This is a genomic window from Lysinibacillus sp. NPDC097279 (genome assembly GCF_044761745.1).
Lineage (GTDB): Bacteria > Bacillota > Bacilli > Bacillales_A > Planococcaceae > Lysinibacillus.
Genome location: NZ_JBIWDA010000003.1, coordinates 360,828 through 418,498, shown reverse-complemented (window position 1 = coordinate 418,498; position 57,671 = coordinate 360,828). Strand labels below are relative to the sequence as shown.

At 38.6% G+C, this 57,671-nt stretch carries 48 protein-coding genes and 2 pseudogenes (2 of these 50 cut by a window edge); 9 read left to right on the top strand and 41 right to left on the bottom strand.

The genetic code is table 11. The features are described from left to right. From ACIQ1H_RS15640 to ACIQ1H_RS15630, 3 genes are all read right to left on the bottom strand, one after another. Positions 1-1,070: the 5' portion of a glycosyltransferase gene (locus ACIQ1H_RS15640; protein ID WP_402889928.1), read on the bottom strand. The gene continues 775 nt to the left of window position 1, outside the view; only the first 1,070 of its 1,845 coding nucleotides appear in the window; the start codon lies at positions 1,068-1,070; its stop codon lies off the left edge, out of view. A gap of 295 nt (positions 1,071-1,365) precedes the next feature. Continuing rightward, positions 1,366-2,859: an S-layer homology domain-containing protein gene (locus ACIQ1H_RS15635; RefSeq protein WP_402889926.1), complete on the bottom strand. Its 1,494-nt coding sequence runs from the start codon at positions 2,857-2,859 to the stop codon at positions 1,366-1,368. Positions 2,860-3,033: 174 nt separating this feature from the next. Next, entirely contained in the window at positions 3,034-6,138 is a 3,105-nt protein-coding gene (locus ACIQ1H_RS15630; protein ID WP_402889925.1) for an S-layer homology domain-containing protein, read from the bottom strand. 611 nt (positions 6,139-6,749) lie between these two features. Between ACIQ1H_RS15630 and ACIQ1H_RS15625 the strand changes: the two genes are divergently transcribed. Together ACIQ1H_RS15625 and ACIQ1H_RS15620 are read left to right on the top strand one after the other, a co-directional pair. After that, positions 6,750-8,174 (top strand): MBOAT family O-acyltransferase, encoded by a 1,425-nt coding sequence (locus ACIQ1H_RS15625; RefSeq protein WP_402890038.1) that lies wholly within the window; start codon positions 6,750-6,752, stop codon positions 8,172-8,174. Between the two features lie 10 nt (positions 8,175-8,184). Then, complete coding sequence (locus tag ACIQ1H_RS15620; protein WP_402889924.1) at positions 8,185-9,366, top strand: alginate O-acetyltransferase AlgX-related protein; 1,182 nt, start codon at positions 8,185-8,187, stop codon at positions 9,364-9,366. A gap of 101 nt (positions 9,367-9,467) precedes the next feature. On the opposite strand, the gene ACIQ1H_RS15615 is transcribed toward ACIQ1H_RS15620, so the two are convergent. Further along, the gene (locus ACIQ1H_RS15615) at positions 9,468-10,364 is read right to left on the bottom strand and encodes a LysR family transcriptional regulator (RefSeq protein ID WP_402889923.1); all 897 of its coding nucleotides are present in this window, start codon (positions 10,362-10,364) and stop codon (positions 9,468-9,470) included. 121 nt (positions 10,365-10,485) lie between these two features. Between ACIQ1H_RS15615 and ACIQ1H_RS15610 the strand changes: the two genes are divergently transcribed. Further along, positions 10,486-11,574 carry an NAD(P)-dependent alcohol dehydrogenase gene (locus ACIQ1H_RS15610; protein ID WP_402889922.1) on the top strand — a complete coding sequence of 363 codons (1,089 nt, stop codon included), beginning with the start codon at positions 10,486-10,488 and terminating at the stop codon, positions 11,572-11,574. Between the two features lie 151 nt (positions 11,575-11,725). On the opposite strand, the gene ACIQ1H_RS15605 is transcribed toward ACIQ1H_RS15610, so the two are convergent. The 4 genes from ACIQ1H_RS15605 to ACIQ1H_RS15590 all read right to left on the bottom strand — a co-directional run bounded on the left by ACIQ1H_RS15605 (position 11,726) and on the right by ACIQ1H_RS15590 (position 18,838). Beyond that, a complete protein-coding gene (locus tag ACIQ1H_RS15605; RefSeq protein WP_402889920.1) occupies positions 11,726-12,724 on the bottom strand; it encodes an acyltransferase family protein in 999 nt (332 codons plus the stop codon). Positions 12,725-12,996: 272 nt separating this feature from the next. Then, the gene (locus tag ACIQ1H_RS15600) at positions 12,997-13,218 is read right to left on the bottom strand and encodes a hypothetical protein (protein WP_402889918.1); all 222 of its coding nucleotides are present in this window, start codon (positions 13,216-13,218) and stop codon (positions 12,997-12,999) included. Next, a complete protein-coding gene (locus ACIQ1H_RS15595; protein ID WP_402889916.1) occupies positions 13,193-13,756 on the bottom strand; it encodes a DUF3990 domain-containing protein in 564 nt (187 codons plus the stop codon). Before ACIQ1H_RS15595 ends, ACIQ1H_RS15600 begins: the two co-directional genes overlap by 26 nt. Before the next feature lie 324 nt (positions 13,757-14,080). Continuing rightward, positions 14,081-18,838 (bottom strand): endonuclease, encoded by a 4,758-nt coding sequence (locus tag ACIQ1H_RS15590; protein WP_402889915.1) that lies wholly within the window; start codon positions 18,836-18,838, stop codon positions 14,081-14,083. Between the two features lie 378 nt (positions 18,839-19,216). Between ACIQ1H_RS15590 and ACIQ1H_RS15585 the strand changes: the two genes are divergently transcribed. Then, the gene (locus ACIQ1H_RS15585) at positions 19,217-19,504 is read left to right on the top strand and encodes an S-layer homology domain-containing protein (protein ID WP_402889913.1); all 288 of its coding nucleotides are present in this window, start codon (positions 19,217-19,219) and stop codon (positions 19,502-19,504) included. Between the two features lie 32 nt (positions 19,505-19,536). On the opposite strand, the pseudogene ACIQ1H_RS15580 reads toward ACIQ1H_RS15585, so the two are convergent. The 6 genes and pseudogenes from ACIQ1H_RS15580 to ACIQ1H_RS15555 form a co-directional block, all read right to left on the bottom strand. Beyond that, positions 19,537-20,072: pseudogene (locus tag ACIQ1H_RS15580) on the bottom strand (IS3 family transposase); the annotation flags it as partial. A 34-nt stretch (positions 20,073-20,106) separates the two neighbouring features. Continuing rightward, positions 20,107-20,553: pseudogene (gene tnpA, locus ACIQ1H_RS15575) on the bottom strand (IS200/IS605 family transposase). Between the two features lie 252 nt (positions 20,554-20,805). Continuing rightward, positions 20,806-24,516 (bottom strand): S-layer homology domain-containing protein, encoded by a 3,711-nt coding sequence (locus ACIQ1H_RS15570; RefSeq protein WP_402889911.1) that lies wholly within the window; start codon positions 24,514-24,516, stop codon positions 20,806-20,808. A gap of 461 nt (positions 24,517-24,977) precedes the next feature. Beyond that, positions 24,978-25,694: a WecB/TagA/CpsF family glycosyltransferase gene (locus ACIQ1H_RS15565; RefSeq protein ID WP_402889910.1), complete on the bottom strand. Its 717-nt coding sequence runs from the start codon at positions 25,692-25,694 to the stop codon at positions 24,978-24,980. Next, positions 25,691-26,962, bottom strand: a complete 1,272-nt coding sequence (locus ACIQ1H_RS15560; protein ID WP_402889908.1) for a nucleotide sugar dehydrogenase — start codon at positions 26,960-26,962, stop codon at positions 25,691-25,693. The genes ACIQ1H_RS15565 and ACIQ1H_RS15560 overlap by 4 nt, the downstream gene beginning before the upstream one ends. 124 nt (positions 26,963-27,086) lie before the next feature. Then, positions 27,087-28,217 carry a nuclease-related domain-containing protein gene (locus tag ACIQ1H_RS15555; protein ID WP_402889906.1) on the bottom strand — a complete coding sequence of 377 codons (1,131 nt, stop codon included), beginning with the start codon at positions 28,215-28,217 and terminating at the stop codon, positions 27,087-27,089. An 88-nt stretch (positions 28,218-28,305) separates the two neighbouring features. Here ACIQ1H_RS15555 and ACIQ1H_RS15550 point away from each other — a divergent pair, with 88 nt between their 5' ends. Next, on the top strand, positions 28,306-28,452 hold the full coding sequence (locus ACIQ1H_RS15550) for a hypothetical protein (protein ID WP_402889904.1): 147 nt from the start codon (positions 28,306-28,308) through the stop codon (positions 28,450-28,452). Between the two features lie 10 nt (positions 28,453-28,462). Here the strand turns inward: ACIQ1H_RS15550 and ACIQ1H_RS15545 are convergent, their stop codons facing one another. Beyond that, entirely contained in the window at positions 28,463-29,311 is an 849-nt protein-coding gene (locus ACIQ1H_RS15545) for a flagellin N-terminal helical domain-containing protein (RefSeq protein ID WP_173478586.1), read from the bottom strand. A gap of 192 nt (positions 29,312-29,503) precedes the next feature. Beyond that, positions 29,504-29,968, bottom strand: a complete 465-nt coding sequence (locus ACIQ1H_RS15540; RefSeq protein WP_402889902.1) for a transcriptional regulator — start codon at positions 29,966-29,968, stop codon at positions 29,504-29,506. A 227-nt stretch (positions 29,969-30,195) separates the two neighbouring features. Here ACIQ1H_RS15540 and ACIQ1H_RS15535 point away from each other — a divergent pair, with 227 nt between their 5' ends. Both ACIQ1H_RS15535 and ACIQ1H_RS15530 read left to right on the top strand, forming a co-directional pair. After that, entirely contained in the window at positions 30,196-31,770 is a 1,575-nt protein-coding gene (locus tag ACIQ1H_RS15535) for a hypothetical protein (RefSeq protein WP_402889900.1), read from the top strand. Then, positions 31,767-34,538, top strand: coding sequence for a DEAD/DEAH box helicase (locus ACIQ1H_RS15530; protein WP_402889898.1), 2,772 nt, complete (start codon positions 31,767-31,769; stop codon positions 34,536-34,538). Before ACIQ1H_RS15535 ends, ACIQ1H_RS15530 begins: the two co-directional genes overlap by 4 nt. 268 nt (positions 34,539-34,806) lie before the next feature. Here ACIQ1H_RS15530 and ACIQ1H_RS15525 read toward each other — a convergent pair whose 3' ends face one another. Then, positions 34,807-35,229 carry a single-stranded DNA-binding protein gene (locus ACIQ1H_RS15525; RefSeq protein ID WP_139860761.1) on the bottom strand — a complete coding sequence of 141 codons (423 nt, stop codon included), beginning with the start codon at positions 35,227-35,229 and terminating at the stop codon, positions 34,807-34,809. Positions 35,230-35,530: 301 nt separating this feature from the next. Between ACIQ1H_RS15525 and ACIQ1H_RS15520 the strand changes: the two genes are divergently transcribed. Both ACIQ1H_RS15520 and ACIQ1H_RS15515 read left to right on the top strand, forming a co-directional pair. After that, positions 35,531-35,956 (top strand): YwpF family protein, encoded by a 426-nt coding sequence (locus ACIQ1H_RS15520; protein ID WP_402889896.1) that lies wholly within the window; start codon positions 35,531-35,533, stop codon positions 35,954-35,956. A 93-nt stretch (positions 35,957-36,049) separates the two neighbouring features. Beyond that, positions 36,050-37,021, top strand: a complete 972-nt coding sequence (locus tag ACIQ1H_RS15515) for a nuclease-related domain-containing protein (RefSeq protein WP_402889894.1) — start codon at positions 36,050-36,052, stop codon at positions 37,019-37,021. Positions 37,022-38,518: 1,497 nt separating this feature from the next. Here the strand turns inward: ACIQ1H_RS15515 and ACIQ1H_RS15510 are convergent. From ACIQ1H_RS15510 to ACIQ1H_RS15395, 24 genes are all read right to left on the bottom strand, one after another. Beyond that, positions 38,519-38,908 (bottom strand): hypothetical protein, encoded by a 390-nt coding sequence (locus tag ACIQ1H_RS15510; RefSeq protein ID WP_173478592.1) that lies wholly within the window; start codon positions 38,906-38,908, stop codon positions 38,519-38,521. A gap of 109 nt (positions 38,909-39,017) precedes the next feature. Further along, on the bottom strand, positions 39,018-39,401 hold the full coding sequence (locus tag ACIQ1H_RS15505) for a hypothetical protein (protein WP_173478593.1): 384 nt from the start codon (positions 39,399-39,401) through the stop codon (positions 39,018-39,020). Between the two features lie 159 nt (positions 39,402-39,560). Next, positions 39,561-40,004 carry a 3-hydroxyacyl-ACP dehydratase FabZ gene (gene fabZ / locus ACIQ1H_RS15500; protein WP_402889891.1) on the bottom strand — a complete coding sequence of 148 codons (444 nt, stop codon included), beginning with the start codon at positions 40,002-40,004 and terminating at the stop codon, positions 39,561-39,563. Between the two features lie 225 nt (positions 40,005-40,229). Next, positions 40,230-40,514 (bottom strand): DNA-directed RNA polymerase subunit beta, encoded by a 285-nt coding sequence (locus ACIQ1H_RS15495; protein WP_402889890.1) that lies wholly within the window; start codon positions 40,512-40,514, stop codon positions 40,230-40,232. A 38-nt stretch (positions 40,515-40,552) separates the two neighbouring features. Continuing rightward, positions 40,553-41,392 (bottom strand): flagellar hook-basal body protein, encoded by an 840-nt coding sequence (locus ACIQ1H_RS15490; protein ID WP_402889888.1) that lies wholly within the window; start codon positions 41,390-41,392, stop codon positions 40,553-40,555. 25 nt (positions 41,393-41,417) lie between these two features. After that, positions 41,418-42,251, bottom strand: a complete 834-nt coding sequence (locus ACIQ1H_RS15485; RefSeq protein ID WP_173478597.1) for a flagellar hook-basal body protein — start codon at positions 42,249-42,251, stop codon at positions 41,418-41,420. A 21-nt stretch (positions 42,252-42,272) separates the two neighbouring features. Then, entirely contained in the window at positions 42,273-43,268 is a 996-nt protein-coding gene (mreB, locus tag ACIQ1H_RS15480) for a rod shape-determining protein (RefSeq protein WP_173478598.1), read from the bottom strand. 167 nt (positions 43,269-43,435) lie between these two features. Then, positions 43,436-43,696: a sporulation transcriptional regulator SpoIIID gene (locus ACIQ1H_RS15475; protein ID WP_004269485.1), complete on the bottom strand. Its 261-nt coding sequence runs from the start codon at positions 43,694-43,696 to the stop codon at positions 43,436-43,438. Positions 43,697-43,830: 134 nt separating this feature from the next. Continuing rightward, positions 43,831-44,487: a M23 family metallopeptidase gene (locus tag ACIQ1H_RS15470; protein WP_173478599.1), complete on the bottom strand. Its 657-nt coding sequence runs from the start codon at positions 44,485-44,487 to the stop codon at positions 43,831-43,833. 37 nt (positions 44,488-44,524) lie between these two features. Next, positions 44,525-45,466 carry a stage II sporulation protein D gene (gene spoIID / locus ACIQ1H_RS15465; RefSeq protein WP_402889886.1) on the bottom strand — a complete coding sequence of 314 codons (942 nt, stop codon included), beginning with the start codon at positions 45,464-45,466 and terminating at the stop codon, positions 44,525-44,527. Between the two features lie 141 nt (positions 45,467-45,607). After that, positions 45,608-46,921 carry a UDP-N-acetylglucosamine 1-carboxyvinyltransferase gene (gene murA / locus ACIQ1H_RS15460; protein ID WP_402889884.1) on the bottom strand — a complete coding sequence of 438 codons (1,314 nt, stop codon included), beginning with the start codon at positions 46,919-46,921 and terminating at the stop codon, positions 45,608-45,610. Positions 46,922-47,318: 397 nt separating this feature from the next. Then, the gene (locus ACIQ1H_RS15455) at positions 47,319-47,558 is read right to left on the bottom strand and encodes a DUF1146 family protein (protein WP_173478602.1); all 240 of its coding nucleotides are present in this window, start codon (positions 47,556-47,558) and stop codon (positions 47,319-47,321) included. Between the two features lie 58 nt (positions 47,559-47,616). After that, positions 47,617-48,024 (bottom strand): F0F1 ATP synthase subunit epsilon, encoded by a 408-nt coding sequence (locus tag ACIQ1H_RS15450; RefSeq protein ID WP_173478603.1) that lies wholly within the window; start codon positions 48,022-48,024, stop codon positions 47,617-47,619. Between the two features lie 24 nt (positions 48,025-48,048). Continuing rightward, the gene (gene atpD / locus ACIQ1H_RS15445) at positions 48,049-49,464 is read right to left on the bottom strand and encodes a F0F1 ATP synthase subunit beta (protein ID WP_173478604.1); all 1,416 of its coding nucleotides are present in this window, start codon (positions 49,462-49,464) and stop codon (positions 48,049-48,051) included. Positions 49,465-49,513: 49 nt separating this feature from the next. Beyond that, entirely contained in the window at positions 49,514-50,371 is an 858-nt protein-coding gene (gene atpG / locus ACIQ1H_RS15440; protein WP_173478605.1) for an ATP synthase F1 subunit gamma, read from the bottom strand. Between the two features lie 49 nt (positions 50,372-50,420). Further along, entirely contained in the window at positions 50,421-51,929 is a 1,509-nt protein-coding gene (gene atpA / locus ACIQ1H_RS15435) for a F0F1 ATP synthase subunit alpha (protein ID WP_173478606.1), read from the bottom strand. Between the two features lie 28 nt (positions 51,930-51,957). Further along, complete coding sequence (locus tag ACIQ1H_RS15430) at positions 51,958-52,494, bottom strand: F0F1 ATP synthase subunit delta (RefSeq protein WP_402889882.1); 537 nt, start codon at positions 52,492-52,494, stop codon at positions 51,958-51,960. Further along, positions 52,491-53,009: a F0F1 ATP synthase subunit B gene (gene atpF / locus ACIQ1H_RS15425; RefSeq protein WP_024362902.1), complete on the bottom strand. Its 519-nt coding sequence runs from the start codon at positions 53,007-53,009 to the stop codon at positions 52,491-52,493. The genes ACIQ1H_RS15430 and atpF overlap by 4 nt, the downstream gene beginning before the upstream one ends. A 177-nt stretch (positions 53,010-53,186) precedes the next feature. Beyond that, entirely contained in the window at positions 53,187-53,411 is a 225-nt protein-coding gene (gene atpE, locus ACIQ1H_RS15420) for a F0F1 ATP synthase subunit C (RefSeq protein WP_004269474.1), read from the bottom strand. A 63-nt stretch (positions 53,412-53,474) separates the two neighbouring features. Next, positions 53,475-54,185, bottom strand: coding sequence for a F0F1 ATP synthase subunit A (gene atpB, locus ACIQ1H_RS15415; RefSeq protein ID WP_402889880.1), 711 nt, complete (start codon positions 54,183-54,185; stop codon positions 53,475-53,477). Between the two features lie 35 nt (positions 54,186-54,220). After that, the gene (locus ACIQ1H_RS15410) at positions 54,221-54,592 is read right to left on the bottom strand and encodes an ATP synthase subunit I (protein WP_139860289.1); all 372 of its coding nucleotides are present in this window, start codon (positions 54,590-54,592) and stop codon (positions 54,221-54,223) included. 541 nt (positions 54,593-55,133) lie between these two features. Then, positions 55,134-56,255, bottom strand: coding sequence for a non-hydrolyzing UDP-N-acetylglucosamine 2-epimerase (gene wecB / locus ACIQ1H_RS15405; RefSeq protein WP_173478608.1), 1,122 nt, complete (start codon positions 56,253-56,255; stop codon positions 55,134-55,136). A gap of 180 nt (positions 56,256-56,435) precedes the next feature. After that, entirely contained in the window at positions 56,436-57,065 is a 630-nt protein-coding gene (gene upp, locus ACIQ1H_RS15400) for a uracil phosphoribosyltransferase (protein ID WP_173478609.1), read from the bottom strand. Between the two features lie 127 nt (positions 57,066-57,192). Next, positions 57,193-57,671 carry the 3' portion of an EAL domain-containing protein gene (locus ACIQ1H_RS15395; RefSeq protein ID WP_402889878.1) on the bottom strand. It continues 1,675 nt past the right edge of the window, so 479 of the gene's 2,154 nt are visible here — the last part of the coding sequence; the start codon falls outside the window, past its right edge; it ends in the stop codon at positions 57,193-57,195.

The following is a 57,671-nucleotide window of genomic DNA, read 5'->3' as shown; positions in this document are numbered from 1 at the left end:
TCTGCATCTAACCATAAAATATAGTCTTTGGTTGCTTTACTAAATGAATAATTACGCGCTTTTGAAAAGTCATCTTCCCAGGCAAAATCATAAATATGATTAGTGAATTGCCCCGCAATTTCTTTTGTTCTATCTGAGGAACCTGTGTCTACAATAATGATTTCATCAACAAGTTCTTGAACGGAAGATAAACAGTGTGCTAAAACTTGTTCTTCATTTTTGACTATCATACATAAGCTAACTGTTGCTTTGTCCTTTTTTTCCGTGAGGATTTCATTTTTAAATTTTTGTGCACCAAGTAATTCGGATTCTCTATAAATATGGAATGCAGGAAGACGAGTATCCACAAAAAGCTGTAAATCTAATGCAGCAGCTCTTATGCAAAAATGTCGATCCTCACCCCAAAATGATAAATTGTTCATTTGTTTAAAACGAACACCTTTTAAAAGTGCTTTTCTACTTATTAATGTGCACGCACCCAATCCACCTACTTCATATACGCCTGGTACTTTTAATTTCGTTATGAACGCTGCAGTTCGATTTGCTATTTCTATCGGTTCCAATTTTTCTCCATTTTTTATTTCATATAATGTGTATTCATCCATCATCCACACTTGCGGTAATGCTTCAACATCCTTTTGCCATTTAGTCCAGAAAATATTTGAAATGATATCCTTTTGTTCATGCCATAAATTTTGTAGTGTATTCGGATACAACATTAAATCTGAATCTATAAGGAATAACCCATCATACTGGAATTGAATTGCATGCTCTATAATAGCATCTTTCATTTTTGCTACTTTTTCAATTAGTGAATCTGTCCAATAATGTGTTTTTTCATCTTTCATATAAATGTCATTTTGCTGATCATATTTAATAATTTTCACACGCTCATTTTCCGATTGAAATGACGCTAAAAGTTCTGTTGATTGTTTATCGTCATTATCATCTATAAATAAAAAATCCACTACAAGTTCATCTTGATTTAACGATTGCAGGGAAGTTAAGAAATATGCCAAAATATAAGGGTTTTGTCGCACAGGGCTGGCAATTAAAATATGAGGTTTCATGTAATCCTCCTTCATTAAATGCTTTGGAAAAATGTATTTTGATTGAGGTAAATTCACAACAATTGGTCATAGTTATATCAATATTCATATTTCACTTGTTTTGTTACAGAGCTTGTAATCAAAAAGCCCTCTTGCATGATACAAAAGTCAACGACAATTGACTTTTCATCATACAAGAGAGCTCCATTTAACTAGGGGTATCGGCGATTTTTGAGGTTCTATCGGCTATTCACCTCAGTTTATCGGCGGTTCCAGTTGTTCTATCGGCGATTTCCAGCAGCAGTTTATCGGCGGTTCACCATGAATTTTCCATATCTTGTTGCGTTGCTAGCTCGTAATACATAGATGTTACACCGCTTATTTCATACATCATGCCATGTACATAAAGTTTTTCACCGTTTGTACCGTTTAGGCGAATGGCGAATAGAGCATCTCCTTTGCCTACACGTTTAATTGTTACACCATCTGCTGAATGTTCAACATCAACAATTTTGTGATCAATCGTGGCTCCTGTATATTGCTCAATGCTAACATCCTTAACGGTAAAGCCTATTTCACTTGTTGGAATGAATTCGCTACTTATTTCAACGGCTGCTGAAGTATACATATCAAAACCATCCGTTTCAGCGCGAATGCCAACACGCACAGATTGACCTTTGCCATCAGACAATGTCGCTATATAATCCCCTGCCTGCAATAGCTTCAACTCGTAATTGCCGCCTTTTGGAATGCTATCTTCCTCCCAACCTTCAAAATTGTAAGGTTGATACACAAAGACTTTATCGCTTACCTCATAACCGTTTGCAGTTGTCAGCTTGATGTGAGCAGGATCAAATCCTAACTCCTCCTCAAAAAGCAGTGCTACGCCAGGTGTTATTTCATCCGTTTGCTGGCAATTGAGCTGAAGTTTGCCGTCTACTTCCGTAACAACAACCTTATATTTTTGCGTTTCAACGACTTCATAGTTTTCTTCCTTATCTATATTGTAGCCTATTAACATGAAGTAGCCTGAGCCCTCTCGCAGTGCCTCCACTGTTACGCCATTTGTTGTTTGATGAATGTTGAAAAATTCATGCTCACCATCCGTCGCAACATTATCATAAGAGTAAGCATCAAGTTGACTTGCGCCAAGTTCGCTTGCAGAAAATTTCTGTAAAACACGGTTCGCTTGCATCGCCTCTATGCGTTGAATAAATAAGGCAAGTTGAGAACGCTTCACTGTTTCTTTTAAACCAAATGTAGTTGCTGTAATCCCCTTTGTAATGTTGTGTTCAAATAAAGGTCCAACTGCATAATAGGCATCAGAGTATTTCACAATATCTGTAAACGGAAGTGTCCAATCTTCTGCAATATTTGCTAATTGGTATGCCGCTGTTAACATACTCGCCAACTGTTCACGTGTAATCGCTTGATTAACACCGAAGCTACCGTTCGCAAAGCCAGTTGCAATTCCTTCATTAGCTAAAGCAGCAATTGCGCCATAGTATTCATCACTTTCCTGAACATCCGTAAATTGCGGATTTATCACGTTTTGCGTATCTAGCGCCAATAAATTAGCTAAAATCTTCGCAGCTTGTCCACGTGTTACATCAGCATATGGCTTGAATGTACCATCTGCATACCCATTAATAATTCCTCTTGCTGCTAATTCTTTTACCGCAGCCCCATATTCTTTCGACATATCAACATCGCTAAAACCTTCTGCTGCTTGTGCTGTCGGCACTACTACAATGGCGCTTGTTGCTAATGCTGCAACGATCGCACCTTGAAATAAACTGTTCCGCTTCATCCGCTCATCCCCCTACACATTTTATCTATCATACTTGATAATACGTGGAGGTAATAGTAAAAGTTTCATATTCTTCTATAGTTATGTAATCTAAACACAAAAAAAACTCTAGTCGATTTCTCGACTAGAGTTTTACATTAATAGCTAAATGCTAAGACATTCGTACTTAATCAATTAGTTTAATGTAGTTGTAGCAGTTACTTTTACAAGGTTTCCAGCAACGCCACCGAATTTAACTAATGCGTTAAATTCAGAACCAGCAGTGAATTTAGAAACAGCAGCAGTTAATGTACCGTTGTTAGCAAATTCAACTTCACCAGAAACTTTAGTTAATGTTAAAGTTTGTGCTGTTACTTCAGTTGTATCAGCAAGAGTTACTTTTACGCCAGCAGTTTCATCAGCAGCTACTGCAACACCATAAGTGTCAGTTACTACGAAGTCAACTAATTTAGCTAATTCAGTTAAGTTGAATGCAGAAGTTGCCGTAAATTCAACAGCTTTTGCTTCTTCAAGTTTAGTTGCGTCTGCTACTGCAGCAGCTGCAGTACCTTCTTTAACAACTTGTACTTTAGCAACTTTTGGAGCTACGTTAGAGTATGTTAATTCTTTTGTTAACTCTTCACCAGTAGCATTGATTGTGATTGTAACAGTCTTTTTAGCAGTAGTTTCTTTATCAGCAAATGTAATTGCAGATCCAGCAGCTGGTTTACCAGTTACAGTGAAATCAGTACCTTCTTTTAATTCTACTACTTCGCCTGAAGCTGTTTTAGCTTTTACTACGATAGCTTTATCGTAAGCAGTTACTACTTTGTTGCCGTCAGCAGCGTTAGCATAGATAGTTGGTACATCTTCTACAGTATAAGAAGCAAATTGAGCATCAGAAACGATAGAGAATGTTTTTGTTAATGCACTTGATTCAACTGGAGTTGCACCATCTAATAATTTGAAGCTAACTTTACCTGAAGTTTCAGTAGTACCAGCTTTAGCAACGATGTTAGCTGAAGTGTTAGCAGTGTTTGTTACAGTGAATGCTTTATCACTTGCAGAACCAGCTTCAACTGATGCTTCAAATTGAATAGCACCTAATACAGTTGTATCAGTAATAACTTGACCGTATTGGTCTTCAACTACTAAGTCAGTGTTTTTAACTGTTACACCTGTAACGTCTTTTGCACGTAAAGCAGTTGCTACTTTAGAATTTAAACCAGTAATTACAGTTGCTTTTGCTTCAGCTTTCGCTACGATTGTTTGAGTAGACACTTTACCAGATAAAGTTGTCACAACAACTGTCACAGCTTTGTTAGCTTCTACTTTGTTAGCTGGAACTTTTACAAATAAACCAGTTTTACCAGTTACTTCAACGATATCGTAACCAGCTGATTCAGTTAATGTATCTTGTTTAACAGCAGCTAATTCTTTTAATGTTTTAATTTCTTTACCTTGTGTATCAACAACTGTTAATGGGAAGAATGCATCCTTATTAGCAGATAATACTTCTGTTGGAGCAGAAACTGATACAGATGAAAGTTTAACACCTTCAGAAACAGCTACAGTAGTAGTTGCACTTTTACCAGTTGTTTTAGAAACAGCGATAAGGTTAGAAGTACCTGCAAGGTTAGTACCTGTTACTTCTACTACGTTCACTTCTTTACCATTGATTGTTACAGTTTTAACAGCGCTTAATGTAACAACACCTGGATTAGAGTTTGTTAATAAAACTTCGTTGTTAATAGTAGTTAGGTTTGTAACTTCTTTACCATATTGGTCTTTAGTAGTTACTGGTAAGTAGAATTTATCTTTAGATAAGTCAGTATCTTGAGATAATGTTTTACCGTCTTTATTGTAAAGTTCACCGAAAGTGATGTCAGAAATTGCTGCTACAGCTGATAATTTAACTGTTGCTTGAGCAGTAACGCCTGTTTTAGCGTGTACTAATGTAATGATAACGTTATCGCCTTCTTTAGCACCTGCAGCTAAAGTAAGATTTAATGTACCATCAGCATTTAATGAACCAGCAGTAGCTGCACCAGCAACTGTTACAGTTACGTCAGAGTGGTTTAATTTAGTAATGTCTTCACCGTATTGGTTAGAAACTTTTACACCAACTGTTGCTGCAGTTTTAGCTGTACTAGTGAATGCTGCAACATCAGATAATACATCAAGTTTAGCTACTTTTTCGTTTTCTACTTTTACAGAGCCTTTTAAAGCATCAGCTTCTTTTTGAGCTACAGTTACTGTGTACTCACCTTCTGTTAATTTAGAAGTTAATTCAATTGTAGCTGTTTTTTTGTCTTCAGAAAGTACAACTGAAGCAACGTTAGCTTTCACTGAACCTTTGTTTACTGTGAAGTCTGCTGCTGTAAAGTCAACAGCTTTGTTGAATGCTACTTCGATTGATTTAGAGCTTACTGCTTTTACTGATTCTAATTTAACTTCAGTTACTTCATATGTAACTACAGCTGAATAAGTTTTACCTTCGATTTCGAACTCTACTTTAGTTTCTTTGTTTTCTTCAAGTGGAGTTTCTAATTTTACAGTGTGTTTTGTGTCATCAGAAAGAGTTACTTCTAATGTAGTTGCGTCAACAACTTTAGCTTCTTTAACAGTTAAAGCAGCTTCGCCCACTTTTGTAATTGTACGGTGTAAGAATGATGCGAATTGACCACGAGTTAAAGAGTTTTTAGGGTTGAACGCTTTAACGTTTGTAAGTCCAGCATATTCTAAAGCGATAATTGCTTCACGGTTTTCAGTTGCTGTAGCTTTGTCTAAATCTGTGATAGCAGATTTGAAGTCAGATTCTTTGTAATCTGCTACTAAGTCTACATTGTAAACAGTGTTGATAGCACGTACTAATACTACTGCCATTTGTTCACGGTTCATGTTGTTTGTGTACATTAATTGGTTGTTAGACCCTTTGAATACGCCTGCATCTTTAACAAGTGCTGCATATTGTAGTAATTCTTGGTCTGGAGCTGAAGTTGGAAGGTCAGTGAAACGAGCTTCTGTTTTGTAATCAGCTGGAATTTCATATCCTTCAGAAATTAACCATTTACCTAAGAATTTTGCTACGTTACCGCGTGTTACCACTGCGTTCGGTTTGAATGTACCGTCAGTGTAACCTCCTACGATTTTAGCTTCCGCTAATGCTAAGATAGCGTCCTTGTGATCACTTGTTTCAATATCAGAAAAGCTTGCTGCGCTTGCTACTGGTACGATTGCTGATGCTACTAGAGCTGCTGATGCTGCGCCGACAACCCATTTGCTATATTTTTGTTTCATGTCTAAAAACCTCCTAGATAAATTAGCCACTTTTATGACTACGTTTCTATTATAAGAGAAGTAGAACATACATATCCATGTGAAATATCTGGAATGAAAGATGTGGTAACAGTAACACTTCATTGGTTATAGATACAAAATTTAGTTTTTTATATAGTGTTTTACCATCCAGTAATTAGTAGAGAAGTGTTGCTTTTATGCGGAAAATATACCATTTTACCCATAGGTATTGAGACTTTTTCCCTTCCATATATTTTTAGCTAAGACAATTTTCTCACTTAAAGGAATAGTGAACAAATCATGAATTTACGTTACAATAATATAGGTAATTTATTCATTAATTCCCTTGGAAAACTGGATTAATATTTTATGGAAACCAGAATCTAGCGATAGTGACTATATTCTATTAAGGATTAATGGACTTCAATCAGCGGTATGACTGGGTTTTGTCGCGATTTGCTCAGTGGTCTGACGATTCGCTTCAGGTGTGTGGCGTTTCACTCGAGTGTTGTGGCGTTTCACATTAAGTTAATGGCGATTGTTGCTGCGCTATTAACGACCTCGACTATTCGCTAAGTTCTATCATTTACAGAGATGGGGATTTGACAGAAATGGTATTTAGTAGTCTTATTTTTTTATATGTTTTTTTGCCATTAGTAATTGTTTTGTACTTCATCTCTCCGAAGATGCTACGCAATACAATTTTACTGTTGGCAAGCTTGTTCTTTTACGCTTGGGGTGAACCGAAATATGTGCTTTTAATGATGCTGTCTATCGTGCTCAATTATGTACTCGGCATTATCATTGAAAATACAGTTTCACAGTCAAAGAGAAAAACACTTCTATGGTTAGTCATTGTTAGTAATTTAGCCATTTTAGGCTATTACAAATACGCTGGCTTTTTCGTGGACATTCTTAACAATTATTTGGCACAGCCTATTGAATGGCAGGCAGTTCCACTGCCAATCGGCATATCGTTTTACACGTTCCAAGCACTTAGCTATGTTATCGATGTTTATCGCAAGGACGTAAAGGCACAGCGCAACTTTTTGGATTTATCACTTTTCATTACCTTATTTCCACAGCTCGTTGCAGGCCCTATCGTTCGCTATCAAACGGTAGCTGAGCAAATAAAAAAACGTATTGCTACAGCAGACGATTGGATGATTGGGACGCGGCGCTTTGTACAAGGTTTAGCGAAAAAAGTGCTTATCGCAAACCCAATGGGCGAAGTAGCCGATCATGTATTTAGTTTATCTGGTGGGGACTTAACAACTGGTACTGCCTGGATTGGGATTTTAGCGTACTCCCTACAAATTTACTTCGACTTCTCAGGCTATAGTGATATGGCAATTGGATTAGCACGTATTTTCGGCTTTAAATTTGAAGAGAACTTTAACTATCCGTATATTGCGCAATCCGTTACAGACTTCTGGCGTCGCTGGCATATCTCACTCAGCAGTTGGTTTAGAGATTATGTCTACTTCCCACTTGGTGGAAGTCGTGTAAGCCACGAATGGAAGTTATATCGTAATTTACTAGTTGTCTGGACACTAACCGGTTTTTGGCACGGTGCAAGCTGGACCTTTATGGCATGGGGCTTTTACTATGGGATATTAATCTGCCTTGAAAAATGGGTACTGCTGAAATGGTTAGCACGTATTCCACGTGTATTACGACATATGTATATTCTTATTATTGTCATGATTGGCTGGGTTTTCTTTAGAGCGAATGACTTTACATATGCCTTTGCATTTATCAAAGCGTTATTTGGGTTATCTAACGCCGCACTGTACAATTATGAAACAATTTTACTGACTAAAGATTATGCTATTTACTTTGTTATCGCCATTATATTTGCGATGCCCGTTTATAAACTTTATCAAAATTGGAGCGAGCAAAAAGCTACCGTTTCCCTATCATTTGACTGGGGGCTACGCATTACGCAAACAATTTACTATGGCGCTCTGTTGTTATTTATTACGATGTTTTTAGTGAACGCAACACATAATCCATTCATTTACTTTAGATTTTAGGTGGGACATCATGCGAAAAATACAAACGTTTCTTTTACCAATTACATTTTTTTGCATCATTTTCGGTGGCTTCGTCGTACATGTATTAACAGTGGATCGTCCACAATCAGAAATGGAAAACCGTCCATTAGCATCTGCCAATATTACGCCAAGTCCACAGGAAATCTTCTCAGGAGCATGGTCCAAACAGGTAGAATCTTATATTTCTGATCAATTTCCTGCACGAGATACATGGATGCGCAATTATGTTAACTTCCAGCGTGTTGTAGGCAAAACTTATTTAAATGATAAGTACGCAGTAGATGATAAAAGCGGCTGGATCATTTCAAAACCAGCCGCTGCAAAAACAGAAGATGAGCTAGCTTCCTTTGCCTCCGATTTAAAACATTTAAGCGAGGGGCTAGCCGAAAAAAATATTCCGTTTACATTTTACTCACTACCAGCGAAGGCAACCTACTCACGTGAGCCAAGTCCAAGTTATATGCCTGAAGATGCGGGTATTGCCAACAACACCAAACTGCACGAACTTGTTACAGCTGCTGGTGTAAACAATATTCGTCTATATGATGAAATGCAGGATGACTTTTCTGCAGAGCGGAACTTCTATAAAACAGACCATCACTGGACAATACGTGGTGCATACTCTGGCTACGAGGCACTAATCAATACACTAAGCGAACGACTTGGCGAAACGATTGCCCCAATTCCATACGATGAAGCCAAGACATTTTGTTTGCCAAATAAATTTGCTGGCTCATGGAATAAAATACTGTATATGACCGTAGATAATGACGAACAAATTTGCTATAACGAGCCAGACTCTTTCGCAACACAGTTTACTATTTACGACGGTACGATTGAAGATGGGGTCACTGCACCATACGAAGCAGTGTACGGTCGCGCCAAACAAATGAATCCCGATGCAGTCGTAAACTACGCTGAAGCCTATAGCCGTGACTTTGCTGAACTCACGATTGTTAATCAAAATTATGATAGTGACAAACATCTCGTCGTTATTAAAGATTCATACTTTAACACCATCCAATTTCACGTAGCAAGTCACTTTAAAACTTTAACCATTTTAGACTTACGTTATTTGGATAAAGAAATCATTCCTTACTTACAAAGCATGCAACCAGACTATGTCGTCCTTGCCTATAACGATCGCAATCTAAAACTTATGCCTGAGTAAAAATTAGTTTAATTATTAGTTTGCGCCAGGGTATCGGCGATTCTCGGGGTTCTATCGAATATATAAATTAAAAAAAGCCGAATAAAATATTCGGCTTTTTCTTATCTATTATTTTTATTCTGTATGTCTATAAAAGCTTCAATCATATGTTGACGGAATTGCTTTGATACATACGAATACTTTTTGTTTTTTAACCACGCGAAACCTACCATTTGATAACAGTGACTATTTTTCAAGCGAATGATTTTAGTATTTTCTAGTTGTTCACCTAAAAAGGAGTATTGCGGATAAAATGTAATACCTTGTCCTTCATTTACAAGTTGTAAAACAATCGACATTTCCGTCCCTTCAAAGACAATGTTTGGTGTAAACCCCGCTTCTAAACAGCATTTCTCAAACATGCTAATCGATTCTAAACCAGATTTGTATCCTATAAAGCGTTCATTTTTCGCTTCCAGTAAATCAATTTCATCGAACTGAGCAAGCCTATGATTTTTAGGAACAATTAAATCTAATCGTTCCTTTAAAACAGGTAGCCATTCAATATCCGTTCCTGTAATCGGTGTATTGGAAACACACAGCTCAATTTCCCCACTAATAAGACGTTCCTTTGCAACTGAATCGGGTAGGATGGATTGTTGAATACGAATATTTGGTCTACGATCATAGAAACTCCTAAATACCGGCGGTAAGATGGTAGAGCTCATTACACTAACGGATACGCGATCTTCCTCTATATCAGCCATTTCTAGCACTTCTTCATGTGCTTCTTGTAAAATATTTAATGCTCGCTCTACTTCCTGCGCATAATACTTTCCATAACTATTCAAACGAATTTTCTTCCCATCTCGATCGAATAAAGGGACACCTAATTCATTTTCTAATTTGGCAATCGTTTTACTTAATGATGACTGTGTAATATTTAAAGAAAGTGCAGATTGAGACATATGCTCCGTCCTTGCCACAGCTAAAAAGTATTGTAACTGTAAAAACTGCATAGTATTTCCCCTTATGAATCATAATGAATATAGATATAGATTTGAATATATTGTAGCGATTTCTGCAAACGATTACAATGATAGCGAAATTCAATAATCTATACTAAACGGAGGAGTATTTATGAAAATTAAAGCAGCAGTTACACCTGGACAAGGTCAGGATTTTATTATTGAAGAAGTAGAACTAGCAGCTCCGAAAGCGAATGAAGTGCTAGTGAAAATTGTAAGTACAGGTGTTTGTCATACAGATGCAGTGGCACGTGATGCAGCCATCGCTCCACTACCCGCTGTTCTTGGACATGAAGGAGCAGGAATTATCGAAGAAGTCGGTGAGGGTGTCACGCGTTTTGAAAAAGGTGATCACGTTGTCCTTTCATTTGCACATTGTGGACATTGTGATAACTGTTTAACAGGTCACCCAACAGTTTGTGAAACATTCAATGATTTAAACTTTGGCGGTACACATGATGATTACACACATCGTTTATCTAAAGATGGCCAGCCACTTTCAACATTTTTCGGTCAATCTTCATTCGGTACTTTTGCCATCTCGCATGAGCGAAATGTTGTCAAAGTAGATAAAGATGTAGATTTAGCATTACTCGGACCTTTAGGCTGCGGTATTCAAACAGGTGCAGGTACTGTTTTAAATAAAATCAAACCAGAGTTCGGCTCAACTATTGCAATTTATGGCGCAGGCGCTGTAGGTTTAAGTGCGATTATGGCTGCAAAAATTGTAGGCTGTAAAACAATTATTGCTGTCGATGTACACGATTCACGCTTAGAATTAGCAAAAGAGCTAGGTGCAACACATACATTTAACGGTTCAAAAGTAGAGGTTGTAAAAGAAATTAAACAATTAACAAATGGCGGTACAAAATACGCAGTCGATACAACAGGCGTTCCTCCAGTAGTTCGCCAATGTTTACAAGCACTACGTCCACTAGGCGTTGCAGCAGTCGTTGGTGTAACACCAGAAATGACTATCGATGTGCACAATGATATCATGGCTGAAGGTAAAACAATGATGGGTGTCATTGAAGGTGATTCCGTACCAAACGTCTTTATTCCTCAATTAGTGGACTACTATAAAGCGGGCCAATTCCCATTCGATAAATTGGTGAAGTTCTATGACTTCGACCAAATCAATGAAGCATTTTTAGCATCAAAAAATGGCGAGGCAATTAAACCGATTTTACGAATACAATAATGTTTCAGTGCTTGCTCGGGGTTTAATGGCGTTTCGCACAGGGCTCTTGGCGTTTCACTCAGGTCTACCGGCGTTTTACTCGGGGCTACCGTCGTTTTACTTCCCTACAAAACAAAAAAGCAGTGATTTCTACTACAAGAAATCACTGCTTTTACCGTTTCTTTAGTTTGCCGACGATCCATTGACTGAATGGCAAGTATGACAGTAGTTTTGTCAGCCCAATACAAACAACAAGCGTCCACAGCATGAGCAGTGGAACACGCGTCAGTGTGCTATCAAAATGCGCCACGAACCAGCTTGTTGATAGGCGCAAAACCTCCCAATGGATAAGGTATATCATAAACGCATATCGACTTATTATATGGACGACTTTTGTAGACGGTATTGACTGTCCCCATGCAATTATACAAAGGACAACACTAACGACAAGTGGCACTAAATCGAGCCGTCTTGAATGTACCTCTGTGTAGCCAAGTTGCACACGAATATATAAGAACAGCGCAGCTAGTACGACGAACACAAAGGTCGCACCACGATACTTTTTCGCTAGCGCGGCTAATTGTTCATAATAAGCACCAATCGCATAGGCTACAGCAAAATAACCGAGCCAGCCCGTAAACAGCAAGCGTATAACCATTACATTGTCCTCGAATATCGGATATGGCAATAAAATAATTGCATGATGCACAAGTGTAATCAATGCACTAATAGGTAAAAACCAAGCAATCGACCACTTAAAACGCTTCATTAGCGCAACTACCACATATAGCTGCATAATAACTACGACAAACCAGCCAACAAACTCGCCAGACATAACATTGTGATAAAACTTATCCAATAGCATGCCCTTCTGGTAAATTGACTCAACTAATAACGCATCTAAAAAAGCCCACACTAAAAAAGGTACAAAAATATATTGAATGCGACTCGACCAAAAATTAATCGGTAGTCGCTCACGATAACGATTCGACAATATTAAAATGGATAGCACAATAAACGTCGGTGTTGCATAGCAAAGTGCAATTCGCAAAAACAAATACAACGGTTGCTCAGGCTCTGCTCCAACCTCCATAATAACCCACGATGATGTATGCAATAGTAAAATAGATAGGCATGCCACCACACGTAGTAAATCCCATTCCTTTATCACTACAACATTCTCCTAGTACTTTCTATCTCTATTAAGCATGTCATAGATTGTCGATTAATGCAATGGTGGTACTTGGCATCAGAATGACCGCAATCGGCATCAGTATATTTTTACTACCCTTTATAGGAAGCTTCTTCATTATCCGTCGAAGATATTTGAAGAAATTAACAGAAGTGCATTAAGCGTGTCAGTCACTTTTCCATTAAAAGAGAACGAAAAAGTGTTAGAATGACGACAGTCAATCTAACACTTTTTTATACCTTTGTTTATTTCTAACCTACTATCGATTGTTGAAATCGCTTTATAATATGGCTCACCCAATAGTCTTCGTCAAAGTGATGAACATAGATCGGGTCCTCCTGCAAACGATGGAGGAAACCAGATGTCATAAGCGCTTCATCCGCTTGCTCACCTAAAACTTTTTTTAACTCATCTCGAATCAAAAAGACAAGCTCCAAATCTAATTCATTAAAAGTATAATCGATCCATTTCAATTTCCTCCACCCCCACAATTTTTAAACATTCAATTGCTGCTTCTGTATGTAGCGCTAACTGTGAATTCGTCATATACAATGGCTTGATACTATTAAAAAATTCATCGAGAGTAATCAGTCCGTTAAGTATTTTTCGCACTAAAATATTGGTACGCCCATCTGCAAGTGGTCCGAACGTATAATCAAAAGCGTGATATAGTTCATTCTTGAAACCAGTACTTCGGCAATTGAAAATAAATTCAGCCCATTCCTTTGTAGGTTGCTCAAATTGCTTAGTAGTTAAACTCATTAACTTTTTAATATCTAAATGGAAATACACAACTACTGGTTCAGTACCAGCCGGCAATCGTCCATCTACCATTTCATCTTTAGCTCTTCCAATTGCCCATTTTTTAGCTTGCTTCAAATTATTCGTTACATAGAAGCCTTTTCCAAAATCTGTACGATATCGAGCTCTCGATAAATCTATTCTCTGCTCAATATTTTCTCCATCGCGTTTAGTTGTACCGTGATAGCAAAATAAATAAGATTCCATCATTTCTACCCTAGAATAATCGTTTATTTACGAACGCTAACCACTCGTATTTTGCCCATATTATATCATATTCTGAATTACTTCTAAAATATCATACAAAAGGAACAGTATAGAAAATTTCCTACACTGTTCCTTAAGAATCATATTAATTGTACTTCTACCTGCCTTTCATATTCCTGTTAAATCGTTTAATTTGAAGCCCTCCATATCTTCCCAAAGAACTGAATTTTAAATTTTTTTATCATTATAACTATCATGTATTTGTCTTAAAAAACTAAAAACCCACTTCATATCCAATTGAAGTGGGCTACTAATATATTATTCTAATTAATTCGCCATCTGTAATGCTGTTTTTTTGCCATAAATCGTTTCTACCCATTCTGGGTGATCGATAAATGGATTGCGATTACCTTGCACTTCGTAGATTCTGTCGTTTCTTCGTTTTTCAAAGTCATCTACGGGATCTTGTTGATGCCATTGTAAAAGGACAGAAAGTTTACCATGATTTGGAGCTGCCCCATTATTAACTTTTTCATTTAATTCAAGGTCAACTCTATCGCCTGGCTCATAACGAGTTGCCATATAAAATAAGATGCGTGCTACATCACCTTTTACATTATTAGGCGGCTCGAATGAATCCGAGTCTTTTAAGCAACCATTACAGCCAGACACAGGACTGCCACCATTGTCGAAGTCTAAATTTCCTCTCGAGCTATTCACTGAAACATCTGTAGGGCGTAAATGATGAATATCTGTTCCTGGCCCCTTGCTCGTCCCAAAATTACCATGTGATTTTGCCCATGTATGCTCTCTGTTCCAGTTTCCTACATTACCGCCATTGTTAGATTTAGGGCTTGATTTCCCAGAGTAAAATAACAGTACATTATTTAAATTATTTGGATCTTCATCCGTATATCTTAATGCATCCCAAGCATCATCATATGACAGTACCTTTTGTACAGAAATAATATCGTGAAGTGCTTTTTTTAGTGCTTGGCCTTCTTTGTCATAGGCAGCTGCATAGTAGTCGTTAGTAGCATTTACGGTAACACTAAAGTTGGTAGTAACACTTTTCTTGCCATCAGATGCCGTAACACCAACAATATGGCTACCCGCTTCTAAATTTAGCGTTAATATGTTGCCATTTATCGACCCTTTTGTAGCTGTAAATGACAGTGGGTCATTATCAGGATCAGCGAAATGTTCTGTTAAATCAATTGTAATCGCTGTGCCTACAGCTACTGTCTGGTTTGAAATAGGTTTTTTTACGACTGGTTGCTTGTTTTCAAAAGGTACAATGATGTCCCCTTTTGAATTCGTGAATTTTATGTTCTCTAACGTTGCACCTTTCGTTAGTTCAATCAATTTAAAGTCGATATTGTCCGCGCCTCGAATTTCGCTGACATTTTTACCTTCAATTGTGATCTTTTTAAACGTATTGCCTTTTAAATCTACAATAGAACCTGGATGATTTGGCGTAATGATTACATCCGTCGTTTTAAAGCCTTCACCATGAAGCTCTACATACTTCCCTTTAAGATGTACGCCTTTTGTAATATGTGAAGCAGCATCTAAATGCAATGCCACACTAGGCTTTGTAATGTTTAAAATGTTTTTCTTAAAGTTCTCATAGTAATAAGTGATTTCAGGCACAATCGGCTCCACAGTTGAACCTATTTTCAAGTCCACTTGCACCATAACAGGATCATGGTCACTTGCACGGCCTGCCATATCTGTAAAGTCTGCATTAATATGAAGAATATCAATCAACGTTTTGTCTTTCAGATTATTAGAAACTAAAATATGGTCTAATACTTGCGAATTCCCTTGATATAAATATGTGTAACGATCCGCGTCTTCTGCTTTATTAATCATATTTGTCATCAATTCACCCTCATGAATTTTAAGAGGTGCAGCGAATTGATAGTCGTTAAAATCACCTAATGATACAACGTTTGCATCTGGATTTTTTGTTTTAATATCATTCACAAAGCCATAGACAATATTGGCGATTTTTTGACGTTGCACTTCACTTTTATATTGCGGCGGTTGAATTGATCCGAATAACGGCGTGTCACCTGATTTAGAATTCCAGTGGTTGGCAATCACGATGACATCTTCACCTTGGAACTCAAATTGTGCAGCTAACGGTTTTCTACTATTATTAAATGCTTCATTTGTCGGGTCAATTCGACCTGGGTTTAGCGTTAATTGACCGTCTTGATAACCAACGGCAGTTGTTGCATCCCCTGCTGGGCTACCTTCCTTCAAGTTCACTCTTGCTGGATTGTAAAGAAAACCAACACGAATATTAGCGTTAGGTGCTCCACCATCTGCATTATTCACCGGGTCAATATTGACAAACTTATATTCAACACCACTTGCCGCTTTAATGGCATCAATTAAACGTTGATAGCTTTGATCTGCCTTTGAATCACCAGCAGATTCACCATTATTATCTTGTACTTCCGTTACCCCAACGATGTCTGGTGTTTGCATATCAATAGCTATTGCTCGCGCTAATTTACGCGCTTTCTCATCGGTTGTAGACGTTTTGTTATTAGAGAAGTTTTCTAAGTTATACGATGCAATTGTTACCTTATCTTCTGCTTTAACAATTTTTGTTGTCTCAGGTGTTGCCGAACCTTTTACATGTGCTTGCTTCATCTGATCTAATGGCACATAAATCTTAAAGTTTTGATAGGAGTAGCCAACGATACCTGTAATCGGTCCATTAAACTTATCGCCTGTTGCCACTTCAAAATCACGAGCCGTTCCGTTCGGTTCTAATCTAAATTGGATACGATTCGGGTTTGTTTTCCCTTCTTCATATAAAACGCCACCATGAAGGGTGTTCGTTGGTTCACTTTCAAGAACCGTTACTAAATCTCCATGTTCTTGTGGACCGACAGCTTTAACATTGCCCACTTCCACGCGCATGCCTTCAATACTTTCCCAGAAATCAATGGCATCAATGGTTGGGTTGAAAACTTGCAGATTATCACTGTCAATTTGGCTAAATGACATTTTTAATTTATCAATTTGAATGGCTTTTGGTAGGGCTACACTACTTTTTAGCACTTCTACTTTGCCACCTTGGTCATTTCGTACATTGATTTGCGTTGTTTTTAAATCGGTTTGGTTGGCATCACTATAGCCATCGTACGCATATTCATCAACTTTACCTTTGACCGATACTAAATTCCCTACTTGAATTGGCCAAGCATTTTTCCCACTATAAAGTAAAATACCTTCCGATGTATTCGGATTATTATCCGCCAATTCATCAGGCGTTTGAAGCGTATAATAATAACTACCATTTAAAGAAAATGAATACGTTACGATCCCTTCAATGCCCTCAATAGTTTTACCAGCATATGGTGAAGCATGCCCTTCTCCTTGAATATCATGGATTTGCAATGCATCGGTAATGTTATAGTCATAGGTCATCACTTCACTAAACGTGCCATCACTAGCTTTCACAACTGTTTTTAATGTTGTATTTGCCGTAATATCGATTGGCGTTGTGTATTTCGTACCTCCTACAGTCGGATCACTACCATCTACTGTGAAATAGATTTCACCATTTGCTGTAGATGTCGATAAAGTAACAGTCGTTTTACCTACAAACGTTCCACTACCAGGAGATGCTATTGCTGGTTTTAATGCTGTACTATCCACGACAATATCATTAACAGAACGTGGAATCACTTGGTAATCATTATCGAACTGTTGGACAATGCCTGTAATCGATTCATAGGTTGTGCCTGCTGTTAAACCAAGCGTAGCAGTTTCATCACGTACTAAGAAAGTGCTACCATCACTCGCAGTGAAGTTTGCCCAGCCGCTTCCTGTTTGAGCGTTCGTCAGCGTCACATTTTTTACCGTAACGAGTTGCGATTCATTTGCTTCTCCAATCTCTGCACCTGTTACGACTTTTGCAGTTGGTGCACCAACACCTGCCACTTTATCGATGATTTGGGCTGCGTCTAATTGCAGTAATCCTCGATAATCCGCTAATTTACCTTTAAGCGTTACTTCGTCGCCAATTTCCACATTGAGGCTAGATGGACGTACGGCAATACCCCCTGTTCCATCCTGCACCGAAATCGTATTTTTCAGCTTCCCTGCTACGATACCTTTGATTGTTACTGTTGTACCGTTCGCTTCTGTTCTTGCATTAGCGATAGACAGCACATCTGCTTGTCCACTAACTGTATAACTATATGTTTGGACATCGCTATTTTCTAGTCCTTCTGCTACTGCAATTGCTTTTAGCGTCATTGTTTTATCAATGATAATTGGTTGCGAATAAACCGCGCTTTCCACAGTCGGTTCCGTACCATCTGTTGTGTAATAAATCGTTGCGCCATCTGTTGCAGAAGACAAGGCAATCGCTGTACCTGCCGCTACTGTTCCAGATGGTGTAGAAGCTGTTACTGCTTCTGCCTTTGTAATAGGTCCTACTTCTCCGCCATCCATTGAATGACTACCTAAATGATCAAATGTATCGATTGGATATTGCTGCCATTCTAATGAAGGATCAAATACATCACTTGGATTGATGTCACCTAACGTCACTGCACTTTTTCTAACCAATGTTTTATCAACAGTTGACACACCGTTTACATCCCATGCTTTCCCTGGATCGAAGCCCATTTGACCAAAAGAATCTATAACCTCTTCGCCCTTTTTTAAAACAATCGCATCATTACCATTAAACGAAGTAACAGCTGATGCAATTCCACCTTTATCTTTTATTGCTGCCACTGCACTAGAGTTATAGATAATAAGCGTCTCGTTATGTGCTAAAGTTCCAATTAACGTCTGTTTATTCGTAGGAGTCGTATTACCGTTTGTATAAAGTTCTAGTTTATATTGACTTAAATCAATCGTTGAACCCGTTCCATTGTAAAGTTCAATCGCCTTATTATTACTCGACCCTTCAATATATTCCGAGATAATTAAGTCAGCTGCTTGTCCTGCTGCTACAGCTTTAGCAGGCATCACTGGAATCGATACACTTGCAACTAGAGTTGTTGCTAATAAAGCATTAAATGACTTGCTCCATTTCTTTTTAGACATTGTCGGTTAGCTCCTCTTTAAGTATTTGATTAAAACAAGGCCCCTCTTTTTCTAAGAAAGTCTACTATCTCCCTATCTCGTTTTTCAGTTTGAACCTATACCGAAAGCGGCTTTCATCACAGACGGCGTGCTAACAATAGTAGTAAAGCGATTTTCCCCAGTACATATATATGAAACCATAATAGTGTTAATACACTATTTACTTAATGTAAATTATACTATTTATAGAAATCTATTACCAAATTAATATAGTTGATGCAGGACTATGGAAAACAATTTGAGAGAATAGAACGAATGTGTTTTCCGCTGCGGTAGGGCTTTCCACTTAGCACAGTAAGCCACAAGCCTCGCTGTTGCAAGGCTTGTGGCGGACGCACTATGCTCATACCAGTGGCTTCTGCAGCAGGATTCTCAGATGTAGCAGGTAACGACCACGAACTAGCAATCAATGCACTATCTGACACAGGTATCATCAATGGATACGCTGAAGGCTCATTCAAGCCAAACCAAACAATTAACCGCGGTCAAGTGGTTAAATTATTAGGTCGTTATTTAGAAGCACAAGGCCAAGAAATTCCAGCTGTCTGGAATACAAAACAACGCTTCAACGACCTACCAGTAACAGCTGAAGCTGAATTAGTTAAATATGCTGCACTTGCAAAATGAAATGAATCCAAAAAGTTAGACACTTTATTTAGTTAAGAAGCTTGTAACGATTGAGTTATGTATTTTACGGGACTTAATCCTTTTAATTTTGCCTTAATTCGTTTGTGATTGTAGTATTCTATGTATTGTTCAAGCTCTTGCTTAAAGTGTTCCATGCTTTCAAACTCTTGTAAGTAAAGTAATTCTGATTTCAAGAGACCAAAGTAGTTTTCAATAACTGCGTTATCCAGACAATTACCTTTACGTGACATACTTTGGATAATACCATTTTTTATTAATGCGTGAGCGTATTGTTTCATTTGAAAATGCCAACCTTGTTCAGAATAATGCACTGGGGCATCTCCTTCGGATAATGAAATTCTGTTACATCCGTTACCCATTTCTCATTTGGTTTTGTCGCCACGAAATCACGTTTTAAAGTATTTGGCGCAATCTTTCCGACACTACCTTTGTAGGAGCGATATTTTTTTATACGGACAAGTGATTGTAAACCTAGTTCTTGCATAAGACGTTGTACAGTTTTATGATTTATCAAATAGGCACCATTAAGGAGCTCTAACGACATTCTGAAAAGTCTGCCAACTATATTTATTTTATTGCTGCTATTCACAATTAAAAGGGTCAATTATTCCATTCATTGACATTTGATCATAGCGTATATCTTCTTGTAATTGTCTTTTGATATATTTATGAATCAAATTTCTATTTCGAGCGACTGTATCCACCAAGATCTCGACACCAAATTGACGATTCCAAATGGTACTTTAAATTAACATGTGGTCGAAAATCATGACGCCACTTTTTTCTTTTAAATAACACACGAAAGTGGAAATACCTAGTTTCGGAGGAATTTTCACAAACGTGTAAATATGATCCGGACGCGGTGCGGCTTCGACAATTTCTACACCTTTTCTTTCACATAACTTCCGTAGTATCTTTCCTATTTCTGCTTTAATTTTACTATAAATTTATCACCTTCTATATTTAGGTACAAATACTATATGATACTTACAGATCCATGTTGTATGTGTTAAAATTTCCCTATCAATTTAGAATCCTTTTGTACAAAGTCGGTTGATCTAATTTTATTGTACGATTGAAGTTTTTTTGTTGTCTATAGCTAAAAGCTTTCTGAAACCAATTGCATTGCAATAATCTCTCTCTAGTTAACACACAATAAATTCAACTATAAGTAAATTATAGATTTGGAAGATAAAATAAAAATAAACGCAAAAAAGACTTTGTGGGAAAGAAACACCACAAAGTCTTTTTTAATTTATAGATTATAACAATTTAATCTATTATTTTGTAACAGTTACTGATAATTCATCAGTTGTTTTAGCTGGAGTAGCTTGTGTAACTGTAATCACATTAGAGCCGGTAACAAGTGCGATATTATATTCAGCACCGATAGCAGTATCTAAAGCAGTTGCAATAGCAGCTAAATCGTTACCTGCAACAACTTTGTGAGAAGCTTCTTTAGTTCCAACTTTAACTGTAATAGTTTCACCAACAGCTGGAGTAGTAGTTACTGTGAACTTCCATTGAGCTGCTACAGCTGTACCAGTAGTCCCTTTTACTTCAGGTGCTACATTTAAACCTAATCCAGTAGTTGTTCCTAAATCTTTAACTTCTACAGATGAAGCTGTACCTTTTGTTGGGCTTGTAAGAACGATTTTGTCAGTATCAACAGTTGCAACATCAGCTGTGAATCCAACTTTTTTAGCTGCTGCATTGATTTCAGCAACTACTGCAGTTGCATTAGCTGCTGCAGTAGCAGTTACAGCAGAAACAGAAGTTGTAAATTGAACTCCATCAACTACTAATACAAGGTCACCAGCTACAACAGTTGTAGCTACAGCAGCACCTTTAACTTCAGCAGCCGTACCAACACCTTCTGAATATTCAGTAGTTGCTTTAGAAGTAACGTTTACAGCTCCAACTGTAGTATTTAATGTAGCAGTAGCAGTAGCAGTAGCTGCAACATTGTTAGCGTTTTTAGCATCGTTATAAGTAGCTGTAATTACGCCATCTTTTAATAAAGCTAATTGAGCTGAAGTTAGAGTTCCAGCGAATTCCCCACTGTTAACAGTAGTTTCAGTTAAAGTAATATTAAATGATGTGTTCGCAGTATCTGTAATTGTAACAGTTGTAGTTTCAGCTAAAGTAGCATTAACATTTAAATCTGCATCTTTAACTGTAATTGTTTGGTTCGAATTTGCATTGAATGAAGTATTTGTAAATGCAATCGTACCCGTTACACCATTAGCTGGAGTAGTATCAGCTGTTGGATGTCCAATACCGCCAGATACAACACTAATAATGTAGAATGATACAACACCATCTTCTTCTTTATAAGTTACAGTAACTTGGTTATTAATACCTTGGCTACTTAAAGTTGCGATGAAAGCATCTGCATCTGCAATTGGAGTACTACCAAGGCCATAGTATTTGTAAGTTTTACCTGATACACCAGCGTATTTAATTGCATCCTTTTTATCGAATGTAATTGTTTTCTTATCTGTATTGTAAGACTTAACAGCACCAGTATATGGATTTGTTACTTCATTTGTAGCAGTGAATTTTGCAGTTGCTTCTTTTGCAGTGAAAGCAAAATCTTTAACTACACCATTCTCAGTGTATTTTGCTACACCAGTTGCTAATACTTTAACAGCTGAAGTTTTACCGTTTGAGTTAACTAATAAGTCTGTTCCTGGGCTATCAAATGTTGTTGTAACACTACGATTCGGTGCTACTTCTACAACATTGCCATTGTCCTCAGTTACATAAATATCATTATCACCAGTATTAAATACAGTGTAAGTAACTTTATTTACATTATTAGTAGAGTATTCTTTACCACTTTGGTTAGTTAATTTAGCTGAGAATTTTGCAGATTTGTTACCAGCAAAATTTGAAGTTTCCTTAGTACCATCTAAAGATACTAGTTTTGCTCCATCTAAATATTCCGCTTGGAAGTGTGAAATAGCAGCAATCGTTTTTGGTTCGCCCTCATCTAAAGATCCACGCTTAGCACTTGCATTATTAATATCAATCCAAGCTACTGGAGTTGCATAATCATTTTCAGAATTACTTGCGATGATAAATGTTGCTTCACCTTTGCTATCTGTTTTCACAGAAATTTGAGATTTCGTGTTAACACCAGAAGCTGGGAAGAATTTATCAGTATCTGGATCTACAAAACCAGCTTTTGTGTTTGTAGAAATAACACGGTCTAAATCTTCGTTAAACGCTACGTTTACAGTTTCGTTTTTAGCAACATTACCGTTTTTATCTTTAACAAGAACTTTATACTCACGACCGTTACTTTCACCGGTAGCCGCAACTTCTCCACCATCGCGAGTTACTTCAATAGAGTATTCGGCTTGAGCCGCTGAGAATGTTGTTTTAGCAGTAGTTGATTGTAAAGCCGATGCTTTGTATAGTTTGCTTGATTCATTTGCAGTTGTATTTGTTTCGTATACTACTGGAGTAACTGTAGCATTTGAACCTGAAACTGTGAATGTAGCTTCACCTTTTGAATCAGTTGTAATTTGTGCAGCCTCTAAAACTGTACCATTACTTAATTGTTTAACTTCAAAACCATTAACAGTTGCGTTTGCTAATTTATCAGCAGTAACATTGATGTTTTCAAGGAATGAAACATTGAATGTTTTGTTCGCTTCTGGTTTACCAGTTGTTGGGTTTTTATAAGTAACTTTGTAAGTTTTGTTAGCGCCGTTATTAATTGAAGAACCTGTAGTTACTTCTTCAATTGATAGGATTGTATCAACACCCCAGAATACATGACCAGTTGCGAATTTAGAACGGTCACCAGTAGCATAAGCAGTAACTGTATCTTTACCAGCAGCGTAACGAGTGTAAGTGTAAGTAGCTACACCGTTTTCATCTGTATATGCTTCACCAGTAATTGTTGGATATACTGCATCGTTGTTACCTGGTACATAGAAAGTCACAGGAATACCAGCTTTAGATTGGCCTTCAGCAACAGTCACTTGTGCTTTAACAGACACTTGTTGACCTAGTTTACCTTGAGTTGCAGGAGAAACCATTTCAACTTTCGTAGGAACTACAGCAGCAATCCCTTTGAATGTACCGATTTTGTCTTCGCCAAGAGATACAGTGTACTCTTTGTCAGCTGTTTGAGCAGCAGTTGTTAAAACAACAACTTTTTTGTTTGTTTGTTTAACAGCAGCGTTTTTAACTTCAAGATCAGAGATTAAGAAGTTAAGAGCTTGTACGTTGTCCACTTCTTCGTCGAATGTTACTTCAACAGTAGTGTTGTTTACAGCTTTAACTGCAGCAACACCAGCTTCAGGATTGTTTACAACGTTTTCGATTGTGCGGTATAAGAATGAAGCGAATTGTCCGCGAGTTACGCTGTTACCTGGGTTGAATGTAGATACGTTAGTGATACCAGCGTATTCTAAAGCAACGATAGCATTGCGTTGTTCAGCAGAGTAAGCTTTTTCTAGGTCAGCGATTTCAGTTACGAAACCAGCTTTTTTGTAGTCAGCAACTAAATCTACGCCTGTGATTTCTTTAATAGCACGTACTAATACGATTGCCATTTGTTGACGTTGCATAGTTTGTGTATGGTTTAAGTTACCATTTGAACCAGCGAATACGCCTGCATCTTTAGCAAGTGCAGCATATTTAACTAATTCAGCTTCAGCTGTTACTGGTAGGTCGTTGAAGCGTTGTTTTGTATTCCAGTCAGCTGGAATTTCTTGACCTTGTGCTTCTAACCAACGACCTAATAATTTAACCACTTGACCGCGGTTAATAGTTTGGTTTGGTTTGAAAGATCCGTCAGCGTATCCATTGATGATACCTGCTTCAGAAAGTGAATTGATTGCTAGTTCGTGGTCGTTACCTGCTACATCTGAGAATCCTGCTGCAGAAGCCACTGGTACGATAGCAGAAGCTACTAAAGTAGCCGTTGCAGCCGTAGCTACGAATTTTTTGTATTTCTTTGGTTGGTTAGCCATAGAAAAATTTCCTCCTCTAAGTTCAAAAATTATGTCTCTACTACATAGTTATGTAGTAAATAAACAACTACACATAAAAGTATAGTTGCATCCCTAAAAGTTGTCAATCATATTTTGGGAAAATTACTAATTGGTTTCCGGAAAATAGTGGACATCGAACTCTCTTTTACCATTGTCGGCTATCTGACGCTTTTTTTCAAGTGAAAATATGCAACTTTTCCAACAAAATCTAATTTTCTACCATTCTATTGTTCATATTTTCTAGAATGATCTAAAATAATGGATAATTAAGTTAAATGATAATACGAAAAAAGCTCAAGCATATAAATGCTTGAGCTTTTTTCGCTTGGGCTACCAACCGTTGTTTCCTTGCAGGGAATTCTATTATTTCATAGAGGAAATTCCTATACACCTACAGTCTAACACTTTCAATTTAAAACGACAATACCAATTTTTAAAAATTATTGACGTTTTTGCCTTGCCACTTCCAATAAGAAAAGTGGTAGTGCGATCTGACGCTTGATGCGCTTAGGTTCTTTCATTAATCGGTAAAACCATTCAAGGCCAAACTTTTGGAAAATTTCCGGAGCACGTTTTACTGTACCTGCCAGCACATCAAAAGATCCACCAACACCTTGGTAAATCGTTGGGTGCAAACGGTCACGATTGGCGTTAATCCAATTTTCCTGTTTAGGGCTTCCCATTGCAACAAATAGTAAATCCGGTTGGGCTTCATTAATACGATCGATGACCTTTTGTTCATCCTTCTCATAGCCGTCCTGTACGCCAACTATTTTAATAGAAGGAAATAGTGATTCTAGCTTTGCTTTTGCTGCATCGGCAACACCAGGTTTACCTCCGTAAAGGAAAATTGGCTTGCTCCTTTTTGCCGCTTCTTCACATAGCTTCATCATCATATCGACGCCTGTAACACGTTCACGAATTTGCCCTTTTTGAATTTTTGAGGCAAGAATAACACCAATACCATCTGGAATTTGAAATTCTGCTTCATTTAATAGCTTTTTTAGTGCTGGGTCTTCTTTTGCTTTGATAATTTTTTCTGGATTGATGGCAACAACGAGCGCTTTTTGTTTGTGTTCAATGCGCTTAAATGCCATATCCATTAATTCATCGTAGCCTTCCGTATTGACGTTGATGCCAAGTACTGTTTCTTTCATCGGTTTTTCGCATCCCCTAGTAAGTGGAACTGGAAGCCAGCCTCTTGCCATTTTTCACGGTTTAAGCAGTTTTTCGTATCAAAGACGATTTTCGTTTTTACAGTAATGTCCGCTGCATCATATGCTTTGAACTCATTGTGATCTGTTAACACAACAATGATGTCTGCATCTTTTGTTGCTTCTTCTAAGCTTTGTGTTTGTGTAGCATGTTTATTTTCTTTAATGTGTGGATCATACGAAATCACATCTAAGCCTAAATTTTGTAGCTCATCAATAACGATTGTTGATGGGCTTTCACGCATATCATCAACGTTTCCTTTGAAGGCTAGTCCAAGCACAGCTACTTTGCCACCTGCGATTTTGTTTTCATTTAAAATTGCTTGTGTTTTTTGGGCTGTAAATCTTGGCATGCTGTCATTTGTATTACGTGACATATGAATAATTTGTGCTTGCTCCCCACCTAGCTCAACAAGGAACCATGGGTCTACTGCGATACAGTGTCCACCTACACCAGGACCTGGGAAGTGTACATTTACACGTGGATGATAGTTGGCAAATTTAATTGCTTCCCAAATATTTACGTCTAATTTTTCAGCCATTTTTGCAAGCTCATTGGCAAAAGCAATATTGACATCACGGTATGTGTTTTCCATTACTTTTACTAATTCTGCTGTTGTTGCATCTGTTAAGTGGATTGTGCCATTTACAAATGTTTGGTAAAGCTCTTTTGTCATTTGAGATGATTTTTCATCAATCCCACCAACGATACGATCGTTGTTCACTAATTCTTCAAAAATACGACCAGGAATTACGCGTTCCGGTGAATGTGCTACAAATAAATCAACGCCAAACTCTAAGTTTGCTTTGATTAGCTCAGGTAGCATAACGTGTTCTACTGTTTTCGGTGGTACTGTCGATTCAAGAATTACTAAATTTCCTTTTTTCACGTAAGGCACAATCGATGCCGTTGCTTGACGTACATATTCTAAATTCGCTGTATTGTCAGGGTTAATTGGCGATGGTACTGCCACAATGAAAACATCTGCTTCTTGTGGTGTTGTTGACGCTGTTAAAAATCCTTCATCTACTGCTTTATTTAGGCGTTCTTGTAAACCGTTTTCTTCAATATGAAGTTTTTTCTCTTGAATACTTTTTACTGCTGCTGGGTTTACGTCAACCCCATGTACTTTTATGCCGTGGTTGGCAAACATTACAGCCGTTGGTAATCCGATATAGCCAAGTCCAACGACACAAATTGATTTCGTCATTCTCTATTCTTCCTTCCGTTTCAAAAACGAGTAGTAAATTTTTATATGGTCATTAAAATGCATTTTCACATTTTTGTTCTGCATTATAGTATACATCTTTCAAGGGAAAGTGTGAATCAATTTGTTATTTTGCAGTATTTTCTGTGTGTGTTTTACATATTGTTGGGTTTATCGTAGGTTTTTGGGAGTTGATTGATTGGTTTATCGGCGATTCGTGGACTTCTATCGGCGATTTACTTCGGTGTATCGGCGATAAATCGGCTGCTATCGGCGATTTATACCGGTTTACCGGCGATTTCAAGACTCCTATCGGCGATTCAAACAATCCAGACAAATTGTACTTCGTATATTTGCCTGTGTTACGCCATGTTTGTAACGATTTTTGCAATAATCTTTTAGCGATGTACTCACTATCAATTTTCAAAAACTCTCGACAGTCCCTGTTCGTTATCGTCTCTCCAACAAGCATGTAATAATCTTTTAGTGCTTGTACATGTGCATCGGTAGATTGATGCTGACATCTCTGGCATAACCAAGTTCTTTTCAGCTTTTCCATCCCAAAGCGCCCACAATTTTCGCAAAAAACGCCTCTTTGTAAAGCATCGGGATCAATTTGATAATATCGACAAAGCGGATAAGGCTTTTTGTGTTGTAATTGTGACAAAATTATATTTGTTATTTCAGTCGTAACTATTTTTTTCACTATTAGCCTATGCACATACATTGGGAGTTCTCTTCCCATTACTATCGGTAGCCCTTCACCTTCACGATGTATTTCTACATTATTAAAAGGAAAAACGATTGCTCCATATATTGGTATTATAATATCATGCTCGTTAAGAAATTGGTGCATTGCCTGAATATACTGTTCCAGCTGAATTTCAGGATGCGTAAAAACTTGAATTTCTCCTGTATCTAAAGTACGAATTAACTGGCGTGGGTCATTTTTGAAATGGACAGCTCCACGTATATTTTTAATTTCTAATATAATAACACCGCTTGATGTAATGACTAAAATGTCAATTTGCATGGGGAGTACCGTAGGAAGCATCACATTGTGGAAGATGTGACAGTTACTGAGCTGTGGCAACTTTTCTAGCTCTTTCAAAATATAATGTTCTGCAAAATCGCCCGCTTCCTTATTTTTCAGCTCCTGTTGTAGGGTTGTGAACTGCGGATGTGAAGGATGCAATCGTCGAACAAGCGCTTGCAATCCCAATGTCAGCGAGGATGGCGCAAAAGGTTTAACAATCAATAACTTCACCCCTTTTCTTTTTACTATAACAGCATAAAAGTTGTAGTAAAATAGGGTGTTTGAAATTAAAAATTTGACATAGTTTATAATGGGCAAAGTTAAAATATTAAATGGTTTATCGGCGATTCGTGGACTTCTATCGGCGATTTACTTCGGTGTATCGGCGATAAATCGGCTGCTATCAGCAATTTACCTAACGTTATCGGCGATTCCATCAAATTCAAAAAAACAATAAGGAATCGCCATTAGTATCTGGGATTCCTTATTGTTCCGCTTTCTAGCAATTTTAAAATGGATTGTGCCTGTTGCATGTGAAGTGCTAGTACATATTGGCTTGCTTGTAGCAAAATTTGTGATTTCACCATATTCATCATTTCCTTCGCGATATCAGCATCGCGAATTCGGGATTCCGCAGCAGTTAAGTTTTCTGCAGTATTCATGTTGGCATTATAGGCATGTTCCAGTCGATTTTGATATGCACCTAGTCGCGACCGCTCAGACGAAACTCGCTTTAATGCCTCGTCCATCGTTGAAATCGCCTTGTTTGCATCATCTCGTGTTGCAATAGAAGTAGTGTCGTCTAAACCGAGTGCCCCAGATCCCATATCATTAATGAACAGCTCAATGTTTTGCCCCGCATTTGCACCTGCTTGAATTTTGATGCCATTCGTCGAATAATCACCATTTAGTAAAGTTTTCGTATTAAACTCAGTATCTTTAGAAAGACGTTGAATTTCCTTTTTTAGTTCTTGAAATTCCTTATCGAGTTGCTGACGATCATTATCTGTTAGCGTATCATTAGACGCTTGCACTGCTAGCTCTCTCATTCTTTGAATCATTGCATGCGTTTCATTAAGCGCACCTTCAGCAGTTTGTACAAGTGAAATACCATCTTGTATATTTTTCGATGCCATATTTAATCCGCGAATTTGGGCGCGCATTTTTTCAGATATGGCAAGACCCGCCGGATCATCGGCTGCACTATTAATGCGATAGCCAGTAGAAATTCGCAGCATCGCCTTGCTCATTGCACTATAATGGTTATTCATATTATTTAATATCGACATTCCCGTAGCAGACCACTTTCCCAGCATTTTCCCACCCCCTCGCAAACAGTATTTCTATTTATATCGGTGTCAGCCAATTGCTTTTAAGTACTATTGGTAATAAATCCAAATAATTGAAAATCGCTGTAATTATATCTTTATTAATTAAACTGTTAAAGCACCCGCTTCTTCTTCATGAAAAGTGGGTGCTCATTTGCTGTACCTTGTATTCAATTTTTATTAACCTCCGAATTGTGTGCTCTTTTGATGTAGTAGCTCAAAAAAGAGAGCTTCATTGTAGTCTAATAATGCTTGATCTATTAAATAGTCAATATTTTTTTGCTCAATTTCTGTAATTAGCTGATCTATCTCACCAACAGTTGCGGAAGAGACAAGGGGTAACTGTGGCTTTGGTGTAGCGCTTTCAAGAATTGGCGTTAAATGTTCATGGACATTTGTAATGAGTAATAGTTGATAAAGCGGTAGTCGAATAAAACGATTTCCTTTTTGGAAAACAAATACCTCAGATAAATTTTCGATTTGTTGTGTATGCAAGTTGATAATCATTTCTTTCCCTTCGATCGGAATGAAATGAAAAATCTCATTCTCTTTTAATATTGAGAAGTATTGATAAGCAAATACGAGACGCAATTTATCTCCAGAAATTTTCGTGTAGAACGGCTTCATATATTGAACCTGCATCATCCTTCATCCCTCCTCGTTATCTGATTATTCAGATTTTAACACAAATAAACGTGCTTGTTAACCATCTTATGTTCAAATTTTTTCTTTCTGATCATTCAGCTTATCATGTCCGCATTTTAATCGTATAATGGAAAGACAGTCTTTTTTCCTTAATACTACAGATGACATTTTAGATCATCCAAATAAAGCTAAAGTCATTGGCCAATGCAATTGAGAGGAGTGAGGTTATGGCTTTGTCTATTTCGCAACTAGCTAAGGAACATCAACAATTTATACTTGCTAAATTAAAAGAAGCTGAGCAGGATTTACATCCGTCCTCAAGCGAAGACGAGGAACTTGTGCGCCGTGCAGTTTTTTCTGTACGTAACAAATCTATCGTATTTGATCGTTTTAATGGAGCAAGTTCTATATTATATGCAAGCGTACAGGATGTAAGACCTGCAACTGTAGAAATTGATTTTGCTCACGGGACTTTAAGCTGTAACTGTCCCCAACAAAAATGGTGTCGACATCAGGTTGGCGCACTACTTGCTCTCTATCAGTACTTTGATTCGGTCCAAAACTGGTCAAGTGCTTGGCGTTCCCAAAAATCAGTACAGTTAAAATCATTGGCTGAGGAACGAAGCCCTGAAAGTTGGAAGATGATGGTTGATGAAGTAATGAAACGTCTATTACCGTCTGGTCGCATTTTAGAAGGCTACGGACTTTCAGCTATTCGTTCTGATGCATTGGAGCGACTTCGCAAACATATGCCATTTGAACGCGAGTGGCAACCAATCTATAAGCTATTTATAGAACTGTCCATCTTGAATGCGATTTGGCGTCATTTAAACAATACACAGGGTCATTCGTTAGATTCTCCCTATATGAAATACTTTATCGATCAAAGTGTGCAATCATTCGAAAGTATACTGACTGAATTAACGAATCGCTCTCGACTTTTTGCAACTGATCCATTTTATGATGCACTTCAGCAAATCGTCCGAAACTTTTTACTTGAACGTGAAGGGCTATTTGCCAATCGACTACAAATCTACATGCTGCTTTGGGCAGTGCTTTTTTATGAGAAGCCTCGACGCGAACAAGAGCTAATGCTTATTAGCAAGCTTGAAAATTTGCCACCCGAGATATCTTTACAATCGTTAAAGCTCATATTTTATGTGCTATTACAAAAAGAACAATTATTACAGGAAAGTATTGCACAGGTTTCATTATCTCAGATGCAAGACTTGTTCGAATTAGCTACTTTTGCAAAGCGTGCTGGCGAGTCACATTCACAAGCATTAATTTTGCGTGCGATGCTCCCATTTGCCGAAGCTTTTTTACAAGAAACTGTGCCAGTCGTACAGCGAGCGCAATATGTGCGACAATTCCAGTTATTATATGAAGATATCCAATTGACCGAGGAGGAAGAAACGACATTGTATAGTGCGTTCGGTGTATACGGTTTACAGCCATATTCATTCTTCCTTATTCGAAAAGAACGCTACCGTGATTGGGCGGCATTACATCAATTAAATGTTTCATCGTTTTCTTATTTAGAAATGTGTGGTCTAAAAGATGTGTTACACATAGCGCCTGCAGCAGTTTTACCGTTGTATCATGTTTATGCAATGGCAGAGATTACTCAAAAATCACGTATGAATTATAAGCAAGCTGTACGTATATGGAAAAGTATGCGAAGTGCAGCAAAACGAGCAGGTAAAGTGGCTTATTTTGAAACATACATGCAAACAATCCGTGCAGAATATAAACGACTTCGTGCACTACAGGAAGAGATTGAGAAAGGAAACTTAGTATGATGACATTAGATGCTCCCTCTCCGTTTACAAAAAGACTACAGTTACGCATTGAATCAGCTCAGAATGGCAATTATACGGTGCAAGGCTTTACTGCAAGTGGTACCGCAATAGAGGTAGAGACACTTATTTCTTCATTATTTTTCAACTATGAGGCAAATACTTATGGCTTAATGACCAATCGTACAGAACTTTCCATCGATATTTCTACTGCAGAACTACTCGATATCTTTTCTTCGCGCTACAGTCACCCATTTATCCATTGGCAAGGGATTAATGAGGAAAGTAGTGCGATGATAGAACAAGCGCAAAATTTACAGCAATATTGGCAAGATCCTTTACTTTGGTCGCATGCAGTTATTGCAGATGATTTTTCATCGCTATCATTTTCTATAGAAAGTGAAGATTCTGCGTTACTTGAAATAGCTGTACAGCAAAAACTTGCTCATGCTGGACTTCTTGTGTCGGATGTACCAAAGCTACTCCCATTTTTCTTACGTGGTGGCTGGCCTTTAGAACAGGATCGACAAGCTGGCGCTGTTACTGTTTCTCTACGTTTAAGTGAGCCTGAGGAAGATTCCGATGTTTGGCTTTTGGAAACAGTTCTTAGTACCGCTTCAACAAAAAATTATTGGACACCTGCTGTTCGTAAAAAATTACTACCATTAGTCGATGCATTACCAACTAAGTGGCAGGCATTTGCGCTGGATATTGAGCAACAACAAACACAAATTGTGGAGCTACTTTCAATTGAGGATATACAACCTAATATTTTTATTCATGTTACCCTCGACGATTTAGAGGTACGTAAATTTCTACGAGAAGACTTAGCACGGTTACAGGCCCTTGGTTTTGATGTTGTGCTACCAGCATGGCTAAAAGATTTAAAACAGTCAAAAATTCGTGTGCGTGTTAGCACAGGTAATATATCTACGAAAAAAGTTGCTGGACTTGATGACATATTGACGTTCAAATGGCAATTTTCAATGAATGGTGAAACGATATCAGCAGAGCAATTTAAAAAGCTAGTCGATGAAAAACGAGAGTTCATACGCATAGGGACAGAATGGTTCCGAGTGGATGCCAACTGGATGCAAGAAATGCGCGCTTTAATGCAACAGGCTGAAGATGAAAGTTGGACTGTTCGTGAGCTTTTATTCCGTGAGCTACCTGATGACTTATCACCGCTTGAGGAAGAAGAAGATGCGGATGATGCAATGCGAGACGATCCACTTTTCGCCTTTGAGTTACAGCAATCTTTAAAATCTTATATGGAGCAGCTGCACGAAAAGAAAGGTCTTCCACCAGTACCTGTTCCCCTTTCATTAAATGCTAGCTTACGTCCCTATCAGCAAGAAGGTTTTGAATGGCTTATCTTTATGCGCGAACAAGGTTTTGGTGCCTGTCTAGCTGATGACATGGGACTTGGAAAAACCGTTCAGCTTATTTCTTATTTGCTACATGTCTATGAAACAACGGATGCCAAAGAACCAACCATCATTATTTGTCCGACTTCAGTACTTGGTAACTGGCAAAAAGAGCTTGCTCGTTTTGCTCCATCGTTGCTTGTGCATACGCATTATCAGGCAAATCGGACGAAAGAAGAGGCATTTGTAAGACTTATCGAACAAGAAAAGCCACATGTTATTTTATCTACTTATGGAACAGTGTCACAGGATGCAGAATTTTTACAAGAAATCGATTGGGCAACTGTTGTACTAGATGAGGCACAAAATATAAAAAATATGCAGACATTACAATCTCGTTCAATACGAAAATTACATGGTAGGCACCATATTGCTCTAACAGGTACTCCTGTTGAAAACCGATTATCGGAGCTTTGGGCTATTTTTGATTTTATTCATAAAGGGTATTTAGGTAGCTTCGGACGCTTTAATGAAGAATTTATATTACCTATTGAACGTGATGAATCAGAATCACATAAGCAAAAGTTACGTGCAAAAATTCAGCCGTTTTTACTTCGCCGTACTAAGCGAGATCCGAATTTACAGCTTAATTTGCCTGATAAGCAAGAGTCACATGCATATTGTGCATTAACTGCAGAACAAGCATCACTGTATGAGGGCTACATTTTAGAAACACTTGATCAGCTAGAGCAATTAACAGGCTTTCAAAAGAAAGGCCGTGTCTTAAAGATGCTTAGTAAGTTGAAGCAATTATGTAATCATCCTGCACTTTATTTAAAGGAACCGTTCGAGGATGCTGCAACGATGCTTACACGGTCCGTCAAGCTAGAGCGAATCGTCAACATGGCAGCGGAAATCGTGGATAATGGTGAACAATGTCTTATTTTCACACAGTACATTGGCATGGGACAATTACTACAGCATTGTTTCAGTGAAGTATATAATGTTGATGCGCCTTTTTTAACTGGTGCGATGCCTAAGCAGCAACGTGACCGATTGGTGGAGGCTTTCCAGGCAGGTGAATTCCCTATATTTATCCTCTCATTAAAAGCTGGAGGAACGGGATTAAACTTAACAGCTGCAAACCATGTTTTGCACGCCGATCGTTGGTGGAACCCTGCTGTTGAAAATCAAGCAACAGATCGAGCATACCGAATTGGGCAAACTCAATTTGTGCAAGTGCATAAGTTTGTGACTATTGGGACGATTGAGGAAAAAATTGATAAAATGCTTGCGCAGAAATCTGCATTATCAGAAGAACTTATTCAATCGAGCCAGTGGTTAACAGAGCTAGACGATGATGAACTACGCGATTTAATAAAACTGGATTATAATATATCTTAAAGATGCGCCAAGAGCTAAACGTTCTTGGCGCTCTTTTAATTAACGACTTTAAAGTGAACAATGTTTTTCTTCTTTCCTACTTACTTCTAATATTTAGTTGTGTGAAATGTTTATTGCTGTGCGGTCTTCAGCAATAACAGGTATTTTTGAAAGTCCACATCTCCCCTTTCTCATGAATATTAATTACGGTGCAAGTGCTTAGCATTTTTATAGGAGAATGGCGAATTAAAAATGTTTAGCATTGCTCCGTATGTATTGCATTAGTCGGTTATACTACTGGTAATTGCAACTCTTTTTCTGGCAACACAAAATCGTTCAGAATCTCCTGATCGACGGATGACGATGGCGGTACTGCACACGCTTTACTATCTGGTGGCTTCAGCCTATAAAAGCGGACATCCTCAACAACTACCTCAGTTATATAAATTTTTGTGCTTTCTTCATTCATAAATGATCTGGACTGAATTCGCCCATTGATCCCAATTAGTGAGCCTTTTCCACAAAATCTAACGATATGCTCTGCCAGCTTTCCCCATACTGTACAAAGTATAAAGTCAGTTTCCACTTCCCCACGGCTGTTTTTGTAATTGCGATTAATGGCGAGGGAGAAATGAGATTGCACGCGATTTCTTGATAGTTGTCGTAACACAGGATCCTTTGTTAATCTTCCAACCAGTCCGACTTGATTCATCCATTCACCTCCTTTGCTTTTAATTGCTCTCATCTTACAAGATGGCAATCCCTATTGGCAAAAGTCGATAATAAATTTTTGGAGCAATATTCGAACTGAAAATTCATTTTTTCACTATTTTATTTTTTATTTGTTGGGATTTTTTCAGAGTAGAAACTTGGTGGCCGTAGGTGAAAGTGTGTATTCCTTAAAAATTAAATTTTGCATATTTAATGAAGTAGTGACGGAACAGTCTCAACAACAACAAGCTGTAATTGATTATGTTATACTAAAATGAATGACCGACTTAGGAGGATACATAATGAAAACATTTAAAATGCTTTCCTTTGACCTTGTCACTCAAGAGGGCATACAAACATTTCCTTTAGTCGATGGCATTATTATTAACCAGGAAAACAGCCATCAATCTTGGATTCTTGAACTGTTTATCGATCGGCAATATCGACCAATTTTTGATGAGTTATTAGCGAATGCAACAGTATTTAATGTGCGAGCAGTTATTTCATTCCCCGACAATGAACCAGCGCCATTTCGGGTTGTCGTTAATACTGTGCAGGAAATTGGCGAACATATCTCTGTGCTTTTAAAAGGTACTTTAAAAATTAAGCGTTCAAAATACGCGGAACAATTACTAGCCGATCTCCTAACAGAGGGTGTTTCACAAGTAGAGTTACTAGACCGCTTCTCAAAAGGTATGAAAGAACGACCAAAACTTAAAAATGATTAATTTTATGTAGCGATACGTTGTTTAACGTATCGTTTTTTTGCTGGACAAGTTTTCTTTTTCGGATAAAATATGGTGTAAAAAGGGGTGAATTACATGAATATTATCTTCCGAGAGAAGCCGTTAAAATTATTATGGCTCGAAGCTTTATTACGACGACTACGGGAGCAAGATCCTGAGGCAGGCTACTTTATGGAACAATTTCGAAGGCTTGATGCTGGTTTTGCTGGTGAACAAAGAGTCGATAAAGAATGGGATGAGATAGTATGTCCAAATACTTTTTTCGTATTGCATAATTTATTGCTTGCAAATACAGCCAATCACTTTCATCAACTTGATACACTCTTTATTTGCAAGCATTTCATATTAGTTGTGGAAATTAAGAATATTAACGGAAAGCTAGACTTTGATGGTACTACATATCAATGTACACGAACAAAACCTGATGGAACAGTAGAAGGCTTTCCAAATGCTATTACTCAAATTCAACGTCATATTCGATTTATTAAAATTATATCTAAAAATTATTCTCTCCCTATTGAAGGTGCTGTTATTTTTTCTAATCCTTCCGCAATCATTGTAAACCATCCGAATACTGTTCCTATTTTCCATGTATCCGGACTCCAGAGTCATATTCAAAATCTATTAAAAAAATACTCCAAACCAATATTAACGGATGAGCAACTAACCCGTTTTGTGCAGCTCATTCGTGCTCAACATCAACCACAAAAGTTATTGACCCGTATAGATTCTTCGCGCTTCCGTCACGGAGTACTTTGTCCAAAATGCAACTATAAAAATCAAATGTTTTATTATCGAGGCATTTGGAAATGTTCAGTATGTCGACATAATAGCATAGAGATTTTTGCAGAGGCGCTACAAGATTATCAATTGCTTGTGAATCGGACTATAACCAATAGTCAATTGCGTACATTCTTTAGGATTGAATCAAGTGATGCAGCAAATCGCTTGTTGCGAAAATTTCATTTCCCTAGCATCGGTACAACTAAAAATCGCGTCTACCATCTCCCAGATGATTTAACAAAATATATGAAGCAATTCTTTTGACCAAATCTTATATCTTATGCGGACCTCCGCATAAGATTTTTTTGAGGTGTACTTGATACGTAGCGGAATCTCTCCTCTGCTTCGCGGAATTCTACACCTGCTTCGCGGAATCCTACCCTAGCCCTTGCTCCGCGGAATCCTACCTCTGCTCCGCGGAATTCTACCCTCGCCCCCAATCCTACCCTCGCCCTAGCTCCGCGAAATCTCACCCCTGCTTCACGGAATCCTCTCCTGCTCCTCGGAATCCTACCCTCGCCCTAGCTCCGCGGAATCTCTCCTCTGCTTCGCGGAATCCTCCTACCCTGCTCCACGGAATCCTACCTCTGCTCCTCGGAATTCTACCTCTGCTTCGCGGAATCACACCCCTGCTTCGCGGAATCCTACCTCTGCTCCGCGGTATCTCACCTCTGCTTCGCGGAATCCTACCTCTGCTTCGCGGAATCCTACCCTTGCTCCGCGGAATCCTACCTCTGCTACGCCGAATCCTACCCTAGCCCTTGCTCCGCGGAATCCTACCTCTGCTCCGCGGAATCCTACCTCTGCTCCGCGGAATCTCTCCTCTGCTCCGCGGAATCCTACCCCTGCTTCGCGGAATTCTACCCTCGCCCCTGCTACGCCGAATCCTACCCTCGCCCTAGCTCCGCGGAATCTCTCCTCTGCTTTGCGGAATCTCCCCCCTGCTCCGCGGAATTCTCCCCCTACTTCGCGGGAATCACACCTCTGCTTCGCAGAATCACACCTCTGCTCCGCGGAATCCTACCTCTGCTTCGCGGGAATCTCACCCTTGCTTCGCGGAATCCTACCTCTGCTCCGCGGAATCCTACCTCTGCTTCGCGGAATCACACCCCTGCTTCGCGGAATCTCTCCTCTGCTTCGCGGAATCCTACACCTGCTTCGCGGAATCCTACCTCTGCTCCGCGGAATCCTACACCTGCTTCGCGGAATCCTACCTCTGCTTCGCGGAATCCTACACCTGCTTCGCGGAATCCTACCTCTGCTTCGCGGAATCCTACCTCTGCTTCGCGGAATCACACCCCTGCTTCGCGGAATCACACCCCTGCTTCGCGGAATCACACCCCTGCTTCGCGGAATCACACCCCTGCTTCGCGGAATCACACCTCTGCTTCGCGGAATCTCACCTCTGCTCCGCGGAATCTCTCCTCTGCTTCGCGGAATTCTACCCTCACCCTTGCTCCATGGAATCCTACACCTGCTCCGCGGAATCCCACCCCTGCTCCGCGGAATCCTACCTCTGCTCCGCGGAATTCTACCCCTGCTTCGCGGAATCTCTCCCTTGCTCCGCGGAATCCTACACCTGCTTCGCGGAATCCTACCCTTGCTCCGCGGAATCCTACCTCTGCTTCGCGGAATCCTACCTCTGCTTCGCGGAATCCTACCCCTGCTTCGCGGAATCCTGCCCTTGCTTCGCGGAATCCTACCCTCGCACCTGCTTCGATAAAAAAAAGTGATTCCGTTTGACGGAATCACTTTTAGTATTTATGGAGTAGTCATAGTATTACGTTCGTTGACAGTATTGTTGTTTCTATCAACACCGTTTGCATTTGGAACGTTATCATAGCCGTTTGAGCCATTTACATCCGCATTTGAGCCAGGTGTTGTTGCTTCAGGCATTACAGTACTTTCATTTACTGTGCCATCATTTACTGTACCGTCGTTCACTGTGCCACGAGTGTTGTTGTTTACATCACGATCATAGACATCATGATTTCGATTTGGATCTACAACATCTTCCACATCGTTAACACCTTCTCGAACGTCGTTCTTCACGTCTTCCATTGGGGTTTCATTCGCTGCATTGTTACCCCAGTTACAACCTCCAAGGAATACTGTAGCAAGAATAATGGTTAAAAAAGACATTTTCCACATATTAAAAAACCTCCTCTCTTGAGTACTATGTCAGCAAATACAACTTGTGCATTTGTGATCCTACATAGATTGCCCGGGAAAGGAGGGAACTATCCGATTTTTGTACAAACTATTTTTGTTTTTCTTTTAGCAACTGCTCAATATAAGCTGCTTCGGCTTTACAATTATAGGTATAGTTTGTACCTAGCTCTTTTTGTAAAGCATCGATTGTTTCGATCTGCTTAGCAGTTGGTTCTTCATTTAAAATTTTTGCAATTACTTCATCGATTTTTTGTGCCATTTCTTCATGGAATTCAGTACTCATCAAAACATCGGCTGGGATTTTTTCGATCCAAGCGGCATTTTCCTGAAAATAAGACTGCCAGCTAGCAATGAAGTCTTCCATAGAAAAGCGTTCTTCTTCCCAACCAATACTTGCTAAGTATGATTCAAAAGATGTTGAAATCGAACGCGTAATGCTAATTTTAACACCTGAAGACAATTCCTTATACATCTATATAATCCTCCTACTTTTTAAAAAACCTAAAATCACATGTATTTCAATACAATTCCATCGTATTATTAAAACTATACTAATTTCTGTCAAAAAAAATTAATAATAAGAACACTATTCGACAAGATTATTTTATAACTTTTAGCCTATAATTGCAAATTAAGGTTGTTTTGGTTGCTCTGGCCCTATTGCAAATAAAATATCTGCCTCACAAACAAGCTCGCCATCAACAGTCGCAATTCCGTGTCCTTTACCCATTGAACCGCGCAATTTAATGAATTCCACTTCTAATTTAAGCTGATCGCCTGGTACTACTTGACGCTTAAAACGTGCATTATCAATGCCCGTTAAAAACACTAAACGTCCTTGATATTGTTCTGACTTTAATAAGGCTACCCCACCAACTTGTGCCAATGCCTCAACAATTAAAACACCTGGCATCACTGGATATCCTGGAAAATGTCCATTAAAGAAATCTTCGTTAATTGAGACATTTTTGAAACCTACCGCACGCTTGCCTTCCTCTATTTCCACAATACGATCTACGAATAAAAAAGGATAACGGTGTGGTAAAATTGCTTGAATTTGTTCTGCTGTTAACATTTCTTTTCCCCCTTTTGAGTATGTAAGTTGGCTTTTTACATAAAATATGTACCGAACGTCCAATCCTGAGTCCACTCCATTTAGCAAGCAACGAGCTAGCTTGGCCAACAGAATGAGCGTCTCAAACACAATTCGCTGTTGTCTTCATCCAATAGCGTGCATTTGAAGTACAGTTACAGTATTAAACCTTTTTATGTGAAACACAAAGTATGGTAAAGAATATTATTATTCTTTACCATTCATTATGTCAAATATATGCCGCCATGTTTCTAAATTAAAGACATCCATTGCTTTTCCTTGACCAATCACACTGTAGCCAACCATCGTACCTAAAATAGCAGCCACAATGATTAAAACAAGAACAAGTACAACACGTAACCAAATCGGAATCAGCCGTATTTGCACCCATCGAACCTCGCGTTGCTCTCCATTTGAGCGACGTTCCTTTTCTTCTGGTGGCGTATCGGTTTCTTGTGTCGGCACAGAACGTCGACGTGAATCGTTTGTCATAGATATTGTACCCCTTCATTACTTACTCAAACATGTACCTATCTAATGCCATTAATTAGCCCTAGCATTTGGTCAGCTAGTGTTACGGCTCTTGCATTAAATTGATAAGCACGTTGCGTTTCAATTAAATCTGTCATTTCCTTCGACAAGTTTACATTCGATAATTCGAGTGTACCATTTTGCATGCCGATTTGCTGACGATTTGCGCCTTGTAAATCTGTTACAACTTCAGCTTGTGCAAAGCCTAGCTCCGCTAAGTTATTCGGTAAGCCTAAATATGTGCCAGATACATGCTCCATTAGCTGTGGCTTTTGGAATTCCGTTACAGCGAGATCCGTACGAATAATATCTCCATTCGGATATGTTGCTTCTAACGAGCCTCCATCGCGAACAGCAAATCCTTTTACATTATCAGGTAATGTTATAGGCTGTCCATTTGCATCCGCTACTGGATAGCCATCTGTATTAACAAGCATTACCGTCCCATTATTTAAAGGTGATAAATAAAAGTCACCTTGACGAGTATACACTGTTTTCGTACCATTTTCACCATCTGGCATTAAAATGTTGAAATATTGTTTTGGCTTCGTAAAAGCTAAATCAAGGTCACGGTCTGTTGTTTGAAGGGAACCTTGCTTATGATTTGTTTGAATTTGGCCAAGCATTGCGCCAGAGCCGTAGCGTATACCTACTGGTGATTGGCGCGCAGTAGGGTCCTTTTTGTCATTATTAAATTGCTGGTACATGAGTTCATTGAACGTAGCTTGTTGTGCTTTATAGCCATGCGTACCACTGTTAGCAATGTTATTACTAATTGTATCTAATTTATTTTGCAATTGGCCCATTGTATTCGTTGCGGTAATCATTGTTCGTAGCATGAGAATACGCCTCCTGTTCGCCTAATTATAGTTTGCCGATTTCGTTAACAGCCTTTTCCATACTACGATCATAAGCCTGCAACACTTTTTGGTTTGCTTCAAAAGCTCGATACGCTGTCATTAAGTCTGTCATTGTGCGACCAGAATCTACGTTAGAGCGTTCTAAATAATTTTGACCTAATGTAAACGATACGCCATTTGCGCCGTAAGCAGTAGGTAAAGCCGCTCCATTTTCTGTACGAATTAAGCCATTATCTTGTTTGACTAGCATGTTCGGATTGGCAGCAAATGATACACCTACACGTGCTACTTGCTGGTTGTTTACAAAAATGGTGCCGTCTTGATCCAGACGGAAATCATCATTTGGTAGCTGGATGCGTTGTCCAGTTTCTGATAATACGTAAAGTCCTTGCGCATTTACTAAATAGCCTTGACCATCTAATGTAAAATTTCCGTTACGCGTATAGGCTTCTCCACCGTCTGGATGTGCTAAACGGAAGAAAATTGAGCCAGTAACACCATCTTCATTTTGCGGTAAGTATCCATCAATTAGGGCCATATCTGTTGTTAAATCCGTACTATAGATTTGACCTTGTATGTAATTTGGCAATGTTTCTTGCATATAAATTCCTGTATTTAACGCACCAACTTGGCTCATATACTGCGAGCCTGCTTGCTGATTGGCAGGTGCATTTGTTTTACCTACGCTCGACATTAGCATATCTGGAAATGAACGAATTGTAGATTGATCAGCTTTATATCCAGGTGTATTTGCGTTTGATAGGTTGTTTGTCAGTAATTCTGTTCGTCTTTGTTGTGCTATCATACCTGTTGCTACTGTATAAAACCCTTTGAACAAAGGAATCACCTCATTGTATTTTTATAGGGATGCTGGAACACGGTCAATATTTTCTAGCATAATACCAGTGCCAATTGCCACACAGTCCATAGGGTATTCAGCAATAAAGACTGGTACTTTTAATTCTTCGATTAATAGTTGGTCCATACCGTGTAGCAATGCGCCACCACCAGTAATAATTACACCGCGATCAATAATATCCGCTGACAGCTCAGGCGGTGTTTTTTCCAACACGTTTTTAGCTGATTGTACGATCATTGCTACCGATTCATGTAATGCACGCTCGATTTCTTCAGAATGAATCGTAATAGTACGAGGTAAGCCTGTTACCATATCTCGACCACGAATATCCATTGAATCGTTACGTCCACCTTTGAATACAGTGCCGATTGTTATTTTGATTGCTTCTGCTGTACGCTCACCGATTAGCAATTTATATTCCTTTTTAATATACTGCAAAATATCATTATCAAAAACGTCGCCCGCTACCTTAATAGATTCACTTGTTACAATGTCACCCATTGAAAGTACTGCAATATCTGTAGTTCCACCACCGATATCAACTACCATATTGCCACTCGGTTGGAAAATATCCATTCCTGCACCGATTGCCGCAACTTTTGGTTCTTCCTCTAAATATACTTTTTTGCCACCAGATTTTTCAGCGGCTTCGCGAATTGCTTTTTGCTCTACACTAGTAATATTTGTTGGGCAGCAAATTAAAATACGTGGTTTAGATAAAAACCCTTTTAAATTTAATTTATTGATGAAATGTCTAAGCATCGCTTCAGTAACATCAAAATCTGCAATTACTCCATCACGTAATGGTCGAATTGCAGTTATATTACCAGGCGTACGCCCCACCATTTGACGAGCTTCTTCTCCTACAGCTAAAACTTTGTTAGTCTTTTTATCTATTGCTACCACTGAAGGTTCATTAAGGACGATTCCTTTACCTTTTACGTGAATCAATACGTTCGCAGTTCCTAAGTCAATGCCTATATCCTTCGAAAACATTTTTAAAATTCTCCTTCCCGCCAGTTCAAACTACATAACGTTCCTATTGTCTATTTATCTAGAATATTTTATCACACCCCATTGGTAATTTCACCTAAATTTAGTTAATCCGCTTGTTTTCCTACAATTATATGTACACAAGTTGCAAAGTACAAAAAAAGAACGAATCATTCTTGACTCGCTCTTTCTTTCCACTTGTTTTTCGTTGCCTCTCCTCCACGAATATGACGTACGGCTTTATGGTAGGCGAGAATCTCTTTCACTTGATCAGCTAATCCTTCATGAATTGTTGGTAATCGCTCTGTTAAATCTTTATGCACCGTACTTTTTGAGTAACCTGTCATTTTCGCGAGGACACGCACAGTTTCACGCGTCTCAATCAGTAGTTCACCGAGGCGTATGCAGCGCTTCCGAATGTGCTCGTGCACGTTCTTCGTCCTTTCCACACAATTTCACAAAATGGCTTTGGCATCAGATGCACGTCTGCGCATTTCTTCACCTTATGTGGGGACAAAGCTATTCAGAACACGTTTTGCACTTTCTCGTTAAAATGCTGATTTTTTTAAAATGCTAGTAATTTTTTAGGATTGATATATTTCCCGTTTTCTAGTACTTCAAAATGCATGTGAACGCCAGCTGCTTGATTCCACTCATTGTCAGTCGCTTTACCAAGTGCCTGACCTTGTGCAACTTCATCGCCTTCTTTAACGACAATGTCCTTCACAGAGCTGTAATTTGTTTGCAAACCATTTGCATGTTCAATAACGATTTTATTGCCTGTGAACGCATCTAGTTTTACTTCTAGTACTTTACCACTTAACGCAGCAACTACTTCGAATTCCTCTCCATTCATAGAAAGAGAAATGCCTGATGAAGTTGTAAAAGTTTGATTGAATACCATTAGTGCATTTTCACGCGACTCTTCATTGGCTTCTACTTCATAAAATTCCTGTGAAACTTGTACTTTACTAAAGTCTGCTTCTTTGAATGGATACTTCATTGTTTCTGTTCGTGCATTTGTTTCAACTACTGGACCTGGGTCAACCTGTGCTAGATCTGGTAATGGCGCCTCTTCTTTTGATACGAGACTATTGTAACCAAATAACAAACCTGCTAACACTAACGCACCTCCACCGTATACTACCGGCCAAAACCAAGGTTTTTTCTGCAATTGTCCTTTTTCATTTTGAGAAGTTTTACTATTTTTATCCTCTCTCATTTTCATCACCTCTAGTTGCAGTGTGAACAACTAAAAGCTATTTTAAACATGCATCTATTTTTTTTATCTCAACTTGTTGATAATAATAGTGTAAAATTTCTGAGGCGGTCTTTCCTTCGGTCGCCATCGCATTTGCACCATATTGACTCATACCGACTCCGTGACCATATCCTTTCGTTGCTACTTGAACTTTTCCTGTGTCCCTACTATAGGTAATCTTAAAATCTGTCGACGGTAATTGTAAGAGTGTTCGAACCTCTCTCCCAGACCATACGTTGTTCCCCATTTGTAGCCGCTCTACACGTCCTGAATCATTAAGGAACACTTGAATACGATTAAAATCTGCCGCCTGCCATTTAATCGACCACAAGGCATTCCATTCGGCTAATGTCCATTCTTCTATTGTTGCAAACTTTGGAGAAGTTTGATCGGATATACTTGCGACGCTTTGCAAATATGGCAAGTCGTTACCACTGTAGCCATAAGCACTTTCCGTTTTTCCATTGCTCGTTGAGTGAAACATAGCCGTGATTAATTCATTATCATATAGAAGCACTTGTCCTTGAGTTTCTGTAATAGCTTCGACAATTTTCTTTTCATTTCCCGGGAAATTGCTAGTCCAATTTGCTTTTCTTTGTTCCTTATTATAGAAAACTTGCCTTGCAACAGTAGGTGCAATGGCATTCTTGCCGTAATTTGTCGTTTTCAGAGCATATGTCCTTGCAGCAATTGCTTGTGCTTTTAAAGCTTCCTTATGGAAAGAAACAGGCATTTCAGCTGCAACTACACCAACTATATACGTTTCTAAAGGAATTCTTTCTTGTTGTCCCTCCACTTCTATGAATATTTCACAGGCTTTTTCCGTCGATTGTGGAGCTTTAATATTGTCTTCTGTTCGTCTCTCACTGAATGCTAAAGGCAGCATGTATAATGTGCCAATTAAACAAATAACAGCAATACTCATTATCCATTTTTTCATAAGGAATAATATGCGAGATTTCTTTAATATATGAGTGTTCTATTAAACGTAAAAGTCTCATTATCTTGTTTTAAAGAGTAGATTTCGATTTAACAACAAAAAATCTCTTTGCTTATCATAAGCAAAGAGATTTCATTAGCGTTAGTTTGTTGGTAATTCCAAAGATGCTTTTTCTTTTTGTACAACTTCCATAGTTGTTACACGTTCAATATTAGCGCCAAGTGACGCTAATTTCCCATGGAAATCTACATAACCACGATCTAAGTGATGAAGCTTTGTAACTCTCGTAATACCTTCTGATACAAGACCAGCTAAAATTAATGCAGCGGCAGCTCGTAAATCTGTAGCCATAACTTCAGCTCCCTGTAGATCTACAGGGCCTTCGATAAAGACAGAGCGGCCTTCTATTTTTGCGCCTGCATTCATGCGACGAAACTCTTCTACGTGCATAAAACGGTTTTCAAAAACAGTTTCGGTAATAATACTCGTACCTTCTGCAGTTAACATTAATGCCATCATTTGTGATTGCATATCCGTTGGGAAGCCTGGATGTGGCATTGTTTTAATGTCTACAGCTTTTAATGTACTTGGTACATATACGCGTATACCTTCATCTAGCTCTGTAATTTCTACGCCCATTTCACGCATTTTAGCTATTAGAGCCGTCATATGCTCAGGCACAGCATTTTCTATCGTTACATCACCTTTTGTTATCGCAGCAGCTACCATAAATGTACCTGCCTCTATACGGTCTGGTATAATGTGATGTTCAATTCCATATAATGTGTCGACACCTTCTATACGAATCGTATTCGTACCTGCACCAATAACACGGCCTCCCATACTATTAATGAAGTTAGCAAGATCTACGATTTCAGGTTCTTTTGCTGCATTTTCAATAACAGTCGTTCCTTTTGCTAAAGATGCTGCCGTCATAATATTTTCTGTAGCTCCAACACTTGGGAAATCTAAATACACATTCGCACCTTGTAAACGACCCTCTACCTTCGCTTCCACATACCCGTGCCCAAATGAAATTTTTGCACCCATTGCCTCAAAGCCTTTTAAATGTAATTCTATTGGACGTGAACCGATTGCACAACCACCCGGTAAAGCTACACGTGCAAAGCCATTACGAGCAAGTAAAGAGCCCATTACTAAAATTGATGCACGCATTTTACTAACAAATTCAAATTGAGCTTCACTTGAAAGATCCTTTGTTGCGTCTATATATACAATATTGTCTTCTGGTATATATGTAACATCAGCGTTTAGACTTTTTAGTACTTCATTTATGGTATAAACATCTGCTAAGTTAGGGACTTCTTTAATTACATTTTCTCCTTTTGAAGCAAGTAAAGCTGCTGCCAGGATTGGTAACACTGCATTTTTTGCGCCCTCTACACGAACTTTTCCCTGTAGCTTTTGGCCGCCAGTCACTATAATTTTATCCACCCTACGTCCCTCCGAATTCAATCTCTTAACCTATCGAAAATTTATTTTAAAAAAAGATGTATAATGTCATAATCAGTAAACAAACAACTTTATAGTACAACTTTTCACACGCTCGTTCAAGCGTCCAAATCACTATTTTAATGCATTTATTGATATTTTGCTATTTATTTATTGTACGCATTATTTTTTTTTTTGTGAATGACCAATAACACGGTAAAAAATGTAATTCTCTTATACATAATGAAAGTTCGTGACTAAAATATATCCGTTTATATGGATTGTTAAACCTCTTTTGTACATATTTCAAAGGACCACATAAGTTATCTTATGGAGCCCTTCGAAATATGTACCTATAAAGTTATGCTTCCGTCTACGTATTATGTTTATCTCGCTAAATTTAAAATAAGTACGGAAGTTTTCCAGACCAGCTTGAAATTTGAAGAAAGAAATTAGAAACTGCTGTGCCTATCGCAATGCTTAACAAAATATAGATCAACTGTATTTGAAATACTTTATTTTTCTTAAATAGTTTTTCTAACATGAAGGCTTGCAAAGCGTAAAATGTGATAGCAATAAAAAATAGATGCGATAGAATCCCCATTAAAGCTTCTTGCCCTACTGCCTCATAAATTTCCACATCGTGTTCCTCCATTTAAAAAACGGGCAGATATTGAATCTGCCCGTTAAAAATTGAATTAGATATTACCCTCATGAACGTTGATACGATTCAACGCACGTTTTAATGCTAGGTCAGCACGTTTGAAATCAATGTTATCTTGTTTGCTTTGAATTCGTCCTTCAGCACGTTTAACGGCTTCTTTAGCACGTTGAACATCGATATCTTCAGCAATTTCAGCAGAAGGTGCTAAAATTGAGATCTTTTCTGGACGAACTTCAATGAAACCACCGCTTACAGCTACAACTTCAGTAGAACCGTCTTCTTTTTTCAGCTTCACTGCACCAATTGCAAGTGGAGCAACCATTGGAATATGGCCAGCAAGAACACCAATCTCACCAGAAGTTGTTTTCGCGATTACCATTGATACTTCAGAATCGTATACTGGGCCGTCGGGAGTGACAATATTGACTGTAACTGTCTTCATATTTTTTCCTCCTCGTCCCTAGTATTAAACCTCTACGCCCATGCTTTTCGCTTTTTCAACTACTTCTTCAATAGAACCAACTAAACGGAAAGCATCTTCTGGTAGGTGATCGTGTTTACCATCAAGGATTTCCTTGAATGAACGAACCGTTTCTTTAACAGGAACGTAAGAACCTTTTTGACCAGTGAATTGTTCCGCAACGTGGAAGTTTTGAGATAAGAAGAATTGAATACGACGAGCACGTTCAACTGTTTGTTTATCTTCATCAGATAACTCATCCATACCTAAGATAGCAATGATATCTTGTAATTCACGGTAACGTTGGATTGTACGTTGTACGCCAGTTGCTACTGCGTAGTGCTCAGCGCCTACGATTTCTGGTGATAATGCACGAGAAGTCGAAGCTAATGGGTCAACCGCAGGGTAGATACCCATTTCAGATAATTTACGCTCAAGGTTAGTAGTTGCATCTAAGTGGGCGAAAGTTGTAGCTGGAGCCGGGTCAGTATAGTCATCGGCTGGTACATAAATCGCTTGAATAGAAGTTACAGAACCTTTGTTAGTAGATGTGATACGTTCTTGTAATTTACCCATTTCAGTAGCAAGTGTTGGTTGGTAACCTACCGCAGAAGGCATACGACCTAATAGGGCAGAAACCTCTGAACCTGCTTGTGTGAAACGGAAGATATTGTCGATGAATAAAAGTACGTCTGCACCTTGCTCATCACGGAAGTATTCTGCCATTGTAAGACCAGTTAAAGCTACACGCATACGTGCGCCTGGTGGCTCGTTCATTTGACCGAATACCATCGCTGTTTGCTTGATAACGCCTGAATCGCTCATCTCGAAGAATAAGTCGTTCCCTTCACGAGTACGCTCACCTACACCAGCGAATACAGAGATACCTGAGTGCTCTTGTGCGATGTTGTTGATTAATTCTTGGATTAATACAGTTTTACCTACACCGGCACCACCGAATAGACCGATTTTACCACCTTTAATATATGGTGCTAATAAGTCTACTACTTTGATACCTGTTTCAAGGATTTCAACTGAAGTTGAAAGCTCATCGAAAGTTGGTGCTTCGCGGTGAATTGAATCACGACGAGCATCAGCTGGAATTTCTTCACCTAAGTCGATTACTTCTCCTAATACGTTGAATACACGACCAAGAGTCACTTCACCAACTGGTACTGAGATAGCTTTTCCTGAGTCTGTTACTTCTGCTCCACGTTGTAAGCCATCAGTAGATGACATTGCAATTGTACGAACAGAATCATCACCTAAATGAAGTGCAACTTCTAATGCAAGAGTTGTTGGTTCTTCATTAGGACGTTCAATCTTAACTGTTAATGAGTTATAGATTGCTGGTAATTGGCCATTGTCGAATTTTACGTCAACAACTGGACCCATTACTTGAATAACATGTCCTTTATTCATTACTGTGTACCCTCCTATCGTATTCTTATACGACATTGGTGAGCTGAGCCTATTCTAAGGCTGCAGCCCCACCAACGATTTCTGTAATTTCTTGTGTAATTGCTGCTTGACGTGCACGGTTATATTGCAATGAAAGATCTCCGATAAGATCAGATGCGTTATCAGTTGCATTTTTCATAGCAGTCATACGAGAAGCATGTTCACTTGCTTTTCCATCTAATAATGCGCCGTAAACTAGGCTTTCCGCATATTGTGGAAGTAATACTTCAAGAATTGCTTCACCAGATGGCTCGAATTCATAAGAAGCTTTACTGCTTACAGTTGCAATATCAGTTAATGGAAGAAGTTTTTTCTCTGTCACTTCATTAGCGATAGCGCTAACAAAGTGATTATAGTACATATAAAGTTCATCATACGTACCGTCAATGAACATACCAACAGCATTACGAGCGATTTCTTTAATATCAGCAAATGACGGTTGGTCAGGAAGAGCAACTACACTGCTAATAACATTATGATCACGTTTCACAAAGTAATCACGAACAACACGACCTACTGCTAACACAACGTATTCGTCTTTTGATTTATGACGCTCGTTGATTGTACGTTGCACTTGACGAAGGATACTTGAGTTGTAAGCACCTGCAAGACCACGGTCAGAACCAATGACTAAGTAAGCTGTTTTCTTAACAGGACGTGCAGTTAACATTGGATGTCCACTGTCTTTTGTACCTGAAGCGATAGCGCCTACTACGTCCTGAATTTTTTCCATGTATGGAACGTAAGCTTTAGCGTTTTGCTCTGCACGACGTAACTTTGAAGAAGAAACCATCTGCATCGCTTTCGTAATTTGTTTCGTACTCTTTGTTGAATTAATACGACCTTTTATTTCGCGTAAGTTTACCACTGGTATTTCACCACCTTTTGTTTTTTAATCAAGCGACTATTTTTCTTACTTATTCTGATTTAGCGAAAGTTTTTTTGAATGCAGTTAAAGCTGCTACGTATTCCGCGTCAGGAGCAAGTTCTTTAGTAGTACGAACATGATCTAAAACGTTTGTGTGGTTTGTATCTAACCAGCTTAAGAATTCAGATTCAAAACGAACGATATCTTGAACTGGAATATCATCTAAGTGACCTTTAGTTAATGCATAAAGGATTGCCACTTGTTTTTCAACTTTAAGTGGTTTGTTTAGGTCTTGTTTAAGAACTTCAACCGTACGTTTACCACGCTCAAGTTTAGCAAGTGTGATTTTATCTAAATCTGAACCGAATTGAGCGAAAGATTCAAGCTCACGGAATGCAGCTAAGTCAAGACGTAGTGTACCCGCAACTTTTTTCATCGCTTTAATTTGAGCAGATCCACCTACACGTGATACAGAAAGACCGGCGTTAATCGCTGGACGTACACCTGAGTTGAATAAGTCAGATTGTAAGAAAATTTGTCCATCAGTGATTGAGATAACGTTAGTTGGGATGTATGCAGAGATATCCCCAGCTTGTGTCTCAACGAATGGAAGAGCTGTAATTGAACCATTTTGATATGTTTCATTTAACTTCGCAGCACGTTCTAATAAGCGGCTGTGTAAGTAGAATACGTCACCAGGGTAAGCTTCACGACCTGGAGGACGGCGTAGAAGAAGTGAAAGTTCACGGTAAGCTGATGCTTGTTTAGAAAGATCATCATACACGATTAATACGTGTTTACCTTGTAACATGAATTCCTCTGCCATAGATACACCAGCGAATGGTGCTAAGAATAATAATGGAGCTGGTTGAGAAGCTGATGCTGTCACAACGATTGTGTAATCTAAAGCGCCATGTTTACGGAAAGTTTCTACTACACCACGTACAGTAGATTCTTTTTGACCAATTGCAACATAGATACAGATCATGTTTTGGTCATTTTGGTTAAGGATTGTATCGATTGCTACAGATGTTTTACCAACTTGGCGGTCACCAATGATTAACTCACGTTGACCACGACCGATTGGTACAAGTGCGTCAATCGCTTTGATACCAGTTTGTAGTGGTTCGTGTACTGATTTACGAGCCATTACACCGAAAGCTGGGCTTTCGATTGGACGAGATTTAGTTGTGTTGATTGGACCTTGTCCATCCACTGGTTGACCTAGTGGGTTTACAACACGGCCAATTAGTTCTTCACCAACTGGAACTTCCATAATACGACCTGTACGACGAACTTCATCGCCTTCTTTGATGTCTGTGTATGGACCTAAGATAACGATACCAACGTTACCTTCTTCTAGGTTTTGAGCCATACCCATAACACCGTTAGAGAACTCTAGAAGCTCTCCAGCCATGGCGTTGTCGAGGCCATGAGCAAGAGCGATACCGTCACCAATACGGATAACTGTACCAACTTCGCTTACTTTAAGTTCAGATTCATAATTCTCAATCTGTTGTTTAATCAGACTGCTGATTTCTTCAGCCTTGATGCCCATGTATGTCACCTCTCACATTTCTAAATTATTAACCGATTAATTCACGTTTTAGACGCTCAAGTTTATTCACTACTGAGCTATCATAAATATGGTTACCGATTTGAACACGAATACCACCTATTAATGAAGGATCGATTTCGTTTGTAATGTTTAATGATTGTTTCCCAACAAGTTTAGCGAATGCCGCAGAAATTTTAGCGCTTTCTTCAGCAGAAAGTTCACGAGTTGAGAATACAGTTGCATCTGCAGAACCTTGTGCCTGTGCAGCAAGCTCAGCATATGCGTTTGCAATTAGCTTCACTTCGTTTACACGTTTTTTCTCTACAAGTAGTTGAACTGTGTGTAAAACTTCTGGCGTTGCACTTGCAAAGATTTCAGCTACCATTTGTTTCTTGCGTTCGATAGAGAACTTAGGCGCGTTTAAAAGTGTTAAAAAATCTGGAGATTGTGTAACAACTTTTGTTAACTCGTTTAAGTCTGCCCCAACTTCTGCAAGAATATTTTTTTGTTGCGCAATTTCAAATAGAGCTTGAGCGTAACGCTTTGCTACAGTTGAATTACTCATTGAGCTTCCCCTGCCTTCGCAATCGTCTCTTCAATTAGAGCACGGTTGTCTGCCTCAGAAATCTCTTTGCTAAGGACTTTAGATGCTGCAAGTACAGATAATGAAACGACTTCATCACGTACAGCTGCGATAGCCTTTTCTTTTTCAGACTCGATTTCACGTAAAGCCGATTCTTTTAAGCGGTTAGCTTCATTGCGAGCTGCTGTAAGAATTTCTTCTTTTTGCATTTCGCCTTGCTTCTTAGCACCCTCAACAATCGATTGTGCTTCCGTACGAGCTTCTTTAAGAAGACTTTTTTGTTCTTCTAAAAATTTGTGCGAATCTTTACGAGCTTTTTCAGCTGCTTCGATCTCACTAGCTACTAATTCTTCACGTTGTTGCATAATGCCCATTAATGGACCCCAAGCGAACTTTTTAAGTAGAAGCATTAATACTAAGAAGATGACTAATGTTGAGACGATATCTCCACCATTAAATCCTCCACCTGCACCTAGTACAAGATTGTCTAAAAACACGATTGTTTCACTCCCTTCAAGAGCTTTAACTTCAACATATTAGTTTGTAATACTTAAAAACTTACCTATTTTAAAAAGCTATATTTGCACATAGCTTTTATCAGTTCCAAAATGAAGGGCGAAGTTTCATCTGGAGAATCCTGCTTCGCCACTAGTAAAATTCAGTATACAACTGAATTATTTGTTCATTACGATGAATGCTACTACTACTGCGATGATCGGTAATGCTTCAACTAATGCAACCCCGATGAACATAGTAGTTTGAAGAACGCCACGAGCTTCTGGTTGGCGAGCGATACCTTCAACTGTTTTTGATACGATAAGACCGTTACCAATACCTGCACCAAGTGCACCTAAACCGATTGCGATTGCTGCTGCTAATAAACCTAATGAACCTGTCATTTTAAAATTTCCTCCTTGGAATTGTTTGTTTTTTTGGTTCAAGCATAAATTTTATGCTTTATATTAATGGTCATCGCTCACTTTATGAGCCATGTAAACCATTGTTAACATTGTGAAGATAAAGGCTTGGATAAAGCCGATGAAAATAGAGAAACCTTGCCATGCCATCATAGGAACAATTGCACCTACGAACCCTATTGGACCTGATACGGCTAAACCTGCGATTAATGCAAGTAAAATTTCACCTGCATAAATGTTACCGTAAAGACGCAGACCTAATGTTAAAGTGTTCGCAAACTCTTCAATAATTTTTAGTGGGAACATAAATGACATTGGTTTGAAGAATGTACCAACATAATGGCCTGTACCCTTCATTTTGATACCATAGTATTGAGATAATACTAAAATCATTGTTGCAAGAGTCATTGTAACCGTTGGGTCAGCTGTTGGCGATTTCCACCAAAGTTCATGGTCATAGACGATAGAGAATGGAAGACCTAATAAGTTAGATACTGCGATAAACATAATAAGTGTGATACCTAGAATGTGGAATCGTCCACCAGTTTTCCAGTCCATGTTGCTTTTGATGATATTCTTTACGAAATCCATAATCCATTCCATAAAGTTTTGCATACCAGTCGGTTTTAACTTTAAGTTTCTAGTTGAGATAACAGCGATTAAAAATACGACTATTGCTGCAACTAGTAACATCATCACTGTAGATAAGTTAAATGTTAAAAAACCTATGGTTACTAACGGAGCTTCATGATTCATTGTTATTTTTCACCTCTCTTTCTAATAAAGCACAATTAGTGGTTCCTTACATGAGATACAATTCTCTCGACAAAGAGAACTACGTACGGAATCATTAGCCCTATGACCGTGCTAATCAAGTGAAAATAGTTTGGCAACGAAATGGCTATAGCGACTGCCGCTACACCTGATCCAAAACGCAGTGCTGTACCAAGTGAACCTATTTTCTTCCCTTCACTAATGGAACGATCAAACTTCTCCATACGGCGAACCAAAATCCAAAAATTATACGTACCAAAAAATGCACCGATTGCGATGCCCGCAAAAACTGTTTGAAAGGACGTAAAGCCCCAGCCTAATGCGCAAAGTGCGAGCAAAAAAAATAACGCTCTCTTCTGCACAGCAAAAATGTGATGCAAATCTAGCATTGGTTTGTAGTCTCCTGAATCATTTTTTCGAGTAAAGAAAACGTTTGCTGACCACTTTGTGAAATCAGAAAAGAGCAGTGAAAAACACTACTCACAGCGGAATAGTAATGGGAGAGTCATTTGAATGAAATTACAGGTGTAAATTCCTAATAATGCCTTACACCCCTTACTGATTCGGTGATATACCGAAACGCACAAAACGTTGCAAATCGACAGCGATGGTTTGAACTGTCAATTTAGTAGAAACTTGATATAACAAGTGTTTCAACGTCTATCAACGAATTGAAACCCTTATCATTCTTACCCTTTGTAAGCATACAATAGGAGATATTTGAAGTCAATTAGTAAAGGAGAAAAACTTCACAGCTACTATACTCTTGTCAAATTGTTGACAAATTTGTGTATGAACTTTCATAGATTACAAAAACTTTTTTAGAATAATGCAAAAAAAAGCTAATTTACGACATAAATATGCTCGTAAATTAGCTCAGCAAAGAATTTTAGTTCTTTTTGCTTATTTTTTAGAAGTCAAAATGATATATTACTTGCCTTTTTGTAAAAAATTCAAGAGCGCTTCAACGATTCGCTGTGAAGCATGCCCATCGCCATAAGGATTAGAGGCTTTTGCCATAGCTTCGTATGCATCTTTATTCTCTAGTAATTCTTTTGCAAGAGAATAAATTGTTTCCTCTTCTGTTCCTGCTAGTTTCAAAGTTCCAGCAGCGATTCCTTCTGGACGTTCTGTTGTATCACGAAGAACTAGAACTGGTTTTCCTAATGACGGCGCCTCTTCTTGCACACCACCAGAGTCCGTTAAGATCATATAAGAATTCGCAGCGAAGTTATGGAAATCAAACACTTCAAGAGGTTCAATTAAATGCACTCGGTCATTATCACCTAATATTTCATTGGCAATTTCTCGAACAGCAGGGTTCATATGCACTGGGTAGACAACTTGAACATCATCATGTTCAGCTAATATCCGTGTAATCGCTCGGAACATATGGCGCATTGGCTCACCAAGATTTTCTCTGCGATGTGCTGTTAATAATATCATGCGATCGTTTGCTATTTTTTCTAACACGGGATGTGTATAATGCTCACTCACTGTTGTAGCTAATGCATCAATAGCCGTATTACCAGTGACAAAAATAGTATCTGCATTTTTATTTTCATCCAGAAGATTTTTCTTCGATACTTCTGTTGGTGCAAAGTGCAAATCAGCCATGACACCTGTTAACTGACGATTCATTTCCTCTGGGTAAGGAGAATACTTATTCCAAGTTCGAAGACCTGCTTCAACATGTCCAATCGCAATTTGATTATAAAATGCTGCTAAACTTGCGATAAATGTTGTCGCTGTGTCACCATGCACTAAAACGATATCAGGTTGTGCTTCTTTCATGACTTTATCTAAACCTTGTAATGCATTTGTTGTCACGTCAATTAGCGTTTGACGATCCTTCATTATATTTAAATCGTAGTCGGGTGTGATTTTAAATGTTTCTAATACTTGGTCAAGCATTTGGCGATGTTGTGCTGTTACAGTCACGATTGATTCCACTTGCTCGGGATGTTTTTGTAATTCCAATACAAGCGGGGCCATTTTTATCGCCTCTGGTCTCGTACCGAAAATCGTCATCACTTTCCATTTTTTCGTCAAAACGATTTGCACCGTCCTTTGGTTATATTGTACATCAAGCGTTATAGTCTACATCCAAAATAAGTGAGACCTAATTGCCTAAACATACTATGAAACGTCCTTCAATAATGAAGGACGCTTTCAAATGCTATAAAGTTGCTGTAGGAAAACGATATTGCTTTTCGGGCAATTTCCTACTTATTATTTCGTACCGAATAAACGGTCACCAGCATCACCTAGACCTGGAACAATATATCCATGATCATTTAACTTTTCGTCAAGTGCTGCAATATAGATGTCCACATCTGGATGCTCATCTTGAATTACTTTTACACCCTCTGGCGCAGCAATTAAACACATAAATTTAATGCTTTTCGCACCGCGTTTTTTTAGTGAGTTGATAGCTTCCACTGCTGAACCACCCGTAGCAAGCATTGGGTCTACAATAATGAAATCGCGTTCTTCCACATCTGCTGGAAGTTTTGCATAGTACTCAACAGGTTTTAATGTTTCTGGGTCACGGTAAAGACCAATATGGCCAACTTTCGCAGCTGGAATTAGTTTTAATACGCCATCTACCATACCAATACCTGCGCGTAAGATTGGGACAATTGCAAGTTTTTTCCCTGAAAGAACTTTTGTTTTCGCGATTGTTACTGGTGTTTCAATTTCAATTTCTTCTACAGGCATTTCTCGCGTAATTTCGAATGCCATTAATGTTGCGACCTCATCAACTAGCTCACGAAATTCTTTTGTTCCTGTATTTTTATCACGAATATAAGTTAACTTGTGTTGGATTAGTGGATGATCAAATACGTATACTTTGCTCAAAGGGGTTCTCTCCTAACCGTTCGGATTTCATTTTTATCTCAACTAGTATAACAGAAAACATGAGCTGTCTCAAAAATAAATTCGAGATATTCCCTTTTCCAGAGTGTTTGCTACAAATAGAAGCAAATTATACATCAAGTATAGAATCAACTTGCTCAATCGCCATCGGTTTATAATAGAAGTAACCTTGTCCTACCTTACAACCAAGCGCACGTAATATCTCAACCTGTTCCTCATTTTCGATTCCCTCTGCAACAGATGTCATGCCTAAATTTAAGGCAAGCTGAATGATTGAACGGACAATCGCCAATGTCGCTGCATCATTTATATCATTAATAAAGCTACGATCTATTTTTAACTCCGTGAACGGCAATCTTTGTAAATAACTAAGTGAGGAAAAACCCGTCCCAAAATCATCCACGGATGTTTTAAAGCCATAGCTCTTTAATTCTTGAATAATGGCAAATGCGGTTTGAAAATCTACTAAGCCGATATTTTCAGTTACTTCTAAAATAATATTGCTTGGGCTAATCCTATATTTTTCAACTAAAAGTCGGATATCCCTTACAAAATGAGGATAGTAAAAATGATCAGGCGATATATTGA

Bases quoted from the DNA above. Each gene is read 5' to 3' on its own strand.
- ACIQ1H_RS15635 (WP_402889926.1), bottom strand. From the start codon at position 2,859: ATGAAGCGGAACAGTTTATTTCAAGGTGCGATCGTTGCAGCATTAGCA.
- ACIQ1H_RS15630 (WP_402889925.1), bottom strand. From the start codon at position 6,138: ATGAAACAAAAATATAGCAAATGGGTTGTCGGCGCAGCATCAGCAGCT.
- ACIQ1H_RS15625 (WP_402890038.1), top strand. From the start codon at position 6,750: ATGGTATTTAGTAGTCTTATTTTTTTATATGTTTTTTTGCCATTAGTA.
- ACIQ1H_RS15620 (WP_402889924.1), top strand. From the start codon at position 8,185: ATGCGAAAAATACAAACGTTTCTTTTACCAATTACATTTTTTTGCATC.
- ACIQ1H_RS15615 (WP_402889923.1), bottom strand. From the start codon at position 10,364: ATGCAGTTTTTACAGTTACAATACTTTTTAGCTGTGGCAAGGACGGAG.
- ACIQ1H_RS15610 (WP_402889922.1), top strand. From the start codon at position 10,486: ATGAAAATTAAAGCAGCAGTTACACCTGGACAAGGTCAGGATTTTATT.
- ACIQ1H_RS15595 (WP_402889916.1), bottom strand. From the start codon at position 13,756: ATGATGGAATCTTATTTATTTTGCTATCACGGTACAACTAAACGCGAT.
- ACIQ1H_RS15590 (WP_402889915.1), bottom strand. From the start codon at position 18,838: ATGTCTAAAAAGAAATGGAGCAAGTCATTTAATGCTTTATTAGCAACA.
- ACIQ1H_RS15585 (WP_402889913.1), top strand. From the start codon at position 19,217: ATGCTCATACCAGTGGCTTCTGCAGCAGGATTCTCAGATGTAGCAGGT.
- ACIQ1H_RS15570 (WP_402889911.1), bottom strand. From the start codon at position 24,516: ATGGCTAACCAACCAAAGAAATACAAAAAATTCGTAGCTACGGCTGCA.
- ACIQ1H_RS15565 (WP_402889910.1), bottom strand. From the start codon at position 25,694: ATGAAAGAAACAGTACTTGGCATCAACGTCAATACGGAAGGCTACGAT.
- ACIQ1H_RS15560 (WP_402889908.1), bottom strand. From the start codon at position 26,962: ATGACGAAATCAATTTGTGTCGTTGGACTTGGCTATATCGGATTACCA.
- ACIQ1H_RS15550 (WP_402889904.1), top strand. From the start codon at position 28,306: ATGGGCAAAGTTAAAATATTAAATGGTTTATCGGCGATTCGTGGACTT.
- ACIQ1H_RS15545 (WP_173478586.1), bottom strand. From the start codon at position 29,311: ATGCTGGGAAAGTGGTCTGCTACGGGAATGTCGATATTAAATAATATG.
- ACIQ1H_RS15540 (WP_402889902.1), bottom strand. From the start codon at position 29,968: ATGATGCAGGTTCAATATATGAAGCCGTTCTACACGAAAATTTCTGGA.
- ACIQ1H_RS15535 (WP_402889900.1), top strand. From the start codon at position 30,196: ATGGCTTTGTCTATTTCGCAACTAGCTAAGGAACATCAACAATTTATA.
- ACIQ1H_RS15530 (WP_402889898.1), top strand. From the start codon at position 31,767: ATGATGACATTAGATGCTCCCTCTCCGTTTACAAAAAGACTACAGTTA.
- ACIQ1H_RS15525 (WP_139860761.1), bottom strand. From the start codon at position 35,229: ATGAATCAAGTCGGACTGGTTGGAAGATTAACAAAGGATCCTGTGTTA.
- ACIQ1H_RS15520 (WP_402889896.1), top strand. From the start codon at position 35,531: ATGAAAACATTTAAAATGCTTTCCTTTGACCTTGTCACTCAAGAGGGC.
- ACIQ1H_RS15515 (WP_402889894.1), top strand. From the start codon at position 36,050: ATGAATATTATCTTCCGAGAGAAGCCGTTAAAATTATTATGGCTCGAA.
- ACIQ1H_RS15510 (WP_173478592.1), bottom strand. From the start codon at position 38,908: ATGTGGAAAATGTCTTTTTTAACCATTATTCTTGCTACAGTATTCCTT.
- ACIQ1H_RS15505 (WP_173478593.1), bottom strand. From the start codon at position 39,401: ATGTATAAGGAATTGTCTTCAGGTGTTAAAATTAGCATTACGCGTTCG.
- fabZ (WP_402889891.1), bottom strand. From the start codon at position 40,004: ATGTTAACAGCAGAACAAATTCAAGCAATTTTACCACACCGTTATCCT.
- ACIQ1H_RS15495 (WP_402889890.1), bottom strand. From the start codon at position 40,514: ATGACAAACGATTCACGTCGACGTTCTGTGCCGACACAAGAAACCGAT.
- ACIQ1H_RS15490 (WP_402889888.1), bottom strand. From the start codon at position 41,392: ATGCTACGAACAATGATTACCGCAACGAATACAATGGGCCAATTGCAA.
- mreB (WP_173478598.1), bottom strand. From the start codon at position 43,268: ATGTTTTCGAAGGATATAGGCATTGACTTAGGAACTGCGAACGTATTG.
- ACIQ1H_RS15470 (WP_173478599.1), bottom strand. From the start codon at position 44,487: ATGAGAGAGGATAAAAATAGTAAAACTTCTCAAAATGAAAAAGGACAA.
- spoIID (WP_402889886.1), bottom strand. From the start codon at position 45,466: ATGAAAAAATGGATAATGAGTATTGCTGTTATTTGTTTAATTGGCACA.
- ACIQ1H_RS15450 (WP_173478603.1), bottom strand. From the start codon at position 48,024: ATGAAGACAGTTACAGTCAATATTGTCACTCCCGACGGCCCAGTATAC.
- atpD (WP_173478604.1), bottom strand. From the start codon at position 49,464: ATGAATAAAGGACATGTTATTCAAGTAATGGGTCCAGTTGTTGACGTA.
- atpA (WP_173478606.1), bottom strand. From the start codon at position 51,929: ATGGGCATCAAGGCTGAAGAAATCAGCAGTCTGATTAAACAACAGATT.
- ACIQ1H_RS15430 (WP_402889882.1), bottom strand. From the start codon at position 52,494: ATGAGTAATTCAACTGTAGCAAAGCGTTACGCTCAAGCTCTATTTGAA.
- atpE (WP_004269474.1), bottom strand. From the start codon at position 53,411: ATGACAGGTTCATTAGGTTTATTAGCAGCAGCAATCGCAATCGGTTTA.
- atpB (WP_402889880.1), bottom strand. From the start codon at position 54,185: ATGAATCATGAAGCTCCGTTAGTAACCATAGGTTTTTTAACATTTAAC.
- ACIQ1H_RS15410 (WP_139860289.1), bottom strand. From the start codon at position 54,592: ATGCTAGATTTGCATCACATTTTTGCTGTGCAGAAGAGAGCGTTATTT.